Annotated in this window: 59 protein-coding genes and 2 tRNA genes (2 of these 61 only partly in view); 42 read left to right on the top strand and 19 right to left on the bottom strand. The window is 49.0% G+C overall.

Going from position 1 to position 57671, the window contains the following annotated elements:
* Both NNX04_RS12130 and NNX04_RS12125 read left to right on the top strand, forming a co-directional pair.
* A protein-coding gene (locus NNX04_RS12130) for a hypothetical protein (RefSeq protein WP_261945916.1) crosses the window boundary here: on the top strand, nt 1-101 show its end. It extends 235 nt beyond the left edge of the window; 101 of the gene's 336 nt are visible here — the last part of the coding sequence; its start codon lies beyond the left edge, outside the window; it ends in the stop codon at nt 99-101.
* A gap of 423 nt (nt 102-524) precedes the next feature.
* Nucleotides 525-815, top strand: a complete 291-nt coding sequence (locus tag NNX04_RS12125) for an immunity protein Tsi6 family protein (RefSeq protein ID WP_007639959.1) — start codon at nt 525-527, stop codon at nt 813-815.
* A gap of 127 nt (nt 816-942) precedes the next feature.
* Here NNX04_RS12125 and NNX04_RS12120 read toward each other — a convergent pair whose 3' ends face one another.
* From NNX04_RS12120 to puuE, 3 genes are read right to left on the bottom strand one after another with little or no spacing between them, the layout of a single operon-like run.
* On the bottom strand, nt 943-1806 hold the full coding sequence (locus NNX04_RS12120; protein WP_007639961.1) for a 5'-nucleotidase, lipoprotein e(P4) family: 864 nt from the start codon (nt 1804-1806) through the stop codon (nt 943-945).
* 22 nt (nt 1807-1828) lie between these two features.
* Nucleotides 1829-2638 (bottom strand): ribonuclease T2 family protein, encoded by an 810-nt coding sequence (locus NNX04_RS12115; RefSeq protein ID WP_261945915.1) that lies wholly within the window; start codon nt 2636-2638, stop codon nt 1829-1831.
* 1 nt (nt 2639) lies between these two features.
* A complete protein-coding gene (gene puuE, locus NNX04_RS12110; RefSeq protein ID WP_261945914.1) occupies nt 2640-3584 on the bottom strand; it encodes an allantoinase PuuE in 945 nt (314 codons plus the stop codon).
* Between the two features lie 314 nt (nt 3585-3898).
* Between puuE and NNX04_RS12105 the strand changes: the two genes are divergently transcribed.
* Nucleotides 3899-5398 (top strand): adenosine deaminase, encoded by a 1500-nt coding sequence (locus NNX04_RS12105; protein WP_261945913.1) that lies wholly within the window; start codon nt 3899-3901, stop codon nt 5396-5398.
* Here NNX04_RS12105 and NNX04_RS12100 read toward each other — a convergent pair.
* Complete coding sequence (locus tag NNX04_RS12100; RefSeq protein ID WP_151054538.1) at nt 5395-5688, bottom strand: hypothetical protein; 294 nt, start codon at nt 5686-5688, stop codon at nt 5395-5397. The two genes, NNX04_RS12105 and NNX04_RS12100, sit on opposite strands and share 4 nt — an antisense overlap.
* Between NNX04_RS12100 and NNX04_RS12095 the strand changes: the two genes are divergently transcribed.
* From NNX04_RS12095 to NNX04_RS12025, 15 genes are all read left to right on the top strand, one after another.
* Nucleotides 5677-8118 carry a TonB-dependent siderophore receptor gene (locus tag NNX04_RS12095; protein WP_261945912.1) on the top strand — a complete coding sequence of 814 codons (2442 nt, stop codon included), beginning with the start codon at nt 5677-5679 and terminating at the stop codon, nt 8116-8118. The two genes, NNX04_RS12100 and NNX04_RS12095, sit on opposite strands and share 12 nt — an antisense overlap.
* Nucleotides 8119-8169: 51 nt before the next feature.
* Nucleotides 8170-8925 (top strand): DUF3450 domain-containing protein, encoded by a 756-nt coding sequence (locus tag NNX04_RS12090; protein ID WP_261945911.1) that lies wholly within the window; start codon nt 8170-8172, stop codon nt 8923-8925.
* Nucleotides 8926-8937: 12 nt separating this feature from the next.
* Entirely contained in the window at nt 8938-10407 is a 1470-nt protein-coding gene (locus NNX04_RS12085) for a MotA/TolQ/ExbB proton channel family protein (protein ID WP_261945910.1), read from the top strand.
* Between the two features lie 17 nt (nt 10408-10424).
* Complete coding sequence (locus NNX04_RS12080; protein ID WP_007639983.1) at nt 10425-10940, top strand: MotA/TolQ/ExbB proton channel family protein; 516 nt, start codon at nt 10425-10427, stop codon at nt 10938-10940.
* 28 nt (nt 10941-10968) lie between these two features.
* Entirely contained in the window at nt 10969-11376 is a 408-nt protein-coding gene (locus NNX04_RS12075; protein WP_007639985.1) for an ExbD/TolR family protein, read from the top strand.
* Nucleotides 11376-12008, top strand: a complete 633-nt coding sequence (locus NNX04_RS12070) for an energy transducer TonB (RefSeq protein WP_151054529.1) — start codon at nt 11376-11378, stop codon at nt 12006-12008. Before NNX04_RS12075 ends, NNX04_RS12070 begins: the two co-directional genes overlap by 1 nt.
* A 48-nt stretch (nt 12009-12056) precedes the next feature.
* Entirely contained in the window at nt 12057-13358 is a 1302-nt protein-coding gene (locus tag NNX04_RS12065) for a tetratricopeptide repeat protein (protein WP_261945909.1), read from the top strand.
* Between the two features lie 29 nt (nt 13359-13387).
* Nucleotides 13388-14503 (top strand): purine nucleoside permease, encoded by a 1116-nt coding sequence (locus NNX04_RS12060; RefSeq protein WP_261945908.1) that lies wholly within the window; start codon nt 13388-13390, stop codon nt 14501-14503.
* A gap of 171 nt (nt 14504-14674) precedes the next feature.
* Entirely contained in the window at nt 14675-15868 is a 1194-nt protein-coding gene (locus NNX04_RS12055; RefSeq protein ID WP_261945907.1) for an amidase, read from the top strand.
* Nucleotides 15865-17502: a gamma-glutamyltransferase family protein gene (locus NNX04_RS12050; RefSeq protein WP_261945906.1), complete on the top strand. Its 1638-nt coding sequence runs from the start codon at nt 15865-15867 to the stop codon at nt 17500-17502. The genes NNX04_RS12055 and NNX04_RS12050 overlap by 4 nt, the downstream gene beginning before the upstream one ends.
* Complete coding sequence (locus NNX04_RS12045; protein WP_007639995.1) at nt 17499-18320, top strand: sulfite exporter TauE/SafE family protein; 822 nt, start codon at nt 17499-17501, stop codon at nt 18318-18320. The genes NNX04_RS12050 and NNX04_RS12045 overlap by 4 nt, the downstream gene beginning before the upstream one ends.
* 82 nt (nt 18321-18402) lie before the next feature.
* Nucleotides 18403-19659 carry a pyridoxal-phosphate-dependent aminotransferase family protein gene (locus NNX04_RS12040; protein ID WP_261945905.1) on the top strand — a complete coding sequence of 419 codons (1257 nt, stop codon included), beginning with the start codon at nt 18403-18405 and terminating at the stop codon, nt 19657-19659.
* The gene (locus tag NNX04_RS12035) at nt 19656-20723 is read left to right on the top strand and encodes an adenosine deaminase (RefSeq protein WP_261945904.1); all 1068 of its coding nucleotides are present in this window, start codon (nt 19656-19658) and stop codon (nt 20721-20723) included. The genes NNX04_RS12040 and NNX04_RS12035 overlap by 4 nt, the downstream gene beginning before the upstream one ends.
* Before the next feature lie 186 nt (nt 20724-20909).
* Entirely contained in the window at nt 20910-22193 is a 1284-nt protein-coding gene (locus tag NNX04_RS12030) for an allantoate amidohydrolase (RefSeq protein ID WP_261945903.1), read from the top strand.
* Between the two features lie 61 nt (nt 22194-22254).
* On the top strand, nt 22255-22836 hold the full coding sequence (locus NNX04_RS12025; RefSeq protein ID WP_261945902.1) for a phosphoribosyltransferase: 582 nt from the start codon (nt 22255-22257) through the stop codon (nt 22834-22836).
* Between the two features lie 18 nt (nt 22837-22854).
* Here NNX04_RS12025 and NNX04_RS12020 read toward each other — a convergent pair whose 3' ends face one another.
* The 5 genes from NNX04_RS12020 to add form a co-directional block, all read right to left on the bottom strand.
* Nucleotides 22855-23790 (bottom strand): GGDEF domain-containing protein, encoded by a 936-nt coding sequence (locus NNX04_RS12020; protein ID WP_261945901.1) that lies wholly within the window; start codon nt 23788-23790, stop codon nt 22855-22857.
* Nucleotides 23791-23901: 111 nt separating this feature from the next.
* The gene (locus tag NNX04_RS12015) at nt 23902-24981 is read right to left on the bottom strand and encodes a nucleoside hydrolase (RefSeq protein WP_261945900.1); all 1080 of its coding nucleotides are present in this window, start codon (nt 24979-24981) and stop codon (nt 23902-23904) included.
* A 61-nt stretch (nt 24982-25042) separates the two neighbouring features.
* Entirely contained in the window at nt 25043-26128 is a 1086-nt protein-coding gene (locus NNX04_RS12010) for a purine-nucleoside phosphorylase (RefSeq protein ID WP_261945899.1), read from the bottom strand.
* Nucleotides 26129-26275: 147 nt separating this feature from the next.
* The gene (locus NNX04_RS12005; RefSeq protein WP_261945898.1) at nt 26276-27325 is read right to left on the bottom strand and encodes a hypothetical protein; all 1050 of its coding nucleotides are present in this window, start codon (nt 27323-27325) and stop codon (nt 26276-26278) included.
* Nucleotides 27326-27447: 122 nt separating this feature from the next.
* A complete protein-coding gene (add, locus tag NNX04_RS12000) occupies nt 27448-28464 on the bottom strand; it encodes an adenosine deaminase (RefSeq protein WP_261945897.1) in 1017 nt (338 codons plus the stop codon).
* A gap of 472 nt (nt 28465-28936) precedes the next feature.
* On the opposite strand from add, the gene NNX04_RS11995 reads away from it, so the two are divergent.
* Nucleotides 28937-29012, top strand: a tRNA-Phe gene (locus NNX04_RS11995).
* A 137-nt stretch (nt 29013-29149) separates the two neighbouring features.
* Here NNX04_RS11995 and NNX04_RS11990 read toward each other — a convergent pair.
* Nucleotides 29150-30136, bottom strand: coding sequence for a phage integrase (locus NNX04_RS11990; protein WP_261945896.1), 987 nt, complete (start codon nt 30134-30136; stop codon nt 29150-29152).
* 7 nt (nt 30137-30143) lie between these two features.
* Nucleotides 30144-30779, bottom strand: a complete 636-nt coding sequence (locus tag NNX04_RS11985) for a helix-turn-helix domain-containing protein (protein ID WP_261945895.1) — start codon at nt 30777-30779, stop codon at nt 30144-30146.
* A gap of 146 nt (nt 30780-30925) precedes the next feature.
* Here NNX04_RS11985 and NNX04_RS11980 point away from each other — a divergent pair, with 146 nt between their 5' ends.
* The 15 genes from NNX04_RS11980 (at nt 30926) to NNX04_RS11910 (ending at nt 40835) form a co-directional block, all read left to right on the top strand.
* The gene (locus NNX04_RS11980) at nt 30926-31135 is read left to right on the top strand and encodes a helix-turn-helix domain-containing protein (protein WP_261945894.1); all 210 of its coding nucleotides are present in this window, start codon (nt 30926-30928) and stop codon (nt 31133-31135) included.
* 105 nt (nt 31136-31240) lie between these two features.
* A complete protein-coding gene (locus tag NNX04_RS11975; RefSeq protein WP_261945893.1) occupies nt 31241-33031 on the top strand; it encodes a replication endonuclease in 1791 nt (596 codons plus the stop codon).
* A gap of 35 nt (nt 33032-33066) precedes the next feature.
* Nucleotides 33067-33354: a G5P family DNA-binding protein gene (locus tag NNX04_RS11970; RefSeq protein WP_261945892.1), complete on the top strand. Its 288-nt coding sequence runs from the start codon at nt 33067-33069 to the stop codon at nt 33352-33354.
* Nucleotides 33355-33483: 129 nt separating this feature from the next.
* Nucleotides 33484-33612 (top strand): major capsid protein, encoded by a 129-nt coding sequence (locus NNX04_RS11965; protein ID WP_261945891.1) that lies wholly within the window; start codon nt 33484-33486, stop codon nt 33610-33612.
* 93 nt (nt 33613-33705) lie between these two features.
* Nucleotides 33706-34779, top strand: a complete 1074-nt coding sequence (locus NNX04_RS11960; protein WP_261945890.1) for a hypothetical protein — start codon at nt 33706-33708, stop codon at nt 34777-34779.
* Nucleotides 34772-35050 (top strand): DUF2523 domain-containing protein, encoded by a 279-nt coding sequence (locus NNX04_RS11955; RefSeq protein ID WP_261945889.1) that lies wholly within the window; start codon nt 34772-34774, stop codon nt 35048-35050. The genes NNX04_RS11960 and NNX04_RS11955 overlap by 8 nt, the downstream gene beginning before the upstream one ends.
* Nucleotides 35047-35994, top strand: coding sequence for a zonular occludens toxin domain-containing protein (locus NNX04_RS11950; protein ID WP_261945888.1), 948 nt, complete (start codon nt 35047-35049; stop codon nt 35992-35994). Before NNX04_RS11955 ends, NNX04_RS11950 begins: the two co-directional genes overlap by 4 nt.
* Nucleotides 35995-36481: 487 nt before the next feature.
* Nucleotides 36482-36799, top strand: coding sequence for a hypothetical protein (locus NNX04_RS11945; RefSeq protein ID WP_261945887.1), 318 nt, complete (start codon nt 36482-36484; stop codon nt 36797-36799).
* A gap of 29 nt (nt 36800-36828) precedes the next feature.
* Nucleotides 36829-37362 (top strand): hypothetical protein, encoded by a 534-nt coding sequence (locus tag NNX04_RS11940; RefSeq protein ID WP_261945886.1) that lies wholly within the window; start codon nt 36829-36831, stop codon nt 37360-37362.
* A complete protein-coding gene (locus tag NNX04_RS11935) occupies nt 37359-37547 on the top strand; it encodes a hypothetical protein (protein ID WP_261945885.1) in 189 nt (62 codons plus the stop codon). Before NNX04_RS11940 ends, NNX04_RS11935 begins: the two co-directional genes overlap by 4 nt.
* Nucleotides 37548-37626: 79 nt before the next feature.
* On the top strand, nt 37627-38256 hold the full coding sequence (locus NNX04_RS11930; RefSeq protein ID WP_261945884.1) for a hypothetical protein: 630 nt from the start codon (nt 37627-37629) through the stop codon (nt 38254-38256).
* Nucleotides 38257-38359: 103 nt separating this feature from the next.
* Nucleotides 38360-38433 (top strand) — tRNA-Phe (locus tag NNX04_RS11925).
* 93 nt (nt 38434-38526) lie between these two features.
* Nucleotides 38527-39015: a DUF1456 family protein gene (locus NNX04_RS11920; protein ID WP_040391527.1), complete on the top strand. Its 489-nt coding sequence runs from the start codon at nt 38527-38529 to the stop codon at nt 39013-39015.
* A 55-nt stretch (nt 39016-39070) separates the two neighbouring features.
* Nucleotides 39071-40309 (top strand): DUF418 domain-containing protein, encoded by a 1239-nt coding sequence (locus NNX04_RS11915; protein ID WP_261945883.1) that lies wholly within the window; start codon nt 39071-39073, stop codon nt 40307-40309.
* Nucleotides 40310-40418: 109 nt separating this feature from the next.
* Nucleotides 40419-40835 (top strand): PilZ domain-containing protein, encoded by a 417-nt coding sequence (locus NNX04_RS11910; protein ID WP_007640020.1) that lies wholly within the window; start codon nt 40419-40421, stop codon nt 40833-40835.
* 127 nt (nt 40836-40962) lie between these two features.
* Here NNX04_RS11910 and NNX04_RS11905 read toward each other — a convergent pair whose 3' ends face one another.
* From NNX04_RS11905 to NNX04_RS11895, 3 genes are all read right to left on the bottom strand, one after another.
* On the bottom strand, nt 40963-42531 hold the full coding sequence (locus NNX04_RS11905; protein ID WP_007640022.1) for an MFS transporter: 1569 nt from the start codon (nt 42529-42531) through the stop codon (nt 40963-40965).
* A gap of 278 nt (nt 42532-42809) precedes the next feature.
* Entirely contained in the window at nt 42810-43340 is a 531-nt protein-coding gene (ppa, locus tag NNX04_RS11900; RefSeq protein WP_007640025.1) for an inorganic diphosphatase, read from the bottom strand.
* A gap of 113 nt (nt 43341-43453) precedes the next feature.
* Nucleotides 43454-44284: an FHA domain-containing protein gene (locus NNX04_RS11895; protein ID WP_261945882.1), complete on the bottom strand. Its 831-nt coding sequence runs from the start codon at nt 44282-44284 to the stop codon at nt 43454-43456.
* Nucleotides 44285-44420: 136 nt separating this feature from the next.
* On the opposite strand from NNX04_RS11895, the gene NNX04_RS11890 reads away from it, so the two are divergent.
* Together NNX04_RS11890 and NNX04_RS11885 are read left to right on the top strand one after the other, a co-directional pair.
* The gene (locus NNX04_RS11890; protein ID WP_050976944.1) at nt 44421-44750 is read left to right on the top strand and encodes a SelT/SelW/SelH family protein; all 330 of its coding nucleotides are present in this window, start codon (nt 44421-44423) and stop codon (nt 44748-44750) included.
* A gap of 146 nt (nt 44751-44896) precedes the next feature.
* Entirely contained in the window at nt 44897-47479 is a 2583-nt protein-coding gene (locus NNX04_RS11885; RefSeq protein WP_007640030.1) for an efflux RND transporter permease subunit, read from the top strand.
* A gap of 81 nt (nt 47480-47560) precedes the next feature.
* Here NNX04_RS11885 and axe2C read toward each other — a convergent pair whose 3' ends face one another.
* From axe2C to leuS, 5 genes are all read right to left on the bottom strand, one after another.
* Nucleotides 47561-48637 (bottom strand): bifunctional acetylxylan esterase/glucomannan deacetylase AxeC2, encoded by a 1077-nt coding sequence (gene axe2C / locus NNX04_RS11880; RefSeq protein WP_261945881.1) that lies wholly within the window; start codon nt 48635-48637, stop codon nt 47561-47563.
* A 109-nt stretch (nt 48638-48746) separates the two neighbouring features.
* Nucleotides 48747-49646 carry a GDSL-type esterase/lipase family protein gene (locus NNX04_RS11875; RefSeq protein ID WP_261945880.1) on the bottom strand — a complete coding sequence of 300 codons (900 nt, stop codon included), beginning with the start codon at nt 49644-49646 and terminating at the stop codon, nt 48747-48749.
* 30 nt (nt 49647-49676) lie between these two features.
* Nucleotides 49677-50726 (bottom strand): DNA polymerase III subunit delta, encoded by a 1050-nt coding sequence (holA, locus tag NNX04_RS11870; protein ID WP_261945879.1) that lies wholly within the window; start codon nt 50724-50726, stop codon nt 49677-49679.
* 1 nt (nt 50727) lies between these two features.
* Nucleotides 50728-51267 carry an LPS-assembly lipoprotein LptE gene (locus NNX04_RS11865; protein WP_007640039.1) on the bottom strand — a complete coding sequence of 180 codons (540 nt, stop codon included), beginning with the start codon at nt 51265-51267 and terminating at the stop codon, nt 50728-50730.
* A gap of 40 nt (nt 51268-51307) precedes the next feature.
* Nucleotides 51308-53770, bottom strand: a complete 2463-nt coding sequence (gene leuS, locus NNX04_RS11860) for a leucine--tRNA ligase (RefSeq protein ID WP_261945878.1) — start codon at nt 53768-53770, stop codon at nt 51308-51310.
* Nucleotides 53771-53909: 139 nt separating this feature from the next.
* Between leuS and NNX04_RS11855 the strand changes: the two genes are divergently transcribed.
* The 6 genes from NNX04_RS11855 to proB all read left to right on the top strand — a co-directional run.
* Nucleotides 53910-54260, top strand: a complete 351-nt coding sequence (locus NNX04_RS11855; protein ID WP_007640042.1) for a hypothetical protein — start codon at nt 53910-53912, stop codon at nt 54258-54260.
* A 171-nt stretch (nt 54261-54431) separates the two neighbouring features.
* Entirely contained in the window at nt 54432-55358 is a 927-nt protein-coding gene (locus NNX04_RS11850; protein WP_261945877.1) for an alpha/beta hydrolase, read from the top strand.
* A gap of 176 nt (nt 55359-55534) precedes the next feature.
* Nucleotides 55535-55852, top strand: a complete 318-nt coding sequence (rplU, locus tag NNX04_RS11845) for a 50S ribosomal protein L21 (RefSeq protein ID WP_007640048.1) — start codon at nt 55535-55537, stop codon at nt 55850-55852.
* Nucleotides 55853-55868: 16 nt separating this feature from the next.
* The gene (gene rpmA, locus NNX04_RS11840; protein WP_007640051.1) at nt 55869-56129 is read left to right on the top strand and encodes a 50S ribosomal protein L27; all 261 of its coding nucleotides are present in this window, start codon (nt 55869-55871) and stop codon (nt 56127-56129) included.
* 183 nt (nt 56130-56312) lie between these two features.
* A complete protein-coding gene (cgtA, locus tag NNX04_RS11835) occupies nt 56313-57515 on the top strand; it encodes an Obg family GTPase CgtA (protein ID WP_261945876.1) in 1203 nt (400 codons plus the stop codon).
* A 139-nt stretch (nt 57516-57654) separates the two neighbouring features.
* Nucleotides 57655-57671, top strand: the start of a protein-coding gene (gene proB, locus NNX04_RS11830; RefSeq protein WP_261945875.1) for a glutamate 5-kinase. It continues 1108 nt past the right edge of the window; 17 of the gene's 1125 nt are visible here — the first part of the coding sequence; it begins with the start codon at nt 57655-57657; its stop codon lies off the right edge, out of view.

Genomic DNA, 57671 nt, shown 5'->3' with positions numbered 1-57671 from the left:
CTGGAAATTTTCGTGGTTTGAGTAAAGATATGGATGGTATTAGAGAGTCATTTATGGATTTTATTGATCCTGCTCTTAAGGAAAGGTATTTTTCCGAGTAGAAAATAACAAGTACTATGAGTGATAATCTTTATAAGACATTGGAGCGGCTTTGGCGATCAGGATCAATACTTAAAGAAAGCATTACCGGTCCGATTGATGATATGGCTCTACTTAAATTCTTGCAGGATGGGGAAACTATATAAATCAATAGGAGGCCCGAAGGTAATTGACTGTCGGGCCTGTTATCAGTTTTAGAAACTGATTCAGCTAATTAGTCTAGGTCTTCTGAGGTATCCATTTTACTAAAATATCCTCACCGACTTCCCCTGCTCTGGTCACCAAAATCGCACGTTTTTTGCATTATGTTACTCATGAAGTTTTTCCACTAATATTTGAATATTTACATGTGTAATAGACTGGTATTCAGTTGTTAATGAATGATGAAAAAAATATTTTTAGTATAAATATGAAGTGGATATGAAATGAATCTTTTGAATGTTGAAAGAGCAGCGCTTCAAGCTATAGATAAATTTACTAATCAAAAGATCATAAATACAAATGATCCTTCTATTCAATCAATATTGGCTCAGCTTAACTTTATTGCCAGTTGTGCCAAACAAGGAAAAAATCCTCGTAGCTCGCTCCCAGAAGGAAAATCATTCACTTACGGAATAATTTCTTCAAGAGAGTTTGCATCTCCCGACGAACTGGAATTAAAAAAATATTTGATTGAGGTAGATAAAGAGCTTTACCCCGAAGCCTATAAATCATAGCCAACTGCTTCATTCGATTCATTTTTGGGATTTTTATCATTTCAGAGTTAAGCCACAGAAGCATACCTAATCTCTTCATATTTATATGAAGAGATTGTTTGATTTAGTTGTTAGATTTTTAATAATCTTAAAACCCCTGTAATTTTTTAAATTTCAACCCAGTGACTTCATTAACCGGCGTAGTGTAATCGTGATTAAACAGTGCGGCTTCCCAGGAACCGTAAACCGGGTTGGGAATTAAAAACCATTTGCTGCCCCAAGCTGCCGCACTATTTTTTGCCAGTTCTACGCGGGTTTCGGCGGTGCCTTTTGCGCCTGAAACAAAATCGCCAAAGTCATCGCCCACCAGCGCAATAATTCTAAAATCCTGACTGACGTAATGACGGCGTGCGCCCTTATCGGATGAGCTCCAGCGATTTTCATTGCGGGTGAGCACCACATCAATATCATCGCGCAGGGGCAAATTTTGTTGCCGCAGGTTTGCGCGCGTATCCTCTTCCTGGCTTGCATCGCGATTGGTGACATAAAAAATAGTAATTCCCTTTGTGCTGGCATAATCCAAAAATGCTTTCGCACCCGGCAGTGGTTCAGCGGCAGCAAGTTTGGTCCATTTGTCCCATGCTTCTTGGGTGAAAGGGGCGTTGTCTTTAATGAGTTGTGCTTGAAACGGTAGGTTGTCCAATACAGTTTCATCAATATCCAAAATAATCGCGGGTGGCAATTTGCTGTAGTCACCGCTTTGTTCTTGCGCGGCGCTCCAGTGTTTGTCTGCCAAGGCTTTGTCTACCATGCTAGTGGCTTGGGTGTAAGCACTTTGGGTGAGCGCATAATATTCAGCGGAGGTTTGCATCCACAGCACCGCGTTTAATCGTTCATAAGTGGGTTGCGCCTGGGCACTATTACCGGGTTCCATGGAACTGCATGCGCTCAAACAACACGCACTGGTTAATAAGCTGGTTTTAAACAAAGTTTTTAATGAGTTAGTAAACATAAAAGTCTCGTGATCTGGTTGTTCAATTGCGCCGTGGGCAGCTGATTAATTCAAAGTTTGTGTTGTAGCAGATATACATTTCACTGCCGCGATACAACAGGCGTTTGTTGGCAAGCGGCGGGTTATTTTGTTTCATCCAGCGATCGAGTTGCTTGTGGCTCATGTTGCGTGGTGGGTAGCGCAATGCGGTGAACAGTTGTTGGGATTTTTCAAAATAAGCGGTGGCAGAGTTGAAATCGCAGGCGCCGTGTTTTTCCCACTCCGCTTGTAGCAGTGCAGCGCTCGGCGACATACATAAATAGGGTTCAATGTCGGCGTAGGGCAGTGCTGGTAAATCGCCAGCACAAAAGCGCGGGTGTTTTTTTATTTCTTTTAAATCCGTACAGCGCCCCAGGCTTTTTCCCGCGCAGGAGGAAGCCCATACCCCGTGTAATACCCAGCCAAATTTCTGCGTGGAAAAACATTGGAACTCATTATCCCGCTGTATTTTTTCCAATTTGCTGGGATCGGTTTCGGTAGCGAGATTAATGTTAATACGCTTGCAGTAATCCTCTGACCAGTTCACCGCCATTTTGTAATAGTCAGTGCTGGCGTCGGGGTTGGGGCCGAAGCTATCGGTCGCCATGTCAAAGTCGTAATCGGTGGCGGCGCGATCCGGTAATTTACAGCTTTGCGCCTGCAAGGTTTGGCTAATGCTGAGCAGGCCGATAAAGATCAGCAGCAAACAGATCAATAATAAAAAACGTGAAAAATAATGGTGGTTGTGGTTGTGGTTGTGGTTGTGGTTGTGGTTGTCGTTGTCGTTGTGAGAGAGCTGCGGGCGCGGCGCCATATTATGCAGCTCCTGCCGGGTAGTGATGTTCGTGCCAGTGGCGTGCAATTGCATCGCGCCGACAGACCCATACATCGTTGTGTTGCAACACATACTGGATAAATTTTTCCAGCGCTTGAATGCGCCCGGGCCGGCCAATAATGCGGCAGTGCAAACCAATATTTAACATCTTGGGGGCAAATTCACCCTCGGCATAGAGCGCATCAAAACTGTCTTTGAGGTAAGTAAAAAATTGCTCGCCGCAATTAAAACCCTGCGCCGCCGCGAAGCGCATATCGTTGCTGTCCAGGGTGTAGGGAATAATTAAATGCGGCTTGCCGTTATTGATCTGCGCATATTCCTGCGTCCAATAGGGCAGGTCATCGGCGTAGGAATCCGAATCATATAAAAATCCGCCTTGTTCAATGACCAATTTTCGCGTGTTGGGGCTGTCGCGCCCGGTATACCAACCGAGAGGGCGCGAACCGGTGACGCGGGTGTGGATGTCAATCGCGGTGCGAATATGTTCGCGTTCAATTTCCTCTGGCATAAATTGATGATCAATCCAACGGTAACCGTGGCTGGCAATTTCCCAATTGGATTCGAGCATGGCTTCTACCACATCGGGGTTGCGTTCCAGTGCCATGGCCACGCCGTACACTGTCACCGGTAATTGATATTTATTAAACAAACGGTGCAGTCGCCAAAACCCCGCGCGACTGCCGTATTCATACAGTGACTCCATACTCATATGACGCGCTTCAAAGGCGCGCGCGCTAATAATTTCGGACAAAAAAGTTTCCGATGCGGCATCGCCGTGCAGCACACAATTCTCCGCTCCCTCTTCGTAATTCAGCACAAATTGCACCGCAATACGCGCACCGCCCGGCCAGTTGGCGGGTGGTGGGTTGCGACCATAACCAAGCAGGTCGCGCGGGTAGGGGCGGGTGTCAGTGGTGTTGGGCATAACAAAATTCCACAGGTTGAATGATGCATTTCACAGTTGGGTCTTGAGCGGCTGTATCAAATTCTGTGCCATCGTCCAGCCTTAGGTTTTACGCTGTGATTCCGGTGCAGGCCGCAATATTACTGGGCAAATCCGCAATGGCATGCACCAGATAAAAGCATAACCTGTCCAATCGGACAGGTTATTTGCGGGGGGAATGACAGGGCTGTCTTGTGCTGGCGCCAAATGCCGCTGGCTGGTATCACAATTGCATTGGGCAGGGGGATGGCTTCCTTTCTTTATATCAACCCCCCGAACTGTTAGAGAACTCGCTTATGCAATTGCTTCCTATGAATAGCCTTTGTGGTGCAGGCCGCGACCTTGCGTTTGCTGCGCTTATTGCACTTGCCGGGCTGACTAGCCTGAATGCCCATGCGCTGGTCAGTAGCCCCGCCAGTGACCGGGTGATTACCAAAGATCACTGGTTTGAACAATTTAAATCCACGGCAACGGATAAAGAGTTATACCGTTTTTTATATGCCATGCCCAAAGGTGGCGACCTGCACAATCATATTAGCGGCGCGGTATTGTCGGATTGGTGGTACGACCTGGCGCTGTCGCAAAAAGTACACGGTTATCGTTTTTATACCAAAGTGCGCATCAATAATTGCCGCGATTTTGGCAACAATGAATTTGTGCGTCGCCCTTATTTAATGTTGTTTAATAATTTAACCGAGGCGTCTTACCAGCAATTGCCGGAGTGTGAAAAAGCGGAATACAAACGCCTGGAAGAGCTGGACGAAAAAGAAAAAGCTGCCTGGATGCAAAGTGTAATGCTCAATCACGAACACGAAGGGCGCGATGAATTTTTTCAAACCCATTGGCAGCGATTGGATCAGTTGTTACACAGCCCCTATTTAATCGCGGAAGTGCTGTATAAAAATATGCAAGCCTTTGGCAGCGAAGGTTTAATTTATTTGGAGGCGATGGTAGAGGCGGGTGGTTATTTTAAACCGGATGGCACGGCCTTCACCGAAGATGAAGCCGTGGCTATATTTCGTCAGCGTTTAGCCCAGGCCGATGCGAAAAAAACCGGTGTTACCGTGCGTTTTCAGGATTCCATTTTGCGCTTTGTACCGAGTGCAGAAGACCAGTTGCGCGCCTCTTACGACATAGTGTCGCGGCACCGTGATTTGTATGTGGCGGTGAACATGGTGGGGCGTGAGGACAATGACAAAGGCTACCCGCTGCGTTTTACCCAAACCCTGCGCGAGCTGCGCCACAAATACAACAATGTGCGTTTGTCGGTACACGCTGGTGAGGTGGACGAACCCAACTACCATATTCGCGATACGCTGATGCTCGGCGCTGATCGTATTGGTCACGGTGTGAATTTAATTACCGACAAAGATTTGTTGCGCGAAATGCGCCACGGCCCCTACCTGATCGAAATTAATTTAATTTCCAATTTATTGCTCGAATACGTGAGCGATTATTCACAACATCCTTTCCCCGAATATTTGCGCTTGGGCATTCCGGTTGCGCTTTCCACCGATGATCGCGGCATGTGGGACTCCAATATTACCGACGAATTTTTTGTGGCGGTGAAGGAATTTAATTTGTCCTGGGAGGAGTTGTTATTACTCAGTCGCAATTCATTGCAATACAGTTTTGTGGAAGAGGATATCAAACAACAACTGCTCAACACCTATAACACCCGCGCCGCCCGTTTTGAAAAACAATTCCGCTCCAAGGGTATTGCCAGCTTAACGGCGGCTGCTCCTGTCTCCTACGGCTTCACCTGCAAACGCTATGCGTTATGTGATTGGCGTTAAATTTTTGCTGTGCACCAAGTTGGCTTTTTTACTTGGTGCATGGCGCGTGTTTTTGCTTCATCAGTGATCGTTATTTTTCCTGTGGTTCGCTGTTCAAATTGGTATTCATCGATTAATGAGCAAGTGAACCGGTTTTTATGATTCATAACCAGTTGATTAATAAGGATATAAATCATTTTAATCAAAAATGTAACCAATCGGACAGGAAATGGCACAGCGCTTGCTAAATCTGGTTTGTGTTTCAGGCAATCATTATTAGACCCTTGGAGTGTTCCCTCATGATCATGCACAAACGATTCAAACCGAAACAACTCGCGTTACTGATCAGCCTTGGCTGCGTTGTGGCTGCTCCTGCTGTGTTGGCGCAAGAGGCTAAAAAAGATGAAGTAGTGGAGTTGGAAACCTACACCGCCGAAGGCCAGGTAGAAGACACCATGGGTGTGATGTCCACCGAGCCGGTTAAGTCGGTATTCGGTTTTGGTAAAACGATTTTGGAAACACCGCGCGGCGTCACTTCGGTGAGCGCGGATATGATGGAAAATTTCAGCATCAACGATATTGATGATCTGGTATTAATTTCCCCCGGTGCATTTACCCAATCTTTTTTTGGTGTGGCAGGTTCACTGGATGTACGCGGTACTCCCGGTGAAGTCTATTTCCGTGGTGTGCGTCGTGTGAACAACCCTGGTAACTACCCAACGCCAATTGGCGCCACTGACCGTATCGATATTGTGCGCGGCCCCGCATCACCGATTTATGGCCCTTCAAAAATTGGTGGCTTCCTCAACTTTGAACCCAAGTCAGCGCGTGCAGAAACCGGTCAGTATTTGGATAAACCGGCGGGCGAAATTTCTATTACTCGCGGTACCTGGGACAAAAATGTGCTCACCGCCGAAGTGGGTGGCCCAGCAGAAATTGGCGATAAAAAACTCGGTTATTACGTTTACGCCGAAACCGAAAATTCCGGCAGTTATTATGAAAACTCCGCCACTGACCAAAATATTTTACAAGCGTCATTCAACATGGATTTGAGCGATAAAACCCGCGTGGAATTTGGCGGTATGTATCACGAATACGACGGCAACCAAGTGGCAGGTTGGAACCGTTTGACGCAAGACCTGATTGATAACGGTACCTACATCACCGGTTCGCCCGCCTCAGTGGATACCGACGGCGATGGTTATAACTCGCCCGCGGAATTTGATGTGTGGAAAGACAGTTTTGCAAATTACAGTAACTTTTTTGTACCCGGTTCTTCTGCAACCGATGCGAGCATGGCGCCCCAGTGGGCACTGCTGAACCCAGGCACGACCAAGTTGAGTGGCAGCCAAACCATGGTGGCACCGGAAGACCAGTTGGTGACTACGGTACAAACCCTGTATTTCGATCTGATCCACGATGTTAGCGACAGCTTCAGCATCACCAACAAAATGTTTTATGAATCCCTCGAAAACATTAATGAAAATGCGTATGGCTTTTCACAGTTTGTGGACAGCTACGCGTTTGAAGATCAATTAATTTTTGCCTTCAACACTGAACACACCGATTGGTTGAAAGGCAGCTATCAAGTATCGCCCAGTATTCGTTACACCGATTTTAAACAGGGTGATGATTTCAACTACGAATATTTTGACCGTCGCGATTTGACCAAACCCTCCAATGGTATTGATCGCAAATTATTGGCAACTGTAACTGATTCGGATTATTCCAACTATTTAGTGGGCGATTACACCGACTACGGCATGGCATTTTTGGCGGACTATACCGTTGCAGAAAAACTCAGCGTATTGCTGGGCGCGCGCTATGACTTGTTGGATATGGAATCCACCACTGTTGCTGAAAAAATTCGCGGCGCGACTGCCGATGTAGTGGGTGAGGATAAAGACGAAGGTGGTTCATGGACGGCAAGTCTCTCCTACAAAACTGATTTTGGTTTTACGCCTTACATCACCAAATCAACACAAACCACCATCGTGATGGGGCAGGGTTCAGAAATTTCTCCCGGCTTGATTACGCTCGACAATGGTTTGGCGGCCGGCAATGCCCTGGCTGATTCCGAGTTGGAGGAAGTGGGTGTTAAAGGCAGTTTCTTGGATGACCGCTTGTATGTCGCCGCTGCCTATTTTGATCAGATCCGCACTAATTACAGTGCGCAAGATCAGGTGAGCAACAACACAACCCAATCCGAAGGTTATGAGTTGGAGGCGCGCTTTTTGGTGACCAGTAATTTCACGCTGACTGCCGCTATGACCCACTTGGAAATCACTAACCTCACCGCCTTGGAAAACGGTACCCAGTTCGGTTTTATGGGCGCAGGTGATTTAACCGGCGTAACCGATCCATCACTGTTTTATGGTTATGTGATGCAAGGTTTAACGCTGGTGGGTAATGAAGACGATGCAACCAAATCCGGTATTCCGGAAAACATGTACAGCCTGACCGGTGCCTATGACTTTGGAAATGGTGTGCGTGTGACAGCGAGTACGGTGCATGCCGACGCCACCTATTCCGGTTTCTCCAAAGGGGTGAAATTGCCGTCTTACACCTTGCTTAACGCCGGTATTAGTTTTGATGTAGATGCGTGGAAATTCAGCCTGCAAGGTAAAAACCTGACGGATGAGCGCTACTTCCGCGCGAACTTCCCGGATCTGTTTGGGGGCACCATCGTCCTGCCGGAATTGCCGCGTCACTTTGTCGCGTCTGCATCCTTCAAGTTTTAATTCATGTTACAGGGGGCTCGTATGAGCCCCGCAATTTGATTGAGGTTGATTATGGTTTTGCGTAAACCCCTGGGCGCTGCACTGATGGCGGTTACCCTGCTCGCGCATCCGGCTTTTGCCGTGGAAGACAGCCTGCAAAAGCAGGAAACGATTGATAAAAATGCGGCTGCCAGTCAGCAGCGCATCGACAAACTCGCCGATCAAACGGTAGATGCATTGCAAACCTATCGCACTGCCTCCCAGTGTTTGGAAAGTTTGACCATTTACAACCAGCAAATGGAAAAACTGATCGCCTCACAAAAAAATGAAATTTCCAGCATTCAGCGGCAGACGAGTGAAATTGACACCATCGAAACCGGTGCCTTGCCGCTGATGTTAAAAATGACCAAAACACTCACCGATTTGGTGGAAGCCGATGTGCCGTTTTTAAAAGATGAACGCAAAGAGCGCGTGGCTAATTTGCAGACCCTGATTGATCGCGCCGATGTCACCGCCGGTGAAAAATATCGCCGCATTATGGAAGCCTATTTGGTGGAAGTGGAATACGGCCGCACTATTGAAGCGTATCGCGGTGAATTAGTGGTAAACGATGCGGCGCGCAGCGTGGATTTTTTACGTGTGGGTCGTGTGGGCTTGTATTACCAAACACTGGACGGCAGCGAGAGTGGCTTTTGGAATGGCAAGCGCGGTTCCTGGGAAATGCTTGACGCCAGTTATCGCACTGCAGTTCGCGATGGTTTGCGTATTGCGCGCAAACAAACACCGCCTGAGTTGTTAACGCTCCCCGTTAATGTGCCTGCCAAGTAAGGAATTCCGTTTATGAAACCTACTTTGAAATTTGCTCCACGCTTTTTAATGAAAAGCATTTTAATGAAAAGCGCTTTTGTAAAAAGTGTATCGGTGAAAAATATACTTGCCAATGCGCTGGTTAGCATTGGCATGGTAGCGGGTGTTGTTGCGCTGACCACCAGTATCAGTGCCCAGGCGCAAACCGCTAATTCATTGCAAGATCTGTATCAACAAATCAACAAAGAAGTCACTGCCGAGGCCACGCACAATACCGAGCGCGAGCAGCGTTTCCGCGCGGCCGCCGGCGAACAGCAGGCGATGTTGGCAGAGGTGCAAGGCAAATTGGCAGCGCAAGAAAAATTGCGCGCTGAAATGCAACTGGTGTTTGATGCTAACGAAACCCAGCTGGCAGAGTTGTCCACCCAATTGGATAAACGCACCGGCAATCTGGGTGAATTATTTGGTGTATTTCGTCAAATGGCGGGCGATACCCAACAAATGTTATTTGACTCGGTAATTTCGGTAGAACATCCGGAGCGTATTGCGCTGCTGGAATCCCTTGCAGAAACCAAAGAAGTTCCCACCATCACCCAAATGCAACAACTGTGGAGTTTGATGCTGCAGGAAATTTCCCTGTCGGGATCGGTGAGCCGTTTTGAAACCACCGTGATAAAACCTGATGGCGAAGCTTATACCGCGCCGGTAACCCGTGTAGGTACATTCAATATTGTCGCCGACGATAAATATTTAAATTACGTGGCCGATAGTCAACAACTGGTTGAACTGGCGCGCCAACCCGGCGGTGCAATTCGCGCAACAGCCGCCGATTTGAGTGAGGCATCCGGCGATGCATCGGTAGGTTTTGCGCTCGATCCATCGCGCGGTGCGTTGCTCGGCTTGCTGGTGCAATCGCCCAGTTTTATGGAGCGTGTTGATCAGGGGCAAGAAGTGGGCTACGCGATTATTGCGCTCGGTATTATCGGGCTGCTGGTGGTGCTTGAACGCATGATCAAATTGGGCCGGGTATCGGCATTGATGAAAAAACAATTGAAAGATATGGATCATGCGGCCAATGACAACCCCTTGGGGCGGATGATGCTGGCTTACTACGAAAACAAACACCTTAAAGATTTGGATGTGCTCAGCAAAAAACTCGATGAAGTTATTTTCAAAGATTTGGCTGAACTGCGCAAAGGGTTGTCCACCATTAAAGTGCTTGCCGCGATTGCACCGCTGATGGGATTGTTGGGAACTGTGACCGGGATGATCGGCACCTTCCAGGCGATCACACTCTTTGGTGCAGGCGATCCAAAACTCATGGCCGGTGGTATTTCGCAAGCGCTGGTGACCACGGTGCAAGGTTTGGTGGTGGCGATTCCGCTGTTGTTATCGAGCAATATGCTCAGCAGCCGCGCGCAACAACTCAGCAAAGTGATTGGTGAACAAGCGTCGGGCATGATCGCTGAAAAAGCGGTTGATATTGCTCAGTCCAAAGCCTAACGCGGGGGTACGCCGTCATGGAATTAGTTACATCTCTCGGTGATTTTCTCAACACCGGCGGCAATGTGCTCTGGGCAATTATGTTCATCAGTTTTTGGTTGTTTTTTCTGATTATTGAGCGCTACTGGTTTTACCTGCGTGAATACCCGGCCTTCCGCGCGCGCAATCGCGCGGCATGGCAAGCGCGCAGCGATAAATCCTCCTGGTTTGCCGAGCAGCAGCGCAAACAATTGTTGTCGGAGTTGGATTGTTTAATGTTGCGCAACATGAAATTAATTCCCGCGTTGATTGCACTCTTGCCGATGATGGGTTTGCTCGGCACGGTCACTGGCATGATTCAGGTATTTGAAGTCATGGCTTACCTCGGTTCAGGCAACCCGCGCGCGATGGCCAATGGTGTGAGTGCGGCCACTATTCCCACCATGGCCGGTATGGTGCTGTCACTCGTGGGCATTCCTTTTATGACCGAATTAAATCGCCGCTACCAGCGCGAGCTGCGCGAAAACGCGGCGGCAATGCCACTGTTTCATTAACGGTCGCCTTTAGACAAGTGAGAATTTTATGAGTGACAATCGTTTTTTAATGAATGAAGAAGATGAAGCGCAAATCGATTTAACACCCATGCTCGACGTGGTGTTTATCATGCTGATTTTTTTTATCGTTACCTCTACGTTTGTAAAAGAATCGGGCGTGGATGTCACACGGCCGCAGGCGGAAACCTCGGTGGTTACTGAATCCAATGCAATTCAAATTGGCATTACGGCCGCGAATCAAATTTTTATGGATAAACGTCAAATTGATAAGCGTGCGATTCGCGCCAACGTGGAAAAATCCCTCGCTGAAAACCCCGGTGCGTCCGTCATTATTGTGGCCGATCAGGATTCCAATACTCACACCTTGATTGATGTTATGGATCAGGCGCGCCTCGCCGGTGCGACATCGGTTTCGGTTGCGTCGGAGAATGACTAATGCTTGCGAAATACAGCTTCAGCCTGGTGGCAGCCGTAGTGCTTGGGCTGCTGGTGTTTGTCGCCATGCAGGCATTGATCGCGACAGACGGCATGTTTGCCGAGCCGGATAAAAATCACACCTATTTAAATTTTGTGCGCGTGGATACCAGCAACGACGATGTGAATACCAAAGATCGCCGTTTGCCGGAGCCACCACCGCCGCCAGAAACACCGCCGGATGTGCCTGACCTGAGTAATCAGATGATGGCCAACAATACCAATTTGAGTATGGATATGCCCAAAATCGGTACGCAAGTCAGCGGCGGTTCGGGGCCATTTCTCGGCACCCTTGCCGCCGGTGATGGCATGTCCGGTTTTGATACCGATGTGATTCCGGTGGTGCGGGTACCGCCTGCGTATCCACAGCGGGCCAAGCAAGCGAAGCTGGAAGGCAAGGTGACCATGGCGGTAACCATTCGCCCCGACGGCACAGTGGCCGATGTGCAAGTGCTTGAATCCAACCCGCCGCGCTTATTTGATCAGGCCGCCATTCAAGCCATGCAGCGCTGGAAATTCCGCCCGAAAATTGTGAATGGTAAACCCGAGGCGCAACGTGCGCGCCAGACCATTGATTTTAAATTGAGTCAATAGCGGTTCCCGTGTGATGAATAACACGCGATAAATAAACAGGTGTCGATCATGGCAAAAAACAATTCGTTAGCTAATCCCGCAACCCATTCATTTAAAAAGCGATTGTGGCGCACGACAAAATTCAGTGCGCTGATGCTGGGCGTGGTGTTTGCGGCGAATAGTTGGAGTGCATCAACCTCCGTGAGTGCCTCCACCTTTAAACAGCTCACCAGTATTCAAGAGCAGATTGCCGCCAACAAATCTACCGAGGCATTTAATGCACTGAAAACGCTGCACGCCGAAGTTGAGCAGGGTTCTATTGATGAAGCGCTGGTGTTGCAAATGCTCGGCTACACCGAAATGGGGCGCAATAATTACGCGCCGGCTATCGATTATTTAAAGCGCAGCCTCGCGTTAAATATGTTGCCGGAAAACGTGAAATACAACGTGGGTTATATGGTGGCGCAACTCTACGCCGCGCAGGAAAAATATGACGAGGCTTTAGTGTTTGCCGAGGAGTGGTTTAAAACCATCGCCGCGCCAACTCCCGAGCAAGCTATTTTTATGGCCAATATTTTTGCGCAAACGGAAAAATACCAACAAGCCATTCCCTATGTAAAACAAGCCATCGCCGCAGGTGTTGCCAGTGGTAAGGAGCCGCGCGAAAGCTGGTATCAACTGTATATCGCCTGCAGTTTTGAATTAAAAGATTACAACCAGGCAGCCGAGGCTTTGCAAACCGCAATTAAAACCTGGCCGCAAAAACCGGATTACTGGGAGCAGTTGGCCAGTGTGTACGTGATGCAGGGCAAAGAATTAAAAGGCCTGGCCAGTTTGCAGTTGGCGTGGAAGTTGGGCGTATTGCAAAAAGAATCGTCTATTCGCTCGCTGGTGCAATTGTCTGTGACTCAAGGCGTGCCGGAAGTTGGGGCACGTTTGCTGGATGCCGCGCTGCAAAAAAATGCGGTGCCGCGCAACGAAACCTATGTGGATTTGTTGGCTAACGCCTGGATCGCTGCACGGGAAAATACCCCGGCTATTGCAGCGTTTGAAGAGCTGGCAAAAATTACCGGCAGTGGCGACCCCTATGTGCGCATCGCCAATATTTATGTCGATCAAGCCAAATGGAAACCTGCCGAACAAGCCCTGCGCAAAGCGCTGCAAAGCAACGTCAAAGAGCCGGGTAAGGCATGGTTAATTCTGGGCATTGTGATGACCGAACAAACCCAATTTGATCAGGGTTTTGATGCGTTTAAAAAAGCGCGCGCCTATGCCTATACCGAAAAACAGGCGGGCTCCTGGTTGAAATACGCGGAAGATTTGCGTCGTCAACACAATTGGATCAAGCGCAGCCAGGAAACTGAAGGTTAAATTTTTATTTTTATCGAGATGAATTATTTATGAAAATGCGTACAGGTTTTTTGTTATCGGCGATGTTTTTATCAGTTGCTGCATTCACGGGCTGCAATAAACCCGCGACCGAATCCGCAGCGACACCAGTGCAAGCCAGTGTGCAGGCACCGGCGCCTATTCCGGTGAAATTTGTGGTCATCACTATGTTTGAAATTGGTGAGGACAGCGGCGATAAAGCCGGTGAATTCCAGTTGTGGAAAGAGCGCCAAAAGCTGGATACCAAATTTGAATTCCCCAATTCCTATCACGATATTTATATGAATATGGAAACCGGAGTGATGGGCATAGTTACCGGTATTGGCACTGCACATTCCACCGCCGCGACTATGGCGTTAGGTATGGACCCACGTTTTGATTTCAGCCAAGCCTATTGGTTGGTAGCGGGTATTGCCGGTATTGACCCGGAAGATGCCTCCATCGGTTCAGCGGCTTGGGCCGAATATTTGGTGGACGGCGACCTGGCCCATGAAATTGATGCGCGCGAAATTCCGGCGGATTGGGAGACAGGTTATTTTGCCCGTTACACCAGCAAACCTTATGACCCGAAAAAACCTGAACCAACGGGCGAGATGTTGCGCTTGAATCCCGACTTAACCGAGTGGGCATTTCAGTTGACCAAAGATATTGAATTACCCGATATCGAAAGTTTGGAAGCAACGCGTTCACTGTATGTGAATCACCCCAACGCGCAGCGTAAACCCTTTGTATTGAAAGGCGATCAGCTCGCGGCCATGACTTTTTGGCACGGCGAAATTATGAATACCTGGGCCAATAAGTGGACCGATTATTGGACCGAAGGCAAAGGTGAATTTGTGACGTCCGCGATGGAAGATACCGGTACTTATTTGTCGCTGACTTATTTACACAATATTGGCAAGGCCGATAAAAACCGCGTGCTGGTATTGCGCACCGGCAGTAACTACACCATGCCTCCACCGGGTGTTACGGCGGCAGAAAATTTACTCGCCGAAAATGAAGGCTATGCTGGGTTAGATGCATCGCTCGAATCCGCCTATATTGTAGGAACTGCCGTAATGGACAAGATTTTGGGTAATTGGGAAACCTACAAAGACAAAGTGCCTACACCGGCGGATTTGAAATAGTGTGTTGTTAAGCGCTCAATTTCCGGAAGGCTTGCGCTGCTACCTCTGAGACCATCGGAGACATGGATGTCGACGATGAGCCTACAAGGATGTATTCACGGCGTGTCTCAGAGGTAGTAGCGCGAGCCTGACTTGCCAATCAAGTAATCTGCTTTCAAAGGCTTCACATTCATGTCGCTCGATCAGCGCGTCTTTGCATGGCGCGGTCACTATCCTAATACCAAACCCAATCCCTGCGCAGAATCCGGCAGGCTGGCCGGGCTGCGGCTGGGCGTGAAAGATTTATTCCACATCGCCGGGCTACCCACGGCGGCGGGAAATCCTGACTGGCTGGCCAGTCACCCTATACCGGAACAGACATCACCGGTGGTGACGCAGCTGCTGAATGCGGGTACAGAACTGGTCGGTAAAACCCAAACCGATGAACTGGCCTACAGCCTTAACGGTTTGAATATCCATTACGGCGCGCCGATAAATCCCGCCTGCCCCGAGCGCTTGCCCGGTGGTTCATCGAGCGGTTCAGCGGTGGCGGTTGCCGCGGGCGATATCGATATAGGGTTAGGTACCGATACCGGCGGCTCCATTCGGGTGCCCGCCAGCTACAACGGCTTGTTTGGTATTCGCACCAGTCATGGTTTGATTAGCAGTGAGCAGATGGTGCCGCTCGCGCCGCTGTTCGACACAGTGGGCTGGCTCACTCGCGATGCTGAAACCCTGGCGCAAGTGGGCGAGGTATTGCTGCCTGCCGAGCTTGCGCCGCGCTTCCCCCATAGATCCCTGCGTGCGGCGCTGTTGCTGCCGCTGCAAAACGGTGTGCTCTGGAGCCCTGAGCATCAAACCTGGTTAAAACAGCAAACGCTGTTACCTGCGGTCAAACCCATACTGCTTAATAGCGATTGGCTAACGCGCGCCAGTCAGTGTTTTCGCACCCTGCAAGGCCGGGCGATTTGGCAAACCCACGGCGAGTGGATTACTGCCAACCAGCCCACTTTTGCGCCCGATATTCACGCCCGTTTTCAATGGTGTGCGACGCTCACTGACGCCGATCAAACCGCAGCAGAAACAGAGCGCGCAAGTTTGCAGGCGGATATTGAAGGCTGGTTTACCGATGTTGATCTCATCCTGCTGCCCACCACCCCCGGCCCCGCGCCGCTGTTGGGTGCCGACAGCCAGTGGATGGACAGCTATCGCAGCCAATTAATGGGCCTGACCGCACCTGCCGGTTTGGCTGGATTGCCGCAAGTGCATTTACCTGTTTTGGGCGATGAGCAGGGCGCGCCCTACGGCGTGTCGCTATTAGGCCGACGCGGCGATGACAAAGCCCTGTTACAGCTGGCGCTTGATTTATCGGGAGCCAGTTCATGATCCACGATGCTCTGACGGTACCTCCGGCAAAGCCGCACTCCATCGCCTTTAGCGCCCCACATAAACAGGCCGCCGACATCGGCTTGGCGGTATTGCGTGAAGGTGGCAGTGCGGTGGATGCGATGATCGCTGCAGCTGCTGCCATCACCGTGCTTTACCCGCATATGAACAGTTTGGCGGGCGATGGTTTCTGGTTGATCCATAAACCCGGCGCCGCGCCGCGCGCCATAGATGCCTGCGGCTGCGCAGCGCAGTTGGCGAGTATCGATTGGTACCACAGCCAAGGTTTTAAGCAAATTCCCAGCCGTGGTGCACTCGCCACCGTGACCATGGGCGGCACCTTGGCCGGTTGGCAAAAGGCGCGCGATATTGCCGCTGAATCATCTACCCAGTTGCCGTTGAGTCGTTTGTTAGCGCCCGCGATTCAGCTCGCTCGCGACGGCGTTCTGGTTACTCACAGCCTCGCGGCCGCCAGCCGTAAAGTGCAGGCGGAAATGGCCGAACAGGCGGAATACCAGCGCGTATTTATGCCCAATGGCCGCCCGTTGGTTGAAGGTGGAACTCTTACTAATCACGACTTGGCGACTACGCTAAATACCCTCGCCACCCAGGGTTTGGATTCGGCTTATCGCGGCGAACTGGCTGCGCATATCGCCACACAACTCGAACAACTCGGTAGCCCGCTGCGGTTATCTGACTTACAACACTATCGCGCGCAAGAGGTAAAACCGCTCTCGGTGCAAACCCGCTTTGGCAAATGTTTTAACCTGCCCGCGCCGACCCAAGGTGTGGCTTCGCTGCTGATTCTGGCAATTTACGATCGCCTGTTTAAACCCGAATGGGACGAAGCGGCACGGGTACACGGTTTGATTGAAGCCACCAAACTTGCATTTTTAGTGCGCGACCGTGAAGTCGCCGACCCGCGCCGCTTAAGCGAACGTTGGAATGAATTGCTGGATGATGCACATATCGACCAACTCGCGGCGGTCATCACCGAGCGCGCCTTGCCTTGGCCGCAAGTGGCCGAACCCGGCGATACCGTGTGGATGGGCTGCGTGGACAGCAGCGGCACCATGGTCAGTTTTATCCAAAGTATTTATTGGGAATTTGGTTCGGGCGTAGTTGTGCCCGGCACTGGGTTGGTGTGGAACAATCGCGGCGTGGGTTTTAGTTTGGAGGCGGGTCATCGCAATGCGCTCGCGCCTGGCTATAAACCTTTTCATACGCTCAACCCGGCATTTGCACTGTTAAGCGATGGCCGCCGTATTAGCTACGGCACCATGGGTGGCGAAGGCCAACCGCAAACACAAGCGGCATTATTGAGTCGCTATCTGTACGATGGGCGCGCACTCGACGATGCCATCAGTCGCGGCCGCTGGTTACTGGGGCGCACCTGGGGCGACAACAATCACGATTTAAAAATGGAGCAGGATTTAGTGGATTTACTCGGTAACAATTTGCGTGAACGCGGTCACGCGCTCAAAGCCGTTCCCGCGCGCAGTGAAATCATGGGGCACGCCGGTGCTGTTGTCAGTCTCGGCGATGGCAATGCCATTGCGGCCAGCGACCCGCGCAGCGACGGCGTGGGTGTGGTTGGCAATGTCGTTGCCACCATGCAGGAGCGCGCACAATGAATGAATTTTTAAGCCAATGGCTGCCCACCATGATCGCGATGGTGCTGACCGGTGCTTTTGCAGGAATTCTCGCCGGTCTGCTCGGTGTGGGCGGCGGTATTGTGATTGTGCCGGTGTTGTTTTTTGTATTGCAGTCGCTCGGTATTAGCCCGGCAACAGCCATGTTGGTTGCAACGGCCACGTCGCTGTTAGTGATTGTGCCCACCAGCATTTCCTCACTGCGCGCGCATCACAAACGCGGCAATGTGGATTGGGCGCTACTCAAACGTTGGTGGCCATTTATGGTTGCCGGTGTTATCGCCGGCAGCGCTTTTGCACTCAAAGTAAAAGGCGAAGTGACCAGCGCAATTTTTGGCGTGGTCGCTTTATTGGTTGCTGCCAATATGTTGTTCCGTGCAAAAGCCGCGCCCATCGCCCAGCAATTACCCGGCATGGCGGGGCAAGGTTTCATGGCAAGTACCACCGGTTTTTTTTCGGTGATGATGGGAGTCGGTGGCGGCACCATCGGTGTACCACTGCTCACCTCCTGTAATTATCCGCCGCACCGCGCGGTGGGCACCGCATCCTGTTTCGGTTTGTTAATTTCAATTCCTGGCGCAGCTGCGATGTTGCTTGCTGAGACTCCAGCAGACGCACCACAAGGCATGATTGGCATGGTGAATTTGCCAGGATTTTTATTGATTGTGCCGCTCACCGTATTGCTCGCACCGGTCGGTGCCTGGATTGGTTCCAAGTTGGATGCCGTGATGTTGAAGCGTGTGTTCGCGATTTTTTTATGCATCAGCGGCGGGCGTATGTTGATGCAGGTGTTTGCTTGATCAAACAAAAATTTCCAATGTGTTTTATTCGCAATGAGTTCGTGTTTTTTTGTCGTTGTTAGAAGCCGTCAGGAGTTGTTAAATGTCCGATCTGTACAGTGTTAGTCCATCGCTTCTGCGACCTTTTTCACCACCGCCGCGGTTATTAATGGGGCCGGGGCCAATCACTGTTGACCCCCGTGTACTGCGTGCTATGTCAGCGCAACTTGTCGGCCAATATGATCCTGCCATGACGCAATGCATGAATGAAACCATGGCGCTGTATCGCGGTGTTTTCAAAACTAAAAACCAATGGACACTATTAGTTGATGGCACCTCGCGCGCCGGTATTGAAGCCGTATTAATTTCACTGCTGGAGTCGGGCGATAAAATTTTAGTTCCAGTATTTGGTCGCTTTGGGCATTTGCTGTGTGAAATTGCCGAGCGCTGCGGCGCCGAGGTACACAAAATTCACAAAGAGTGGGGCGAAGTATTTACGCCCGACGAAATCGAAACAGCGATTAAAAATGTGCAGCCCAAAATGCTCGCCATAGTGCAGGGCGATACTTCCACCACCATGCTGCAACCGCTGGATTATCTCGGCGAAATTTGTGCGCGCCACGGCGTATTATTTTATTCCGATGGCACTGCCTCTATCGGTGGCAATCCGTTTGAAACGGATAAGTGGCAACTGGATGCGGTCTCCGTTGGTTTGCAAAAATGTTTGTGCGGCCCTTCAGGCAGTGCGCCAATTACCTTGAGCGAAAAGGCGGTTGCAGCGATTCGCAAGCGCCGTCATATCGAAGCCGGTATTCGCACCGAAAATCATGTCGAAGGCAGCGGTCGGCGCATCGCCTCCAATTATTTTGATCTCGGCATGATTATGGATTACTGGGGCGAAGAGCGCCTTAATCATCACACCGAAGCGACCACTATGTTGTATGGCGCCCGTGAATGCGCACGTATTTTATTGGAAGAAGGTGTTGAAAATGCCATCGAGCGCCACCGTATTCACGGTAAGGCAATGGCACAGGGTTTGGCGGCGATGAATTTAAAATTGTTCGGCGATCAAACCAACAAAATGCACAATGTGGTCGGCGTTTATATTCCCGAAGGTGTGGCCGGTGAAGCCGTACGCAGCAGTATGCTTAACGATTTTGGAATTGAAATCGGCACATCATTTGGCCCGCTGCACGGCAAGATCTGGCGCATCGGCACTATGGGTTACAACGCACGTAAAGATGCGGTGTTGCAAACACTGAGTGCTCTTGAAGCGGTGTTGCGTCGCGCGGGCCATTCGCAAACCGCCAATGCGGGTGTGGATACGGCGATGACTATTTATGAAGGAGAGCAACAATGATTCCATCGGTAATCGCCACGGATTTTTCCGGGCTACCTAAACTTGAAGAACTTGCGTCGCGTGAGTTTTTGGCGGGCTTGCCCAAAGCAGAATTGCATATGCATCTCGACGGTGCTTTATCTCCGGCGATGATGTTTAACCTCGCCCAGCGCAATCAGGTGAAGTTGCCCTACAACAGCGTGGAAGACATTGAAGCTGCCTATCAGTTCACCAATCTGCAAAGCTTTTTGGATTTGTTATACCAGGGCGCCTCGGTACTTAAACATGAGCAAGATTTTTACGACCTTGCGTGGGATTATTTTACCAAGTGCAAGGCCGATAATATTCTGCACACCGAATTGTCGTTTGACCCGCAAACCCATACTGATCGCGGTATCGCGTTTGATATTGTTATTAGCGGCATTTTACGCGCGATGGATGATGCCAAAACAAAACTGGGCATCAGCTCAAAACTGGTCATGGATTTTTTGCGGCACTTAAGCGCCGAAAGCGCGATGAAAACCCTGGAAGAATCGCTACCTTGGAAAGACAAAATTATCGCCGTCGGTTTGGACAGCTCCGAACTCGGCCATCCCCCGAGCAAATTTACCGAAGTGTTTGCCCGCGCCCGCGCTGAAGGTTATCGCGTTGTCGCCCACGCCGGTGAAGAAGGCCCGCCGAGTTATATTTGGGAGGCAATTGATCTATTAAAAGTGGAACGCATCGACCACGGTGTGCGCGCCGATGAAGATCCAAAACTCATGGAATATCTGCGCGAAACCCAAATCCCCCTTACCGTATGCCCACTCTCCAATGTGCGTTTATGCGTTTACGAAAAAATGGCTGAGCATAATTTATTTTCACTCATGGACGCTGGCCTGCGCGTAATGATTAATTCCGACGATCCCACCTATTTTGGTGGATACCTCAACGACAATTATTTTGCACTCGCCGACGCTTTTCGGCTAACACGTAAACAGGCGTTGTTGCTCGCACACAATAGTTTCACGTCGAGTTTTATTGGCGATACTGAAAAACAAGAGTTTATCGATCAGCTAAAAAGCTATGCAAACAAATTTCATTAAGAAAAAAGAAGTTCAACTTTAAGCAAGGGTGGTGTTATGTGCTCGGAGACCGCCGGAGCCATGGGTGAGGCAAGCGATTGCAAAACATGTTTTGCGCGCAGCCGAACGACAAGAACGTAAGTTCTTGGCCGGATCACTTGTGAGCGACGACGAGCCCCCAGGGAAGGGTTTACGGCGAGTCTCCGAGTGCATAAAACCAGTCGCAGCGCCACAATCCCGATTGAGAAAAACACCTTGAACGAAATTAGCACCGAAGCACTAGCCAACAAAGTCATGCACTGGTGCGATCAACTCGCCGCCATCAGCTCGAACCCTGAAAACATCAGTCGTTTTTATCTTACACCTGAACACAAACGTTGCAATGCATTAGTAGCGCAATGGATGCAAGAGGCGGGAATGGAAACCTGGGTTGATGCCGCAGGAAATATCTGCGGCCGTTACGATGCAAAAAATGCCTGCGCAAAGACACTGGTGCTCGCCTCGCATTTGGATTCAATCCCCAACGCTGGTGCTTACGACGGTATTCTCGGCGTGTTAATTGCCATTGCCGTAGTCGAACAACTTTATCAAAACGATATTAAATTGCCCTATGCCATCGACATTATTGGTTTTGGCGATGAAGAAGGCACACGTTTTGGCAGCACATTATTAGGCAGCCGCGCAGTCGCCGGAACCTGGAACCCCGATTGGTGGGAATTAAAAGATCGTAACGGAATCAGTTTAAAACAAGCCTTTATTGATTTTGGTTTGGAACCGGACAATATTCACAGCGCCGCACGCAACCCCGACGATTTACTCGCCTACCTTGAAGTCCATATCGAACAAGGCCCGGTATTGGAAGATGAAAACCTCGCGCTTGGAATTGTTACCGCCATCGCTGGCGCACGTCGCTTCGCGATCGAAATCGAAGGCTACGCCGGACACGCCGGAACAGTGCCCATGCCTATGCGAAAAGATGCACTGGTTGGTGCGGCACTGGGCGTAGTGCTGGTGGAAAATATCGCCAACGAATTTAATGTGGTCGCCACCGTAGGAAAAATTGAATGTGGCCCCGGCGCGGTGAATGTGATTCCCGGTCACGCAAAATTTACCATCGATATTCGCTCGGGTGATGATCAATTGCGTGATCAGGCATTTGCAAAAATCCAGCATGAATTGGATATGATTTGCATCAACAGAAATCTTACTGCCAGTTGGAATGAAATTCACAATGCGCCAGCGGTAGTCTGTGCGGATTGGATGCAAGCATTGCAGGCATCCGTATTGTGCGATATGAATTTAAACCCCTACAAGCTCATGAGCGGCGCCGGTCACGATGCCATGGCGATGGCCGATATCTGCGATGTGGCCATGTACTTTGTGCGCTGCAAAGGCGGAGTGAGTCATCATCCGGATGAATCTGTCACAGTTGCAGATGTCGCCTTAGCGATTGATGCGCTCGGCAATACACTGCAAAAACTTGCTCAATAACCAATTATCGAAATAAATACTTCGCAATAAAAGTATTGGATAACCGCTAAGGGTAAAAACAATGGATAAACATTTTATTACCGCAAACGATCTCTTGCTTGATTCATTCAAGTTGGGTGAGCAAATTTATCAGCGCGGTTTTCGCCCGCATTTTATTGTCGGTGTATGGCGCGGTGGCTCACCGGTGGGTATTGCCGTACAGGAATATTTGGAGTGTGTTGGTGTGCCTACTGATCACATCGCAATTCGCACTTCATCCTATTACGGCATCGACAAACAAAGTAAAGACATCCGCGTGCATGGTTTGGATTACATTGTGAAAAATGTGGATGCGGATCAGGAATTATTAATTGTGGACGACGTATTTGATTCCGGGCGTTCCATTAAAGCGATTATTGATGAGATAAAACGTAAGTCCCGGCGCAATACCCCCAATGTGATTAAGGTGGCCTGCCCCTGGTATAAACCTTCGCGTAACGTGACGGATTTAAAACCCGATTTTTACGTGCACGCCACCGACAGTTGGTTGGTGTTCCCGCACGAATTATGCGGTTTAACCCCGCAGGAAATTCTGCAGGGCAAGGGCAGTGAAATTGCCGACACTATTGCGCGTGCAACCGATGTTGGGCGCTTTAAAGAGTAACGAATCTTTAGTTTGTTATTAGTTGTTGTGTGTGACTATGCAATTGCGGCCATTTTGTTTGGCGAGATAAAGGCGTTGATCCACGGAATTAATAAATTCAAGCAGCTGATCATTTGGCCCGGGTGTAACAGTACCCACGCCAAGGCTAATGCTCAGCAACTGACTAATGTCTGATTTTTCGTGGGCGATTTGCAATTTAAAAATCGCTTTGCGACAGCGCTCTGCCACTGCAGCGGCGGCCTCTTCATTGCTCTCGGGCAATACCAATACAAATTCTTCGCCGCCAAAGCGCGCAACAAAATCTTTAGCGCGGGTGGCAGATTCGCTCAGCACCTGGCTCACACGTTTCAAGCAGTCATCGCCCTGCAAATGACCGTAGTGATCGTTGTACTGTTTGAAATAATCTATATCAACCATGATTAACGACAGTGGTTGGCGATTGCGTTTGGCATTGAGCCACTCTACTTCTATAACCGAGTCAAACATGCGTCGGTTAGCCACGCCGGTAAGGCCGTCTTTGAAGGATAATTTTTCCAATTCTTTTTGCAGGTCAATCAGTTTTTGTTCGGTTTGTTTGCGCTCGCTGATATCAAACATAAAACCAATCAGTGCTTCCACTTCACCTGCCGGGTTGCGCACTACATGCACTACATCGCGAATCCACACAAAACGGCCGTCCTTGGTGAGGGCGCGGTAGTCCGCTTCATGGTCCACTCCCGCTTGTGATTGGCTCACACAAAAGTTGACCACACGCTCGCGATCCTCCTCGTGCATACGCGCTGCCCAGTCTTGTACCGTTACCCAAGTATCCGGCTCCCAACCGAGCAGTGCTTCAATTTGTGGGCCAATATACGAAAACGTCAGGCTGTTCCAGTCGATTTTCCAGGGAATGGCTTTCGTGGATTCCAGCAGGGTTTTGTAAACACTGGGGTCGTCTTCCAAGCGGCGGTTCATGGTGGGGTCTCCAAAAAAATAACCCACCTAATATACGCTTCAGACTGTATGGCGGCTAATAACAAATTGGACTTGTTATTATTTTCTCCAGGTTTGCATCAACTTATGGGCTTATTGGTTCAGGGTATCGCGAAACTCCTTAAAAATACGCGCAGGCTCGGTTTTGCGGCATACCTTAATTGCCGGATAGTTTTTATCCTTCACTAAAGTCCCTGCTGTTTTAGCCTCAAGATGATTACGTTTTTTTCCGTCCCAGCGCGTATCTGGCATACTGTTATCCGTAGTTTGTAACCAAGGTTTGGTGGTGGTTTGGTAATCCACCCGCAGCGATTGCTCATCACCTTGGCACAGCTCCGGTTCCATGGCGATCATCACTGCCAAGGTATCCCAAAAATAATATTCATTGCTTGCAATAAACCAATCGTTTTTATCCAGCACTGCATCCCAAAATTTTGCAGAATCCGTGGTTACTGCCTGCTTAAAATCGGCGGCGACTTGAGTGGTTACGCGTACGGAATTAGTGATGTCCAAACCGACCAATACAATCGGCAAGCCCGCTGCAAAAACTTTATCAGCGGCGAGTGGGTCGATAAAAATATTCCACTCGGCTGTGGTATTCGGATGCCCTTTGGTAAATAGCGGCACAATAATATTGCCGGGCGCATCCACCGTGCCGCCCATAATTACCAGCTGATCTATTTTGTTTTTGTCCTGCGGGTAGCGTTCGAGCCATTGCGCAATATTAGTTAGCGGGCCAGTGGCAATAAGCGTGACAGGTTCTTTTGCGTCAGCCAGTGCGGCGTGAATTATTGCTGCGGCGTGTTGGTCACTGGCAGTGCGCGCGCTGGGTTTAATCGGCACACCGGATAGTGTGTCAGAATCTTTGCGCCAGGCTTCGGGGAAAACAAAATAACCATCGAGTGGGTAATTATCGCCACAGGCAACGGGAATAGTTTTGCTGACTTTGCCCGACAAATCGATTAGCGCATTGGTGTTATCAAGGCCGGGTTTGCAGCGCGATTCACCGCTTGCGGAAATAGTCACAGCAATAACATCGGCTTTAGGGTGATGCAGTAGAAACAATAGCGCGGCCCAATCATCAATCGCCATATCGTTATCAAAGATGATTGATTTGCTGTGGCCATTCATGCTGGTGCAATATAAAAATATCGCAAGTAAATATTTTTTCATCATCATAAATCCGTAAACAAGAAAGGCTGCACTCGCCGCGCGAGTGCAGCGGTAAGAAACATTATTTTACCGAAGGGGTGGTGTGCTCATATTTATCCCAGCCGCTAAGTAACTCTTGTACTACGTGGTTGCCCAAACCATAAGCGGCTTCAATGGCGGGTAGGCCCTGATCCGGATAAGGGGCGGTTGTGCTCCAGGCGGCAGTTTTACCCGGTGGCGGGAAACTGAAGTTACTTACTGTGCGCAATACCAATACGCGTTGGGTATCCACTAATTTTGCTTTGGCTAAACGGTGCAGTGCCGTAAGGCTGCCGTTATCTTCCATATTGGTGGTCATAAAATTACTGTCTTTACCTGCATGTAAATGCATCCAATCATTTGCCCAATTATTTAATAGTTCGCCGTGCCAGTAGGTGCTTGAACCAATCGTGTCGCCAATGGTGACAAACGGTGGGCGCAGCGCATTGGGGAAGCCGTTGTATTGCGCGCGAAATTTTTTCATCGCTGGGGTATCGGCAAGGGGGAAATTTTTAGTGAGTTGATAAGCCCAGTCCACGAGTGTTGGATTCAAGTGGTACACAATGGTATCGACCGTCCAGCCTGTCGCTTCTTGATTAGGTTCTTTGGCGCCTAATGGAATTAAACCGTATTCCCACTCTTTGGGAATTTCACGGCCATCAATTTCATAGAGTAAATCACCATCAACCACGTGTTTGGCCCACACGCCGGTGCCAAGCGATACGTCCAGTGGATCACCACCGCCGATACCGGCAATTACCCAATAAGCTTTGGATAAATCAAAACGCGGGTCGGTGCCCAGCGCCATAATCGATGCGGTGGCATTGGTAACGCCCCCGCCGGTGCAAATGGCGAGCACACCTGCATCATTCATGTGCAAGTCGTAAGCGCCGAGGGGAAAAGCGAATTTTTTATCGAGCTTTTGGCGTTCGATCCACAATTGATATTCACCGGCTTCGTCACCGCTTACTTCACCGTGTTCAAACATAGTCACCACAACTACTTTTACGGGAATTGTTGCACTTTTCCCTGCTGTTGCTGCGTTGGCGCCAGTTGCACACATAGCCGCGGCGAGAATTAAAAAAACTCGCACCTGTAAATTTAATACTCGCTTTAGTAAATCAAACATAAATTACCTCAATAAATAAACATCCAAAAAATAACTGCGCGCGTTGCTAGGCTGTTCGCGCCCGCAGATAGTTTTTAGTAATGCAAATTGCTGACCAATTGGACAGGTAAAAGAAAAATTAAGTGTTGAGCAAATGACAAGGGCCGGTTATTTGTATCCGCCGCGCAAATAGCGGTGAAAGGCCAGGTTTACCCAAATTGCCTCGGGTGCTATCGACCAGGAGGGGTTGAGTTGTTGAATCGCTTTAACCAATGCCGGTGCCTGTTCCGGCAGTGTTAACAGCAGTGCGGTTTCACTGCCGTTGCTCACAGCGATTTGCGTGGCGCTGGCAAAACCTTCGGCAGCAGTTCGGCTGCGATAAAACGGCTGCCACCACGCCCCTAGAATTAAACCAATTTGTTCAGCGCTTTCTTTTTTTGCATAGCGATCGATGGCGGCGACAAAACGGGTTTTATCGGCGGCAGTGAGAAATTCAAAATGCAAATCGTATTCGCTCGCTTCAACCAAACGACGGTTATTGCCGACATCAATGAGCGATTGGCTCAGCGTGCCCCAGTCATCACGATAGAGAAAAGCGGAGGTTTTGCGCGAAAGTCCAACCCGCGCTTGCAAACCTTCACTGGCAAGCAGTGCGAGTAATTGTTGTGCGTGTTGGATGTCGCTGTGGCCATAAATAACATGGCGCTCAGTCGCAAAGAATGGCCAAGGAGTGGTGACCAGGTTATAGCCGGTTGCAATACCCTGTGCGATTAGTTGACGCAATTCCAGTGCAAAAGCGGATGGTTCAACAGCCGTACTATTATGCCAATTGATAGCAATACGTTGATAAAGTGATGGCTCATTTAATTGGCCGAGATAAGCCGAATCTTTGCGTGGATATTGCGCTACAAAATCCTGCAGCACCTGCTCGCCCTTTGCTATGGGCGCGCCGATTAATTCCAGTGTTGCTGCGGCTTGTAATTCTTGCAGTGAAAGTTTTTCTTCATCTGCTAGCGTGCTAATTGCCAAGGCTTTGCTACGGCTAAACGTCTCTGCTAATTCGCGATAACCCAATTGCGCTACCGCTTGTTGATAACTCGTTTTGCTTTTGATATGGGTATCGGTTGGTGCTTTTGCGTGGCTATTCACTGCCAATAAAGCTGCACTAATCAACAAATACTTGGTAATAAATGGGCGAGGGTAATTAAGGGGAAACATAAAAAACCTGTATGGAAAAATAGTCATAAAAAAGCCCGCGAAAGCGGGCAAGCTACTACTACGGAGGAGAACAGCATGAAAAAACAACAAAAAAGTAAAACAACATAAAAAGTTTAAAAAAATTAGCTCGTACAAGTCGCGTTGTGCAGATAATTGTTTAACCGGCTGAGATAGACATCTTTTTCTGCTTTTGGCAGCCAGGCTACGCGAAACGCGTTGCCTACCAGCGTTGCAATCTCATCGTCACTGAAATTACCTTCACGCTGTAACTCAATTAAATTTTCATTTAAGTAAGCACGGAAGTAAGCGGGGTCGTCGGAATTAATGGTGGCGAGCATGCCTTTATCCAGCATGCGACGAATTTCGCGAGAGGTTAGTGATTGCACCACAAACCGGTTGGATACCGGGCATACCGTTAGCCCCAATCCACGCGCTTTGATTACCTCACACAGTGCCTCACTTTCCAGTGAATTAATCCCGTGGTCGATACGGTCAACCTGGATCTCATCCAAACATTGGCCAATATGCAGCAAGGTGTTTTGCTGATTTACATCGCAGTGCATGGTGAGCTTCAGCCCCATCTCCCGCGCTTTTTTGAAGACTTCGGCAAACTTGATTGGGGGATTATTTTTTTCGTCGGAATCCAAACCCACTCCCACCAACCAAGCGCGATAAGGTTCGGCCATGAGCAAGTGTTCCATTGCTGACTCAGCGCTCATATCGCGCAAAAAACACATAATCAGTTGGCTTTTAACGCCAAGTTTCGCCTCGGCATCTTCCTGCGCAGCGCGAATGCCATGAATCACCACGCTAAAGTCCACGCCGCGGCTGGTATGTGCTTGCGGATCAAAAAATAATTCGACGTATATCGTATTCTGGCTGTAAGCCTTGCTTAGGTAACTCCAGGTGAGTTGATAAAAATCCGCTTCATCCTGCAGTACTTTCATCGCCCCATAGTAAATATTTAAAAAGGATGGCAGGTCATAAAAATCATAGGCGGCAATTAATTCTTCCGGTGTTTCATAACCCAGCTCAATGTTGTTTTTACGCGCCAGCGCAAAACTTAGCTCTGGCTCCAGTGTTCCTTCAAGGTGCACATGTAGTTCGGCCTTAGGCATGTTTTCAATAAAGGTTTGCATAGCGGGCTCCACTGCAGAAAGGCTGCAATCATTCAAAGTTACTTGTACTTACCTGTTGTTACTTGTAGTACAGCAAATTCTGTTCCCGTTCTACGTCAACCCTTTAATTTACTGACCAAATGGGCGGGAAATTGTAAATCCTGACCATTTGGCTGCACCGGTGTGCACTAGTTTGTTTCCTGTAATAAGTGTTGTGCGCAAATAGTGTTCATTTTTTGCCTGATGATCGTCGGGAGCGCTGTTGTGTGGCTCTTGAGAATTTTCTTGGCAGGACCAGCTAATCGTCCCCAATTTTGGTGATTGCACGACATCAAATATGGAGTTCAGTGAGCAGCAAAACGCCCTGCGCTACAGGGCTGATTGAAAAATAATCACCAGGGGCCAAAAGCAAATTATTTTTAATAATGACTATTGACTCAATTCGCCCGAGCGGGTTTAATGTGCGCCTCTTGCAGCACAGCGCAAGCGACACGCCCAGATAGCTCAGTTGGTAGAGCAGTGGATTGAAAATCCTCGTGTCCCTGGTTCGATTCCGGGTCTGGGCACCATTAATTCCTTATGAATCAATGGTTTAGTAGTAATTAAAATTGCAGTATCTAAACCAGTGACTACATATTGTCTACACTAAAAATTTAGTGAAAGACGAAAAAAAACCTCCCATGTGGAGGTTTTTTTGTTTCTGGAATTAGATCGCCGCGAGGGGGCATTTCTCTGGTGTGTCTGCAAGGTGCTCCGGTGCAAAATGTGCGTACCGCATCGTCATTGTTAAAGTTGAGTGCCCCAATATTTTTTGCAGTGTAAGAATGTCGCCGCCATTCATTAAGTAGTGGCTTGCAAAAGTGTGGCGGCATACGTGCGTTAATTGTCCGGCGGGCAGTTCGATATTCGCTCGTTCTACGGCTTTCCTGAATGCGCCTGCACAACTCTCGAAAAGCCTGCCTGTTTTCCCTCTCACATAATTTTCAATCACTGTATCGCTGTAAGGGACTGATCTGGTCTTACCGCTTTTTGTCTTGCTGAATGTGATGCGCCCGTCTCTAACCTGTAGGCCGGTTAATCCTTCCGCCTCACCCCATCGCGCCCCTGTTGCCAGGCATATTCGAGCAACAACAATTGCCGATGGATTGGTGCTATTTTCAAGCTCATTCATTAGTCGTTTAATTTGCTCCGTGGTTAGCCAAGCTAATTCGATTTCATCAAATTTTATTGCTTTTAATTTCCCGAAGGGGTTGGGGAGCGTCCATTCTCCGGCGCGGTCTAATTCGTTAAAAACCGCTTTAATATAAGCCAATTCATGATTTACTGTGTTTGGTGTAACCTTGTCCTCATCAAGCCTTAGTGAGCGGTAATAAGCAAAATCTTTTGCGGTAATACTTGATGCAATCGGGTTGCGCATTTTTTCTGAAATTTGATAAAGCTTTCTTTTTCTGCGCTCACCATCTTTTAGTGTTTGCCCATGGAGCATGAACCATTTTTCAATAAGCTGGTTTAGTGTTCGTTTGTCGGAGCCGTTTGAGTTCCATTCTTTTGATTGGCTTATGTTGCCAAGTGCAAATTTTTCAAATCTTGCGGCTTCAATTTTTGAATCAAATTTCTTGCGAACTCTTTTACCTTTTCTTCCGTTTGTGTAGATATCTACTAGCCATTTATCACCATCTTTTTTGACGCTCACTTGTTATTTACTCCATTGCTTCCATTACATTTGACCTACTTCCGGGTATTAAAAATTCGCCTAGCATCCTTCCCGTAATGATCAAAATTTTGTGCTCTTTTCCGTATTCATCTTGATTTTGTTGCAACACGTTAAAAGCTTTTTCAAAAAAATAAATTTGTGCTGCATTTTCAAGATCATCTTCCGGTGTGCTTCTGTTTTTTTTAATGAATTCATTTAGATCTCGGCTAATGAGTTGGTGCTCTATTTCTGCGAATTTTAATTTTCTAACAGATGGCATTGGTGATGAGGTGGGACTGTCAAAAACATCTTCTTCCTCTATCGCGGTTAAATATTTTTCAAGCTCCATCACGTATTCGAGTTCCGCCATAGATTCAGCAAATTTTTTAGCAAGAGGTTCAAATACTTCAATAAATTTGGCTCCTGCTGGCGTAAGCCCAAGATTGTTTAGGCCGGTCATTAACCAAAGTGCATAGTCGCTGTATTCCTTGCATAGAAACTCCAGGTGATTTGAGTTCAGTCTTTGCTTTCCATTCAGGGCTTTGCTCCAAACCTGCTGCGAAATCCCGCTTTTGCTTTCCAGTTCCCTTTGGGGAATGCGTAGTTGTTCAATTAGTAGTTTTGCTCGCGCTTCGATGCTCATATGGCAGTTCCTCTTGTGTAGAAAAGTGCGTCAATGTGGAATTTACTACTTTTGGTTGTATTTTTTCAAGATAAATAGTTGTTTTGTGTGGCTGCTTATGATTAAGATGCGCCGGAAATCACTTTGGCGTCTTTCAGGAAGTCACTATGGAGTCTGATCAAAAAATGAGTATTCCGATGTCTGTGCCGGTAGTTACGAAGGCCAGATTTTCGGAAATGTCTGGATTAACTGAAGAAACCCTGCGGGGAATGATCGAACGCGGCCATCTGCCGACTTTGAAGGTAGGAAAACACAGAATGATTAACGTAGCACTCCTGACCAAAGAGTGTTTGGAACAGGACTTCGAGCGGTTTTAAAGAATAGGCATACCAGCGTCAACTGATATGCCTATGAGTGGTGGTTAAGTGCGTCAACACCTAATCACCGGATTGTCCCAGCTTCGCTAAAAGAGGAACCCGACCATGGTAGCTCAAGCCGCCATGACTGGCCAGTTCGTTGGTTTTGATGGCCAGCTTTACCCCCATTCATCACTGGATGCCTTCGGCACCCGTGATTGCCGCCCTTTCCGCCAGCGTATTCTGGCGCGTTGCGGTGCTTTGGCGAACGCCATGCGCGCTGAATATTTGTTCCTCGCTAAAACCCAGTCCCATGTTAAAGCCAACCTGCGGTTTTTGGAGTTGGATGCTTATCTCAATATCGACACCCTACACCTGTTGTGCAGCCATGAAGAGTTGACGGAGTTTGCTGATAGCCGGGCAAACCTGTGCACATCAATTGCAGAAAACCATACCGATCTTGGCGAGTGCTTTAGTGATCTGGTTGATCTGGTCACAGCATACGGCATTGATGCGCCCGAGGTTGAAGTCGATGGCAGCAACCTTGAAGCGAACATTAACCGCCTGTGCTGCCTCAAATGGTGGCGCCGCCAGTTGCGCAAACTGCAAGCGGATCGAGTCGAAGCTGTTGCCCGTGAATTGCGTCAGGTCAATGCGAAAGCCTCCCCTTATTGTTCAACTTTTTCGCATGCGAAAAAACGGCAACAAAAGAAAGCCAACCGCGAATATCTGGAAAGCCGTACAGCCGTAAACGAGCTGGGACAAGAGTTCACTCTTGCGGAGCTGTCCGCCCTTTCAGTTTCTAATCCCTCCATTCGTCGATTAGAACTGATCACACGCTGCAAGGGGTTTGAGGCTATTGCCAAGGCGCAACAACATGAAGGTGTGTTTATCACGCTTACCGCCCCCTCTCGCTTTCACCGCATGATCAAAATCACCAAGGGTGACAAAGTAATCAAGATAGTACCGAACAAGGCCTTTACTGGGCTTACACCGCGTGATGCGCAGAAATATTTATCAAGCGTTTGGGCACGGATTCAGGCAAAACTTTCGCGTGCGAAAATCAAGCCTTATGGATTCCGCATCGCCGAACCTCACCATGATGGCACACCCCATTGGCATTTCTTGCTGTTCTCAACAGCGGCCAACATTGAAGCCATCACCAGCATTTTTCAAGAGTACGCATTGAAAGACTCCCCCGATGAAAAAGGGGCAAAAGAGCATCGCGTAAAAATCGAATTAATCAAAAAAGGCATCAACGAAAAAACCGGCCAAGAGTATTCCGCCACCGGTTACCTGATTAAGTACATCTGCAAAAACATCGACGGGTATGGCGTAGACAACAAACAAGCAAAAGGCACCGAAGATTGGGCGAATAAAAATGCCTCCGAAGTTGCTGAAAAAATTGAAGCATGGTCACGCACACACCGCATTAGACAATTTCAGCAAATTGGAGGTGCCAGCGTGACTGTATGGCGAGAATTAAGACGCCTATCTGAGCAGGAAGGTGTTGTAGAGCAAATTAGGCAAGCGGCTGACGCAGGCGATTGGGCTGCATTCGTTCTGGCCATGGGCGGAGCTACCGTTGCGCGCAAAGATCAAGAATTGCGCCCTGCTTACGCTGTTGCAGAACAATTGGACAAGAACACTGGTGAGCTAATCCCTGTCCTTCAAACCCAATACGGTGATGAAGCAAAAGAGCGCGTGATAGGTGTATTGATCGCCGGTGTTGTTGTGCTGAGCCGCACTCATTACTGGGAGATTAAAGAAACCGCCAGCTTACGTGCTGCCCGTCAAAAAATTATGGATGGTATTGCTGACGTGCTTGAAGAAATTCACGCACAAAATCCGCAATTAAATCCGGCTGCTATTCATTGCGCACCGCGTCAGCGGTGCGCCTTGGACTTGTGTCAATAACTCTACGCATCACCAACTAACCAAAGGAAATCACCATGTTAAAAATCAGCATTATCGATGGTCATCACTTGCCACAATCCCGCCCCACACAAAAGGGGGTTCGTTACTATCAAATGGCCTATGCCCATATGGGTGGCGCATTCCCGCAACAAATTGAAATCCCGTTACGAAATCCAGTCGATGCATTTTCTGTCGGTGAATACACCTTGGATTTGTCGTGCTTTCAGGTTGGAAAATTTAAAAATCTTGAGTTGAACCCTTTTGAGGTTCGACTCAAGCCTGTCGAGAACACAATGCGTCAAGCTCCTCCAAAGGTGGCTTAACGTGTTTCCCGAAGTTGACCCTGCACAAGCTGTTGATTTTATAAAAGCAGTGGGTCTTCTCTGGGCTACGGCCTGGATCTTTGTGCAACTTCGTAAATTAATCAAGTAATTAACTTTAGAGGAAATTTTATGGATCTTTCAGGTGTAACCGCTTCAATCACCGCCGCTATTACCGATGTTACCTCACTGGGTCTTGCGTGCTTGAGTGTGTATGTGGCTGTAAAAGCATTCGGTTGGGTTCGCAGTGCAATGAAGTAAAACGCAGGCATTTAATCACTTGTGATTAGGTATCTGCTCCATGGTCTACAGGGGCGCTTTGCGCCCCTGTTTCATTTGAGGAAGGGTGATGGAATGGTTTATTTATATCGTGGTGCTCTGTGTTGCTTTTTATATTTTGCTTCGCAGATAGCCGTCGCAAATGTGGTTAACTTTCCGAATACCAATTCGGTGCCAACCACATCGGGAAATACTGCCAAGTTAATTGGTGTTACATCCATCAATGGATCATCGCGCACAGCCAGTGTTGTTATTGATGCTCGCGATAGGTTTGGCAATAAGATGCGGTTGTTTAAAACGGCCACTTTTAGTCCATCAAAAATCAAAGAGTACGCAAAAACCTGCCTTACAAATCCTTTGGCTTGTGCTGCAGCCTCAGCATTAACTGCAGCACTGGTGTATTACGGTTACTCGATCACACCCGATGGAATGATAGTGTTGCCGGGTAATTCAGGCACTTACACGCAATGCGTTGACAAGCCTGTTCCTATCAATGGCTCCGGTGTTGCAAATGCTATTGGACCATTACCCTGTGCGCTCGGGCCAAACTGGGCGGGCATCTTCTCGCTTTACACATTAGAGCCTATGCCACCTTCGCCAAACTTAGTTCAAGTCCAACAAATGAATGGCTTTTATTTTGTTGGTGAATCACAAGGTCACTACGGCGTTTATTATCAAAATTATTACAATGCTCAGCCACGCATTGAGTCAGATACACAACCAATTTCTGACGAACAACTCGCCGAAATCGCATTACAAAACCCTGCACTAATTCAGATTGCTCCAGGCGTTTATCCGGATATTTTTAGCCCACTGGAAATAAGCGAAACACTACCGGAAGATGCTATATCCCCTCAGCCCGAGCCAGATCCACAAGAAGACCCAGCACCCGAACCAGAATATGAGGACATGATTGGAATGGATGCCGTGCCGGAACGAACGGTGGATGTATCGTCTTATTTTGATTGGGGTTATGGCTGGTTGCCCAAATCTTGCCCTCCACCTAAAGTTCAAAGCTTTCAGGGACAGCAGTTCTCTTTTGATCTCAGTTTCGCATGCGAAACTATTGCTGATTATTTGGCGCCAGCGGTACGGGCTTTTGCGATATTCACATTTTTAGCGATAGTAATAGGAGGTGCCCGTGTTTAATATTTTTCGCATGTTTGGTGCTTTGGTCGCTGGCAATTTTGTTGCGCGAATTCTTGTCTCGCTTGGAATTAGTTTTGTAACGTTTCAGGGTTTTGATACGGTTTTGTCTGTGGCAACATCGTCACTTAAAGGTCTATTTTTAGGCATGCCAGGTGATGCTGCAGCACTACTTGGTTTGGCAGATCTCGATTTCGCTATTAATCTGATTTTATCTGGGTACGCCGCAAAAATAGCACTTTTGGCACTTCGTCAAATGAGGCTATTTAAATGATTCATTTAATCACCGGCACACCGGGATCAGGCAAAACGCTATTAGCGGTAGAGCTAATTGTGAAAAATCGCAATTCTGAAAAAATTAGGCCGTTGTACGCCAATATTGAAGGGCTGAACTTAAATGAGTTGCGCTGTTTTAAATTGGATGAGGTTGATAGCTGGTATGACTTACCAGACGGTTCGATTATTGTTATTGATGAGTGTCAGCGATGGTTTAGGCCGCGGCCAAACGGCTCCGCTGTTCCTGAGTGCATCAGTCGTTTTGAAACCCATCGGCATCAAGGACACGATATTATTTTGATTACCCAGCACCCTGGACTAATTGATCGCAATATTCGCAAGCTGGTAGATCGTCATCAGCACATGTATCGTCCGTTCGGCATGGATCATCGCAAGGTGTTTGAATGGAATACTTGCAACGAAAGCCCTGAGCCAAGCCAAAATGAATCAAACGCGCTCAGAACAAAGTTAAAGTTTGATAAAGAATTATTTAAATACTATCAGTCGGCTTCGATACACACCTCCACCAAGCGCATACCCATCAAACAAATTGCAATCTTCGCGGGCGCCATATTGGTTACGGTTATTTTGGGTGGAAGTTTTGTCCGTTCAAAACTAGAGGTGATAGATTCGGGTAAAAAGCAGGACGTACCAGTACAAGAGGAGTCCAATCAAGCGCAACCGCAACAGACGACGCATGCTCAAGAGGTTGTGCAAGCCGCCCCACCTCCAGTAAATCAGCTGTTGTATCGCGGCCACATAAAATCTACAACCAGCCTATCACTCATGCTGGAAGATGCCCAAACCGGTCAGACTTACGATTTATCAGATTTTGATGGCTATCGCAAAGAGGGCGTAGAAGTAGTGTTCTATGTGGCGGGTACATCCCATGAATTCACCTACCATTCGCGTGATCGGGAACTGCTAAAAATATTACCTTGACGGGGGCGCAACGGGCGCTTGCGCACGTTGCGGACACGCCAAGACAATTATTTTCGCATGCGAAAAATCTCCAAAATACCTGCATTTCTTCCGTCTCCCTATGTGTTGTATGTTGTATGTAGCGTACAACATACATACTACAATTCATTTTTTCGCATGCGAAAAACACTGCATTTATTAGTTTCGCTTGCGAAACTGCCCCTTGGCATTTATGCGTAACTGCTACCCCCTCCGTCATCTTCGCCTCGCTCGCGTAACCATGAAAAGCCGCCTTCCGGCCAGAATCAAGAGGAAACTAAGCGCAGTCCTGTAGTCTCTTGATTCTGGCCGGAAGGCGGCTATGGTTGAAAGCGAGTGAGGGGAAGATGATGGAGGGGACACCCCCCTCTTGATTCGGAGTCGAGTGAGTTTAATTGCTCTGGCTTTATAGCTATTTTTTTTGTTAGGCTCGGTGGGTTATTTTTCATTTACCTAGGATGGAATGCATATGCTTAAATTTGTGATTTTGTTTTCGTTTTTGGTGTGTGTTAGTGCCGCTAATGCCGCTGTGAAGTGCGATCTTGAAAAAATAAAAGGGCTTCAAGTTAAGCAAAATGGTGATATTTACTATGTCAGCGATTCAGGGCTGCGTAGGAAAGTTGCCGCTGCAAGCAATCCGAACTCTGCCAATATCGTGCTTCAATCATTAACTTTGGCGCTGGATAAGCGGCTTTATGTTCAGGCCTCCTTCCCTGATACCTACGACTGTAAAGCGCCCAACGATGTACTTGCTGATTGGGTCTACGTTCAAACTGGAAATATTTAATTGTCGTTTAAATCAAAGGAACATGTTGTATGCAACCATCGCACAAAATTACTGTTTCAAAATTCGATACTCTTCGGAAAGAGTCGCGTGCAATTGCTCATCAAGAGCTTCCTGCATATTTAAAACGTGCTACCCGCTTAGATGGGGTTGATAGTGCAGCTCTAATGGCATCCAAACTCTGGGATCAAGAGCCATCCCGATTGGTTAACTGGGATTGGCATTTTGCAAGTCGGTATACATATAGGCACCCTAAAGCATTTGATCTTGCTATATGGGTAGGGAATAAACTTTGTTCTTTGGCTCTTGGTCGGCCAAGTTACAATGGCACTTTTATGCGTTTAGATTTTGTAGAGAAGGCTCCGGGCAATTGCCCTTTCTCTTCGGAAATGGTGCCTATTACCCTATTGGCATATGAGACTTATGCAAAGCGGATCGGCGCTAAACAATTCAGAATTATTGATCCGATTAACGATAAGGTGCTTCGTTCATATTTGCAGTATGGTGGCTTTATTCATCAGCCAGGTCGTAAAGGTAACCCCCATTATTTGGTGCGTGAATTATGAGTAAGAATGATGGAATCAATAAAGAGGCATCTAAAAAGCAGGCTCAAGAGGCTGCAAAGCGGTTGTTTGGTAATAGAACAGATGAGCAAAACAAGGCGCTTAGAGATGTTAAGACTATTGGCTCACCTGCAAACACTATAAAGCCAGATTCTGAGCTTTTTGATGACGAAGTTGAGGATAAATAAGGGTGGCTCACTTATACCAGAAATAGATAGCATCACCCTCATGAGGGGATTTTAATTAAATAAGGCGTCGAGTGAAAATATGCAATGCAGAGGTGAAGATAGTCGAGTAAGAATTGTTCAAGAATACAATTTAAAGCCGGTTGCACATGTCCAGCTTCTTAGTGGGCAGGAAAAACTTAGTTGTACAAATGTTACTTTAACGGATAGCTACTATTGTTTTTCTTATGAAAGTAAAGTTGGGAATGATAGTGGCTCTTTCTTTTGTGGCTCGTATGCGGCACAACATTTTCTTGAATTGATTAATAGTAGGCCTCTGCCCCTGTTCAATCCTCTACTCGCAGAAAATCCTAACCACGGTGGCGGTGGCGGTGGCGGTGGCGGTGGCGGTGGCGGTGGCGGTGCTGCTAGGCCTTGGGATAGAACAGCTAAACAACTAAGTAATGCAATCAATTTACTGGTTGTGTGCTGGGATATTGCACCGTCTGGCCCATTGGCAGAGATAAAAGAGGCATTAGATAAATATTATTACAACGCTCCTTTTCCAAGCAAAATTAAATCTATCAACACTATGATTTCTAAAGATCCTAAGGGGCGAACCCTTCAGGAGATGCTAAATGGGCTTCGGGAACAAAACCCTGTAAGGCAATTTGATTTTAGTTTGTTGAATACGATCCTCTTAGAAAATGATACTCAATCATATTTTGGGTAAGTCGTAGCGACTACATTCTGCCTACCTGCATGTGTAACAAAGGGCTTTATAGTGCATATTGTTTTTATGTAACCTATTGAAAAACTTAAAAAAGTGCATTACTGTGTCGCACTCTGCGCACAGCGATACGGATTGAAAATCCTCGTGTCCCTGGTTCGATTCCGGGTCTGGGCACCATATTTAAGAGCCCGAAGTTCGCAAGAGCTTCGGGCTTTTTATTATGTTTTGTTTTTTGTGTCGTTTTGTGCGTTCAACTTTCAGGTTAATGCCATGACCAACAACGATATTCTCCGTCGCCTGCGTTTTATTTTTGATTTCAGTGATTCCCAAATGATGGCGTTATTTGCCTCTGGTGGATTCAATGCATCGCGCGAGCTGGTGAGTGATTGGTTAAAGAGCGACGACAAACCGGAATTTAAAGCGCTGCACGATGTGCATCTGGCGATTTTTTTAAATGGCTTGATTAACAAAAAGCGTGGCCAGCGCGAGGGTGCACAACCTGAGCCAGAAAAAAAATTAAATAACAATATTATTTTCCGCAAACTAAAAATCGCACTGGATTATAAAGACGAGCAAATCCTGGAAACCCTGGAGGTTGCCGGCTTTCCTTTGAGCAAGCATGAATTAAGTGCGTTTTTCCGCAAGCCCGGCCACAACAATTATCGTGAGTGCCAGTCCCAAGTACTGCGTAATTTTTTAAAAGGCCTGCAGTCTAAATTGCGCGGCACGGCAATTGATGCGAGTGAAAGCAGCAACTGATTCGTGCTGCTCATGGAATCCGCCCGGATGGCGGGAATAACAGGAGGATGTTGTAGTGTCTATTCATGAATCTGCTGTTGTCGCGGCGCCGCTACCTGATAAGCCCATCGCTGGGCCTGCGCAAGTGCGGGCGCCCACACTGGATTTGCTGCGCGGTATTGCGGTACTGGGTATCTTGCTCGTTAATATTTATTCCTTCGCGCTGCCGGAGGTGGTACGCCTTGATGCGTCGCTAATGCCGCACTACAGCAACCTGGAGCAGTGGTGTTGGTATCTTATTTATTTTTTTGCCGATACAAAATTTATCGCCCTGTTGAGTCTGGCCTTTGGTGCCAGCCTCTGGCTTTTTGCTGCCGATAAGCAGGCACTCACCGATTCTGAACTCAATAATTTGCAGTGGCGTCGAAGCATTTCGCTGCTGGTCTTCGGCGCTGCACACGGTTATTTGTTTTGGGATGGTGACGTGTTGGTGACTTACGCGCTATTTAGCTTTGTGGTGTGGCGTTGGCGATACTGGGGTGACAGAAAATTAATGTTCACCGCGCTCATTCTGTTTGCGATTCAGGCGTTGCTTTATGGTGGCATGTTTTGGTTGCCTGCCGATGTTTGGCAAGAGTTGAGTTACATGTTTGATGAGACGGCGCTTGCGGAAGAGGTGGCGCATTACCAACAGGGTTGGTGGCAGCAAGCGTCGCGTCGATTTGCTGATGCCTTGAGTATGCAGCTCATCGCAGTATTTGGCGGTTGGTTTCCCTGTTCGATGATGTTGGTGGGAGTGGTGCTTGCGCGGCGCGGTTATTTCTCGGCGCAAGCGCCTGCTAATTCATCGCGTTTGCTGGTGGTAACTTTGTTGTTGGGCGCGCTGCTAATGTTATTGACGCTGTTGCTTAATCGCGCCAGTGGTTTTACCTCCCAGTATGCCTTGACGCTGGGCATGGAGTTACAAATGTTTGCCAGCGGTGTATTGGCTATAGCCTATGCGCTGTTGATTGCCCGTTGGGCCCGAACCTTGGTGTGGCCTGTTTGTCGTGCGGTGTTGATGGCGGTGGGGCGCATGGCGCTGACTATTTACATTATGCAGACGCTCATTTTCACCAGCATTTTTTACGGTTATGGCCTTGGATGGTACGGCCAGTTAGCGCTGTCGCAACTGCTGCTGGTGATATTCAGCGTGTGGATATTGCAGTGTGTATTTGCGGTGTTGTGGTTGCGTTACTTTTATAGCGGGCCACTGGAATGGCTGTGGCGTCGTTTTGTTTATCAGCGAGCATCCGCTTTTTTGCGTCATTCCTAGCACAGTTTTTTAGTTCTAAAGCACTGGGGTTTTGATGAAAATCTCGTCCTAACGCCTGGAGTTGCTGCATTACACTTTAAGAACTCCTGTTCAAAAGTGGTGAGTTTCTATGCGCACATTTATTCGGCACCCTACCTCCATTCCCATTCAAGTTTGCGCCGGTGGCGATGATGATGCCCGCGTGCGGGTGCGCAATCTCAGCGCCGGCGGGCTGTGTTTTATTACCGATAAGCCCGTGAAAGTGGGTACGCGAGTAGAGTTTGATATTCCAATAACCAACCCCGATTACCATGGCAGTGGTGTGATTGTGTGGCGGCGTGAGCAGGCGCCCGACAGTTATGAAGTGGGTGTCAGGTTTACCAGCGACGATGAATTTTTTCGCACGCGCATGGTTGAGCAGGTCTGCCAGATTGAGGATTACCGTCAGCGTTTGGCGCTTAAGGGGCGCAACTTAACGAGCGAAGAGGCTGCGTTGGAATGGATTGCCCGTTACTCCGCCGGGTTTGATCAACACGCTCCGCATTAACTGCTCTCTTTGTCTAATCGAAATCCGGTGGAATAAAAATCTTCTCCAAAAAAAGCCCCGCTGATTAGAGCGGGGCTTTTCTTAGGCAAGTTTTTTTGCCTTGCAGCAAGTTCATCTCGCGCTAGTTTTACCCGGCATTGGCCTCGCGGCGGGTAATAAGATCACTTTCGATACCTTTCATGGTTTTATCATCCAGCGGATACCAGAGTACAAAAATGGTGCCGAGCACACCGATGGCGGCAGGAATGGCGCTCATTAATAAAATCATGCCTTGGATAGAGCCGGTAATAGCCTCCGGGTTTGTTGCTTGATAGCCGTAGAGTGTGAGCACAATCAGCACCATGGCGCCTGCAAACCCATGGCCGGTTTTGTTGATAAAGGTGCCGGCGGAATAGATCAGGCCGGTGGCGCGACGGCCATTTTTCCATTCGGAATAATCCACTGTGTCGCCCAGCATGCTGAAAAATAATACTGGCATCATGCCCGCAAAAAATTCGCCGATGGTGGCCAAAATCATCATCGCGGTAATTTGTTGTGGGTTAATAAAATAAATCGCGCCGTTAAATAGCGCGCCCAGGGTAAAGGCGGCAATCATCAGGGTGCGTTTATTAAAATGACGGGAGAGCCAACCCGTGGCCACCGCTGCTGCCAGGGAGGCCACCAGAGTGATGGCAAAATAGTAGCCAATTAGATCCGGGCGATTGAGGAAGTATTTGAAGTAATAGCTGGCCGCACTGGGGCGCACTACGGTGAACAAGCCAAACATAATGCCCACCGCGAGGAGGATGAGCCACGGCTTGTTGGTGAGCAGATCCGCCATATCTTTTTGGGTGTTGGTGAGGGTTTCGCTGGGTCGATTAATCAAGGTTTTACGCAGCTGCATGGTGTAAGCAAAGCTGCCAAGCATGACTATGGCAGCAATCGTTTTATGCACTGCAGTCCAGTTTTCCATCGCGAGGCTGATAATAAAGACGCTGATGCCGAAGACCGGAATTAAAATCACCGGCAGGTTACAAAATAAATCCTTCATTTCTTCCCAGAAGGGTTTGTTTAACTGCACGGGCGGTTTAATACGTTCTTTGGTGGTTTTGTAGGTAATAAGTAGGAACACAATCAGCAGTGCGGCGAAAATCAGCATGGTGCGCTGGTAGCCCTGTGCTTCGCTGCCGTCGCCCAGGCGTTCCACCAAAAAGGGCAGGGTGCTCATTACGAGCAAACCGCCTGCGAAGGCGCCAATGAAACGGAAGCTGGAGAGGCTGGCCCGTTCTTTTACGCTATCGGTCATTACCCCCATGAGTGCACCGTAGGGCACATTATTGGCGGTGTAGGCGAGTGTTAAGCAGAAATAAATGACAAAGGCGTAAATCACTTTGCCGGTATAACTGAAATCGGGGGTGGTAAAAATCAGTGCGAGAAACAGCGCAAGGAAAGGTGTGGACCATAAAATCCACGGGCGAAATTTACCTTGTTTGGTATTGGTGCGATCGGCGATGGAGCCCATCATGATATCGGTAATACCGTCCGATAAACGCACCAGCAGAATCAAAATCGTGGCGTGTGCGGCGGCAAGGCCGAAAGTGTCGGTGTAAAACACCGGGATAAAAAAACCGCTGCGCCAAACAAAGTTCGCCGCTGCATCGCCCATCGAGTAACCAATTTTCTCGCGGAGCGATAGCCTGTGGGTGGATTGTTGCATAGTCTCAAAACCTCGTGATTGTTGTGCTGCTCAGAATCTTCTTATGATGGTTGATTGGCTTTTATTCTGATGCGCTTCCGTGCGATGGCAGTAGTTATGCCATATTGGTTTTTTAACTGCTTTTGAAACCGGGGCCGCTGGTTAGAGCGGCCCTGGCGATCTCTCTCACCTGATCAAGCGGTTGATACTACTTGGGTGTTGCATTCTTCTTGGGAAGATTTTTTATAGGTACTTTCTATGGATGCTTGTGTTCACAGGCATGACATAAAGGCGTGTCCTTATTTGCCTGCTTTATAGGTTTCTGCGGCTTTTAAAATCTCGGCGCGCGCTTCTTCTACATCGCCCCAGCCAGCCACTTTTACCCACTTGCCTTTTTCCAGATCTTTGTAGTGTTCAAAGAAGTGTTCGATTTGCTTCAGGGTAATTTCAGGCAGGTCTTGCAAGGTTTTGACATTGCTGTACAGCGTGGTGAGTTTGTCGTGGGGTACGGCAACGATTTTTGCGTCTTCACCGGCTTCGTCGGTCATCTTTAGTACACCCAGTGGGCGGCAGCGAATCACGGAGCCTGCTTGTACCGGTTGTGGGAATACTACGAGTACGTCAGCGGCGTCGCCATCGCCACACAGGGTGTGAGGAATGTAGCCGTAGTTACAGGGGTAGTACATGGCGGTGCTAACCAAGCGGTCAACAAACAGCGAGTTGCTGTCTTTGTCGATCTCGTACTTAATGCCGGAATTCATGGGGATTTCGATAACTACGTTAAAGTCATCGGGCAAGCTTTTGCCTGCAGGGACAAGTTCAAAACTCATGGCGGGTTCCTGACGTGTTGGTTATGTGTTGATAAAAGACTAGTGAATCTAAACGTGGTTCTGGTGCCGGGATCAAAAGCCTGGCCGGTACTTTACCTAAGCGGCCGCGGATTCTACCACAACAAAAACACCACGATAGCCGCCGCCACTATGCCTGCGGCGGCGAGTGCCAGCCAGGCCTGCCGTTGGCCTTTGCGGCGAATAGGCTCAATGCGGTTGCCGGGTGAGGTGGGGCGGGTTTTCCAGCGCTTGGGTTCGCTGCTGGGCAGTTTGCGCTCAATCGGTTTGCTGATCTCATCCAGAGGTTTGCGCATGCGCGTTTTGGTGTCATCCAGATCTGGTGCCACTATGCGAAAGGTATAAACATCCAGACGCAGGCGGTCGCCATTGTTGGCGGTGGCGTTGTCGATGCGCAATTCATTGAGGAAGGTGCCGTTGGCGGAGCCGAGATCCTTGATGCGCAGGTGATTGCCTTCAATGCTGATCTCGGTGTGGCGACGGGAGAGGTGGGTGCCGGGGATAACGATATCGCATTGGTTGCCGCGCCCAATCACCATGCTGCGCTCGGGCAGCAGGATAAATTGTTTGCCAGCCAGCCAGCTGCTATCGGATACCAGGCGCCAGGGCAGTGCATAGGCATCTTTGGGGCGATCGGCAAGGCTGCGGGGGTCGAGCACAATAATCTCGCAGTGGCCAAGTTTGATAATATCGCCGGGTAAAATTTCGCGTTGTGTAATGCGCTGACCGTTTACAAAGCAGCCGCTTTGGCTGTTGTTATCTTTGAGGATGTGTTTGTTGTTTTCCTGCAGAATCTTGGCGTGGTGTTTGGCCACCTCGGGGTCATCTATGGCTAGATGGTTGTCGCTCGCGCTGCCGATGGAAAATAATTTCTCGACGACCCATATCGGGGGCTGGCGATTGTCCTTGAAATGGAGTTTGAGCATCGAAGGTTCCGTTTTGTCGCCTTATTCATCTTTTTGATGGGTAAGTGTGAAGGTATTGTTTATTCGGGCGCCGTTTTACTGATCTGAATGACATTACCATCGAATTCTATTAACTCAATACCTAAAGGGCAAACTTATGACCGACATCGCTGTGCCATCTGCGCCTGCGCCATCGATTCCTGCGGCGACTAATCGGGTAGTAATCCACTACTGCAACATGTGTCGTTGGATGTTGCGCTCCGCCTGGCTTGCGCAGGAACTACTCAGTACCTTTGACGGCGAGCTCGACGAAGTGGCATTACACCCGGGCACTGGCGGGATTTTTCATGTCTGGCTCAACAATGAGTTGGTGTGGGACAGGGTGCGCGATGGCGGATTTCCCGAGGCCAAGGAACTAAAGCAACGGGTGCGCGATCTACTCTGTCCGGATCGCTCCCTGGGGCATAGCGACGGCCATAAAAAATGACTGACTTTTGTAATAAACCTCCACCACCAAAAGCGGCTTGATGGCCTTTTTACTGTTTTAGCCAGGGGCGGCTGGCATAATGGCGCCGCCCGTGGCTACAGCATTGGCCACACCCTCTGAAGGACTCAACTCCACCGGATTATTTCATGCACACATTGTTACGCTTTTACTGGACACTCAACCGGGTGTATCGCGCAGTGGTTATCAATCGCCCCTATCATGTATTCACCGGTTTGGTGATTCTGACCATAGTGGCCGCCTTTGGGTTGACCAATTTCAAACTGGATGCGTCGGCCGACTCGCTCACGCTGGAGAATGACACCTCTATCGATTATTTGCGTGAAATATCCAAGCGTTACCAGAGCGGCGATTTTCTGGTGCTGACCTATACCCCCAAGGCGGATATTTTTTCCGACGAGTCGATTGACACCCTCAAGCAATTGCGCGACGAATTGGCCAATGTTGATGGGGTCGCGAGTGTTATCTCAATGATCGACGTACCGCTACTCTACAGTCCGATGCGCTCACTGGCCGAGCAAAAGGAATCCACCCGTACCTTGCTCACACCGGGTGTAGATCGCGCCATGGTGAAACAGGAATTTTTAACCAGCCCTATCTATCGCGATATGTTGCTCAGCCCCGACGGCACTACCTCGGCGATTCTGCTCAATCTCAAAGTAAACAATCAGTACATTGAAATGGCAAGGCATCGCGACGCGTTGCGGCTGAAAGCGAAAACGGCAGGGCTGACCCCGGCAGAGGCTCACGAGCTGGAAAAAGTGGCGGCGGAATTTCTTGCCTATCGCACCGCAACCGCGGCACAGGATGCGGCGCGTGTCGAAATTGTGCGCGGTATTGTGGAGAAATATCAGGATCGCGCACAAATTTTCCTTGGCGGTGTCACCATGATTACCTCCGATATGATCGCTTACATTAAGAGTGATCTGGTGGTATTTGGTGCGGCACTATTGCTGTTTATTGTGTTTATGCTGGCATTTTTATTTCGCCAATGGCGCTTTGTCATTCTGCCGCTCACCACCTGCTTGATGTCGGTCACGCTCATGCTCGGCTGGCTCAGTTGGATTGACTGGCGGCTCACGGTAATTTCATCCAACTTTGTTGCACTGTTATTAATCATGGTGTTTGCCTTCACCATTTATGTGGTGGTGCGCTACCGCGAATTACATGCCATAGATCCAGATCTGGAGCAGGCGGATTTAGTACTGCAAACCATGCGCGACATGGCGATACCATGCCTCTATTCCGCGCTCACTACCATAGTCGCGTTTATGTCATTGGTGATGAGTGGTATTCGCCCGGTAATCGATTTTGGCTGGATGATGACTATAGGTTTGGTGGTGGGTTTTATATTGGTGTTTGTCGTCCTGCCCGCCGGTTTGATGATGCTCCCCAAAGGTGAGCCTAAAGATCGCGGCGATAATTCGGCGGCGCTCACGGTGCGTTTTTCCAAGTTAGCGGAATTTCATGGTGGCAAGGTGTTGCTGGTAGCGATGCTCGCCGTATTCTTGAGCATATGGGGCATCAGCAAACTCGAAGTGGAAAATCGTTTCGTCGATTACTTCAAAAGCGACAGCGAAATTCATCAGGGCTTGAGTGTGATCGATCGTCAACTGGGTGGCACTGTGACGCTGGATATTATTCTCGACGCCGAGAAAAACACGCTTGATATTGTTGAGTCAGAAACCGCTGATGAAGAAGATCCGTTTGCGGAAATTCCAAGTGATGCTGCTGCAGCGGAAGTATTTGATGAGGAAGATCCGTTTGCCGGGATGGGGGATGAAGATGCCTTTGCCGATAGCGGTACAACCTCCAACGCCCCTCCCAGTTATTGGTTCAGCGTGGCGGGCTTGGATCAAATTAAAAAATTGCACAACTATTTGGAATCACTACCTGAAGTGGGCAAGGTGCAATCACTTGCGACTGTGTACCAACTGGCGCACGACATAAACAAAGGCAAACTTAATGACTTTGAATTAAATGTGTTGCGCAATATGTTGTCGGACGATATTAAAGGTTTCCTGATCAAGCCCTATCTGGCGGATGAAGCCCAGCAGACGCGTATCACTCTGCGCGTGATTGAAACTACACCGGATTTAAAGCGCGCGGAGTTGGTAGAGCGTATTCGCGAGTACGCCACCACCGACGCCGGCTTTAAGCCGGAGCAGGTGAATTTCACCGGCATGTTGGTGCTCTATAACAACATGCTGCAGAGTTTGTTTGCCTCACAAATTTCCACCATCGGAGTGGTATTTGTTGCCATCATGTTAATGATGATGGTGTTGTTCCGCTCATTCAAAATCGCATTGATTGCAATACTGCCCAATATGATTGCGGCGGGAACTGTTTTAGGGGCAATGGGGTTAGTGGGAATTCCTCTGGATATGATGACTACTACTATTGCGGCGATAGTGGTGGGTGTGGGTGTGGATCAGGCGATTCAATATTTCTATCGTTTCCGCGTGGAGTTTGCCCATGACCAAAATTACGTCGAAGCTATACACCGCTCCCATGCTTCAATTGGACGTGCAATGTATTACACCTCGGTGACAATTATTGTGGGCTTTTCCATTTTGATGTTGTCGGAATTTATCCCGTCAATTTATTTTGGATTGCTAACGGCGTTTGCGATGTTGATGGCTGTGATTGGCTCGCTCACACTGTTGCCAAAATTAATCCTGCTGTTAAAACCTTTTGGGCCCGGTAAATAGTTCTCACCACCATTGGTTTGCACGCAGGGTTACACAAAAAAGGGGCGCGAAATTCGCGCCCCTTTTTTATTGTAAAATTTTTTACCAATGCATTAGGGCTTTAAGTTGCGGTGTTAAGTCTTTCGCCATTGCAGCGTGTTGATCTTTGGTGGGGTGTGCATCCTGTGTATCACCCGGGTAGTGATTGGAAATCAGTTGATGCACGCGAGTATTGTTGACCCGTGAAATGGTCTCGCGTAAATAATCAATCAGTGCCGCCTTTTTTTCGCCGTTTAAGATTGCGCCATCAGTCAGGGCAATGTGCGCTTGCGGGTGATTGTGCAAAAGTTTATTAATCAATTGCACATAGGCTGTTACGTAGTCTTCGCGTGCGGGAATGCCCGGGCTGAAATCGTTAGTTCCTATCGCAATTAAAATTAAATCCGGTTGATAGCTCCGGTGATCCCATTTCAGTGCGGGGTTATGATCGCCAACAGTAAACTCATAAAATTCGGCCAGATTTTTATCATCGGTTTTTCCGTTCCAGCTGCGCACCAAGCCGCGCCCGCCCCAACACACTAATTGCACCTGCGCATTGAGTGCTTTCGCAGTGAGCATGCCGTAGGATTCGCGCGCATTCCACCAGCGTGTGTTTTTCTCTTCGCCCTTTACGCGATCAATTGCTTCGCCGCAGGTCACTGAGTCGCCCATAACTAATAGTTTTCGTTGTGGCAGTGCGGGTGCGGGTAAAAATTTCCCCTCGGTTAAGGTGAGTTTTTTTAGTGTCACGCTACCGTGCCAGTTTTCCGAGCGATGAATAATTTCTACTGAGTGTCGTCCTGAGCCGGCAAAATTAAATAATTCAATCGTTTGTAATTGTTGTTCCAGTTTCACTTGCGTGATGTGATTATCATCAACAATAACATCAATCCAGGAATTGCCACCGGAACTTTGTAGTTCGGCGGTGAGTGTCTTGCCTATTACCTCGGTGCGAAAACTCACGCCAGGAAAACCAAATTCATAGGCGTAATCGCCAGTGCTGTGGGTGCGCCCCATAATGCTGAGCGGTGCTTGAGTAGCTTGCATACTAATTACGGTGGGTTCCTGTGGTGTTACTGGGGTGCAGCCGTTGAGTGCAAGTGCAGCCAGCGAACAAAATATAAAATAAGCATATTTCATATTGTTACCTGTGTGAGGCTAATGCTCTGGTGTTTGTGGAAGTGAACTAGTGCCTGCTCTTGGGCAGGCACTTTCTTAATAGGTACTATTTTAAGTAGGCACTACAAATTTATTGCAGCAGTTGTTTGATGTCCGGCAACATGGCGTCGGCCCAGATTTGATAACCCTTGGGTGTTGGGTGCAGAAAATCTGCCATGATTTCAGGTGAAATACTGCCATCTTTTTGCAGTAACGCTGCGCCATAATTTTTAAAGAAAATATGTTTGTCATCGCCGAGCTTGGCAATAATAGAATTAAGTTTTGTTACCATGGCGCGCTTGGGTGAGTCGGCTTTTTCTTCAAAGGGCAGTACGGCGTTTAATAAGATTTTGCTGTGGGGCCAGGCTAATTGGAGTTGCTTGACAACTCCAGTGACACCGGCGGCGGCTTGCTCTGGTGTTTCGTTATAGAGGCCGAAATTATTTACGCCAATTAATAGCACAATTAATTTGGGTTGTAACTTACCTATAGTGCCGTGCTGCAGGCGCCACAGTAAATTGGCGGTGCCGTCGCCACCAATACCAAAATTGGCTGCGTTAAGCGGCTTGAAATTTTTCTCCCAAATTTGCCAATCCCATCCGGCGGTAATTGAATCACCTACAAACAAAACATCTACCTGATCGTGTTCGGCGACCAATACATCTTCGGCGTGCATACGATCCCAGGTGGCAACGGACATCCATGAGTATTCAGTGGTGCGTTTAGTGGGCGTCGTGCCAGCGGAGACTTGTGCAGTCTGCGCATAGCTCATGTGGCAGAGGGCGCTTAAGGCAATAATCGAAGCTGCGCGAATAATAGAGCGGGAGTACAAATACATGGCAAAAATTCCTGCAGTAAAGTTAAAAATAACCATCATCGCCATCTGGGCGATAAGGCATAGGTAACGCAGGCTGTGTGTTTTTTGAAAATCGCGCTTGCGGCGCATTTTATTATTAATACTTTTTGATACTGTTTTTGCGAATCGTGTCATTGATGTTTGCATTCGCAATGCCAGTAGTATTTAACTTTTCAAGCTTAGTCGCTCATTGTGCATATTCAAACTTTGCACCCCGGCGATATTTAAAATTAAATCCAATAATTCATCCCATGGCTCGGCATTGCGCATGCCTTTGACAGCCTTATCGATGCCATTGGCTTTGCGCAGCAATTGCTGTAATTGTGCAGGCTTTAGGCGGCGCAGTGCAGCTTGAATAAGTGGCTGGCGTTTATCCCATACCCCCGCCTGTTTGGCGGCCCACTCAAAATGTTTACCTTGGGCAACCGCTTGCGAGATTTGAATCAATGCGCGAATTTCGCGGGTCACTGCCCAGAGTACATTGATGGGTTCGGTGCCTTCGGTTTTTAAACCTTGCAGGGTGCGCACGGCAGCGCGGGCATCGCCGTGCAGGGCTTTGTCGGTAAGGCCAAAAACATCGTAGCGCGCGCTATCAGCGACTACGGAGGCCATCAGTTCATAACTGATGCGATTATCGGTCGCGAGCAGCTTTAATTTTTCAATTTCCTGTGCGGCGGCGAGCAAGTTGCCTTCAATACGCGAGGCGAGCAAATCGATGGCGTCGCCATCGGCATGTAAACCGGATTGCTGCAGGCGCACACCAATCCAGCGCGGCAACTGAGCGGGTGTTACTGGCCAGACTTGAATGTGTTGTCCTGCATCTTCAATGGCCTTGAACCATTTGCTTTTTTGCGTGGCGCCATCGAGTTTTTCGGTGACGATTAAGAGCAAATTATCAGGGGCGGGTGACTGGGCATACTCTTGTAAAACCTTGCCGCCTTTATCGCCTGGCTTGCCGGAGGGCATGCGTACTTCAATAATTTTTTTCTCGGCAAAGAGTGACAGGCTGTTTGCGGCGGCGAGTAATTGCCCCCAATCAAAGCTGGTATCTATGTGGTACAGCTCGCGCTCGCTAAAACCATTTTTGCGCGCGGCGGCGCGGATTTGATCACAGCATTCCTGAATTAGCAGCGGTTCGTCGCCGGACACCAAATAAATAGCGCCCAGTTGTTTGCCCAGTGCGGCGGACAGTTGTTCAGGGCGCAGTTTGGGCATATCAGTTAGCGTCAGCAGCGGGTGCTTTGGCGGGCAATGTTTTGACCGACAGGGTTTTGGTGCGACGCAAAATAGTTTGTGCTAATTCACTGCGCATTTCCTGCAGCACCAATTTCTCTTCTTGTGCGGCACTGTTGGCATTGTTCACATCGTAGTTGTAAGTGCGTGAAATGCGCGCACGGGTATTCAGTGGAGTGATGACGCCTTCGGTATTGCTAACGACATAATCCATGCTGAGAATAATTTCATAGGCGCTGGTCAATGCATCACTACCCACACCTGCGGTGCGTTTATCCATTATCTCTGCTCCCAAGGTTAGGGTCAGGGAGTTGGCGGTAGCACTGTTAACTTCATTGATGTTGAAGCTATTCAGTGATTGACGCAGGGCGTCCATCAAGGGCGAGTGGTTATCCTCGGCGTCGATTACTAAATCCAGCGGGGTTGTCATCGCCAGCTTATCGCCGCCGGCTGTAGAGCCGCGTAAATGCCAGCCACAAGCGGTGAGGGTGAGCACTAATAAACTGACGATGATTTTTTTCATAACACTCTCATGTAGTTCCCCCTTGTAAAAGGAAGGGGTTTTAATTGGCAACGATATTCACAAGTTTATTGGGGACCACAATGACTTTGCGCACGGTAATGCCTTCCAGGAATTTTTGTACGTTTTCCTGTGCAAGCGCCAGCGCTTCCAATTGTTCTTTGGGGGAGTCGATGGCTGCATCCAATTTGCCGCGCAGTTTCCCATTCACTTGAATAACGACTTCCACGGTTGAGCGGGTCAATGCGCTTTCATCGAGGGTTGGCCATTTTTCATTGAGTGGAATACTCTTGTGGCCGAGCGCTTGCCAGAGTGAATGGCTGATGTGCGGTACGATTGGCGCAAGCAATAAAATCGCTGCTTCCAGCGCTTCGCGTTCAACGGCTAACCCGAGTGGGTTGGCGCGGTCGGCGAGTTTGCTGGTTTCGTTAAGCAATTCCATGGCCGCGGCAATCGCGGTGTTAAAGGTTTGGCGACGGCCATAGTCATCGCTGACTTTTTGGATAGTCTCGTGGGTTTTGCGACGCAAATCTTTCTGTGCTTGCGGCAAATCAGCGACTACTAATTTGCCCGGTGTGCCGGCATTAATGTGACCTTCCACCGCTTTCCACAAACGGCGTAAGAAACGGTTGGCACCTTCAACACCGGAATCGCTCCATTCCATGCTTTGCTCTGGTGGTGCGGCAAACATGGAGAACAGGCGAACGGTATCGGCGCCGTATTGGTTGATCAGCTCTTCCGGGTCAACGGTGTTGCCCTTGGATTTACTCATCTTGGTGCCGTCTTTCAACACCATGCCCTGGCAGAGCAAGCGCTCGAAGGGTTCATCGCAGCTCACCAGACCTTCGTCGCGCATCAACTTGTGGAAGAAGCGCGAGTAAAGCAGGTGGAGAATGGCGTGTTCGATACCGCCTACGTATTGGTCTACCGGCAGCCAGTAATCGGCGGCGGCTTTGTCGAGCATGCCGCCTTCAAAATTGGGGCAGGTGTAGCGTGCGTAGTACCAGCTGGATTCCATAAAGGTATCGAAGGTATCGGTTTCGCGTTCAACTGCCTGGCCGTCCAGCTCGGCTTTGCGCCATTCAGGATCGGCTTTGATCGGCGAGTGAACGCCATTCATCACTACATCTTCCGGCAGCAACACGGGGAGCTTGTGGGCTGGTACCGGAATCTCGCCGCCGTCGGGCAAATTGAACATGGGGATAGGCGCGCCCCAGTAACGCTGGCGGGATACACCCCAGTCACGCAGGCGATAGTTGGTTTTCACCTGGCCTTTGTTCGCCATTTCCAAGGTGCTGGCGATGGCATCGAAGGCGGCGTTAAAGTCCAAGCCATCGTATTCGCCCGAGTTCACCAGCACACCTTTTTCGGTAAAGGCCGCTTTGCTCAGATCAATCGCTTCGCCATTTTGCGGCGCAATCACTTGGGAGATTGGCAGGTTGTATTTCTTCGCAAATTCATAATCGCGCTGGTCGTGCGCGGGTACGGCCATCACTGCGCCTGAGCCGTAATCCATCAATACATAGTTGGCGATCCACACTGAAACCGGCTCGCCGGTAATCGGATGCAGCGCTTTAATGCCGGTATCGATACCGCGCTTTTCCATGGTCGCCATATCGGCTTCGGCGACCGATTGCACTTTGCATTCGGCGATAAATTGCGCGAGCGCGGAATTGCTCTCCGCAAGAATTTTGGCAATAGGATGCTCAGCTGCGAGGCTCACATAGGTCACGCCCATAATGGTATCGGGGCGGGTGGTGTAAATATCAAAACCAGTGAATTCGCCTACCGGTGATGCCAAATCAAAATGCATATCCAAGCCGCGACTTTTGCCGATCCAGTTGCGCTGCATGGTTTTGACTTGCTCTGGCCAGTTGGGCAGTTTGTCCAGATCGGCCAACAATTCTTCCGCATAGGCGGTGATTTTGATAAACCACTGCGGAATCTCTTTGCGCTCAACCAATGCGCCCGAACGCCAGCCGCGGCCGTCGATCACCTGTTCGTTCGCCAGAACGGTATGGTCAACCGGATCCCAGTTCACCGTTGCCATGCGCTTGTAAACCAAACCTTTTTCGTACAAGCGGGTAAAGAACCACTGTTCCCATTTGTAGTATTCGGGCTTACAGGTGGTCAGTTCGCGCGACCAATCAAAGCCAAAGCCGAGTTGCTTTAACTGGCTGCGCATATGGTCGGTATTGGAATAGGTCCAGGCTGCCGGTGCGGTCTGGCGCTGCAGCGCGGCATTTTCAGCGGGCAGACCAAAGGCGTCCCAACCCATTGGATGCAATACGTTTTTGCCTTGCATGCGCTGGTAGCGGGCGATCACATCGGTAATGGTGTAATTGCGCACGTGCCCCATGTGTAGCTTGCCGCTCGGGTAGGGAAACATCGCCAGACAATAGAACTTTTCTTTGCTGCGATCCTCAATAACCTTGAAGCTTTGGTGTTCTTCCCAGTACTGCTGGGCTTGGGCTTCAACTTCGGCGGGAGTGTATTGTTCTTGCATGGGGCGCTCTTGCATTGGAATCTAAGGCCTATACTGAAGGTGGAGTTTTGCACTCAATGTTGAGAAAGGCGGTGATTATAGAGGCTGTACTGCCTATGTGGGTATAAATATCTTGAAGCGCTAGCGGGAGTTATTTGCCATGAAGCCAACGAATAATCCAACCAATAAAGCTGCCGACAACCCCTACCATGTCAGTCAGCTCGATTTGCCCTTCAGCCCCGAGGAAACGGGGGCTCTGGGCGCGCTTAAACAGGAGGTTGACGATCTGGTCAAACTCGAGCTTACCGCCGAGCAGATGGTGGGTGAAGAGGTGGATTTAGCCAAGGCTTATATTCGCGAAGACGCACACAGCATCTGGTCGGATTTGAAGCTTGGGCTTTATGAGTGGGAGCTGATCACCAGTGATTGGCTACTGCGCGCCGCTGACCCAACGCGCGTGGATTGGCAGTTGCACCACTGGTGGGGCGACGACGAAACCCATCTGCACTAAGCACTGCTGAAATTTCCATTGCAGCTGTTATTATCAGTTCGCCCGGCAATGTACCGGGCGATTTTATTGATAAAGGCGGGGCGCCAGTAACAGGCAGTTTTCCGTCGCTCGGCAATAGTCAAACCGGTCAACACAATAATCATTAACCGGCGTCCCTGACGAGATCTACCTATGGCTGTTATTAATCGCGTTTTCCTGTTTGTCTGCTGTTTGTTTTGTATTGGAGTAACTACGCAAGTGTTTGCCGAACAACCCTCTACCCCGCGCCCTGTGGGTGCTTTTTATTTGTGGAATGAAAAGCCTTTGGTCAATCCCGACCGCGAACATGTAAAGGATCAGCGCGTTTATAGTGTGGATAACGCCTCCATGGCGCCCTATTGGCCGGAGGCGAGCAAGGCCAATGGCGCCGCGATTGTGATCTTCCCTGGCGGTGGCTACGTTCGTTTGGCAATTAACCACGAGGGGCACGACATCGCCAAATGGTTTGCCGCGCGCGGTGTGGCAGCGTTTGTGGTCAAGTACCGTATGCAGGAGCACGGCTTTCCCGCGCCTTTGCTTGATGGTTTGCGTGCGGTGCGTCAGGTGCGCCAGCATGCTGCGGAGTGGGGGATAGATCCCGCTAAAGTGGGGGTGATAGGATTTTCCGCCGGTGGCCATTTAGCTGCCAGTGTCGCTACTCGTTTTGATTTTGCGGGCGATAACAATGATCCACTGGCTGACATTAGCGCGCGCCCGGATTTTGCCATTCTCGGTTATCCGGTAATTACCCTGGAGGGCTCCGATGCTCACGCTGGCTCGCGCAAGGCCTTGCTGGGTGACCATCCCGAGCCGCAATTAGTGAGTGATAACTCACTGCAGAAGCAAGTCAAAGCAGGGGTTCCGCCTGTGTTTATGCTGCATGGTGTGGGCGATCAAGCGGTGCCTGTCGGTAACAGCCTGATGTTTTTTGCTGAGGTGCAGAAATACAGCAAACAGTCGGAGCTGCATGTCTACAACTCCGCCATCCACGGTGTGGGTATGATTCAGGGGCAGGGCACTGTCTCCAGTTGGCCGCAGGCGCTGGAGTTGTGGTTGAGTGCCCTGCAGATCATTAAATAGGCAAAAACTGCGCTGGCGATGGTTTTTTAGCTTGCGATAATCTGGAGGCTTGGCATACAATCGCCGCCCCTGAAAACCGGTATACGACGCTAGTCCCAAATGCCCAGGCATATCGCCAAGCTACTTCGTGTCGTCCAAGTCCAGATTCGTCTGGATAAAAGTATGGAGCAAAGTAAATGAGTGCATACGCAATATTTGAAAGCGGTGGTAAGCAACATCGCGTAGTTGTGGGTGAAACCCTCAAACTCGAAAAAATCGATTTCGCTACTGGCGGCGTTGTTGAATTCAACAAGGTGTATCTGGTTGCTAACGGCGCAGACGTCAAAATTGGCGCTCCTGTTGTTGAAGGCGCAACTGTTACTGCTGAAGTAGTTGCTCATGGCCGTGCCGACAAAGTGAAGATCATCAAATTCCGTCGTCGTAAGCACCACATGAAGCGTCAAGGTCATCGTCAGTGGTTCACCGAAGTGAAAATCACTGCTATCAAAGGTTAATTGAGGAGGCTATAAAATGGCTCACAAGAAAGGGGTTGGTAGTTCTCGTAACGGTCGCGATTCAGAAGCGAAACGCCTTGGTGTTAAAGCTTACGGCGGCGAGTTGATTTCTGGCGGCAGCATTATTGTTCGTCAACGTGGCACCAAGTTTCACGCTGGTGTAAACGTAGGTCTGGGTAAAGACCACACTCTGTTCGCGAAAGTGGACGGTACTGTTAAGTTCGAAATTAAAGGCGCTTTTGGCCGTCAATACGTAAGCATCATTCCTGCTGCTTAATATTGCGCTAAAAAACTAGCCAAGCTTACTGCTTGCAGTGGGCAAATGAAGAACAATAAAAAAGCCCTATCGTTCACGATGGGGCTTTTTTATATTCAGGACGATATGCAGGGTTGCTATCCAGTTCTGAAGTTTTGCTTTGATGATTTTATTGTATTTATTTTTATTCCTGTGGAGTGATTTGTGAAATTTGTTGATGAAGCCCCTATTCATGTCGAAGCCGGTAATGGTGGCAACGGTTTCATGAGCTTCCGCCGGGAAAAATTTATTTCCAAAGGCGGCCCGGACGGCGGCGATGGCGGCGATGGCGGCAGTGTCTATCTGGTGGCTGATGAAAACCTGAACACCCTCATCGATTATCGTTTTGTGCCCAAGTATCGCGCCGAAAATGGCCAGAAAGGCGGCAGTAAAGATTGTACCGGTGCCAAAGGTGCCGATCTGTTTCTGCCCGTGCCCGTAGGCACCACGGTAATTGATACCGATACCGAAGAGGTTTTTGGCGATTTGACCGAACACGGTCAGAAATTAAAAGTGGCGCAGGGTGGTTTCCACGGTTTGGGTAATACCCGCTTTAAAACCAGTACCAACCGCACACCGCGCAAAACATCGCCCGGTACGGAAGGCGAAATGCGCAACCTGAAACTTGAATTAAAAGTATTGGCTGATGTAGGTATGCTCGGTTTGCCCAATGCCGGTAAATCCAGCTTTATCCGCGCGGTCAGTTCCGCCAAGCCCAAAGTGGCGGATTATCCCTTCACCACACTCGTACCCAATCTCGGGGTGGTAAAAGTGCAGCAGCACCGCAGTTTTGTGATCGCCGATATTCCCGGTGTGATCGAGGGTGCCGCCGAAGGTGCTGGTTTGGGGGTACGTTTCCTCAAACATTTAACCCGCTGCCGCTACCTGATGCACATGGTGGATATGGTGCCTGTGGATGAATCCAATCCCGCAGACAATGTACGTATCATCGCCGAGGAGTTAGCCAAGTTCAGCCCGACCCTCGCCACCCGCGAGCGCTGGCTGCTGCTTAACAAAATCGATTTGCTTCCGCCCGATGAGGTGGAGGCGCGCTGCCAGGCGGTGGTTGATCAATTGAACTGGACTGGCCCGGTCTATCGTATTTCGGCGCTCAATCGCGAAGGCACAGTGCCATTGATTGGCAAACTCATGGATAACCTTGAAGCAGTCTGGGAAGAGGAAAAAACCAATCCGGAAGCGCGCGAGCGCGAAGAGCAATTGCAAAATCAGATGGCGCAGGAAGCGCGTGATCGCATTGAAGAGCTGCGCGAAATCGAGCGCGAAGCGCGTCGTGCACGCGGCGATGTGGAGGATGATAACTTCAATGAAGATGATTACGACGTAGAAGTTATTTACGTTGGTCACTAATTAAATGCGCGTTGATTTTGCGATTAGTCAGCGAAAAAAATAGTGTAATCTCACGCCCGGGTCTCGTTCCGGGCGTGTTGCATTATGCGCCCGGTGTTTGCATAAAAATTTAACAAATTATTCTTGAGCGCATCTCTTCATGAGCAAAAGAAACAT

It is taken from the genome of Cellvibrio sp. QJXJ (genome assembly GCF_024452345.1).
Classification (GTDB): Bacteria; Pseudomonadota; Gammaproteobacteria; order Pseudomonadales; family Cellvibrionaceae; genus Cellvibrio.
This window is presented reverse-complemented; position numbering and strand designations above follow the sequence as displayed.

Bases quoted from the DNA above. Each gene is read 5' to 3' on its own strand.
- puuE (WP_261945914.1), bottom strand. From the start codon at position 3,584: ATGCCCAACACCACTGACACCCGCCCCTACCCGCGCGACCTGCTTGGT.
- NNX04_RS11950 (WP_261945888.1), top strand. From the start codon at position 35,047: ATGATTCATTTAATCACCGGCACACCGGGATCAGGCAAAACGCTATTA.
- ppa (WP_007640025.1), bottom strand. From the start codon at position 43,340: ATGAGTTTTGAACTTGTCCCTGCAGGCAAAAGCTTGCCCGATGACTTT.
- NNX04_RS11895 (WP_261945882.1), bottom strand. From the start codon at position 44,284: ATGCTCAAACTCCATTTCAAGGACAATCGCCAGCCCCCGATATGGGTC.
- NNX04_RS12060 (WP_261945908.1), top strand. From the start codon at position 13,388: ATGAAAATGCGTACAGGTTTTTTGTTATCGGCGATGTTTTTATCAGTT.
- NNX04_RS12125 (WP_007639959.1), top strand. From the start codon at position 525: ATGAATCTTTTGAATGTTGAAAGAGCAGCGCTTCAAGCTATAGATAAA.
- NNX04_RS12120 (WP_007639961.1), bottom strand. From the start codon at position 1,806: ATGTTTACTAACTCATTAAAAACTTTGTTTAAAACCAGCTTATTAACC.
- NNX04_RS11960 (WP_261945890.1), top strand. From the start codon at position 33,706: ATGGTTTATTTATATCGTGGTGCTCTGTGTTGCTTTTTATATTTTGCT.
- NNX04_RS11850 (WP_261945877.1), top strand. From the start codon at position 54,432: ATGGCTGTTATTAATCGCGTTTTCCTGTTTGTCTGCTGTTTGTTTTGT.
- NNX04_RS12080 (WP_007639983.1), top strand. From the start codon at position 10,425: ATGGAATTAGTTACATCTCTCGGTGATTTTCTCAACACCGGCGGCAAT.
- NNX04_RS11980 (WP_261945894.1), top strand. From the start codon at position 30,926: ATGGAGTCTGATCAAAAAATGAGTATTCCGATGTCTGTGCCGGTAGTT.
- NNX04_RS12010 (WP_261945899.1), bottom strand. From the start codon at position 26,128: ATGTTTGATTTACTAAAGCGAGTATTAAATTTACAGGTGCGAGTTTTT.
- NNX04_RS11885 (WP_007640030.1), top strand. From the start codon at position 44,897: ATGCACACATTGTTACGCTTTTACTGGACACTCAACCGGGTGTATCGC.
- NNX04_RS12025 (WP_261945902.1), top strand. From the start codon at position 22,255: ATGGATAAACATTTTATTACCGCAAACGATCTCTTGCTTGATTCATTC.
- NNX04_RS11940 (WP_261945886.1), top strand. From the start codon at position 36,829: ATGCAACCATCGCACAAAATTACTGTTTCAAAATTCGATACTCTTCGG.
- NNX04_RS12075 (WP_007639985.1), top strand. From the start codon at position 10,969: ATGAGTGACAATCGTTTTTTAATGAATGAAGAAGATGAAGCGCAAATC.
- NNX04_RS12105 (WP_261945913.1), top strand. From the start codon at position 3,899: ATGCAATTGCTTCCTATGAATAGCCTTTGTGGTGCAGGCCGCGACCTT.
- NNX04_RS12095 (WP_261945912.1), top strand. From the start codon at position 5,677: ATGATCATGCACAAACGATTCAAACCGAAACAACTCGCGTTACTGATC.
- NNX04_RS12045 (WP_007639995.1), top strand. From the start codon at position 17,499: ATGAATGAATTTTTAAGCCAATGGCTGCCCACCATGATCGCGATGGTG.
- NNX04_RS11970 (WP_261945892.1), top strand. From the start codon at position 33,067: ATGTTAAAAATCAGCATTATCGATGGTCATCACTTGCCACAATCCCGC.
- NNX04_RS11965 (WP_261945891.1), top strand. From the start codon at position 33,484: ATGGATCTTTCAGGTGTAACCGCTTCAATCACCGCCGCTATTACCGAT.
- NNX04_RS12005 (WP_261945898.1), bottom strand. From the start codon at position 27,325: ATGTTTCCCCTTAATTACCCTCGCCCATTTATTACCAAGTATTTGTTG.
- axe2C (WP_261945881.1), bottom strand. From the start codon at position 48,637: ATGAAATATGCTTATTTTATATTTTGTTCGCTGGCTGCACTTGCACTC.
- NNX04_RS11855 (WP_007640042.1), top strand. From the start codon at position 53,910: ATGAAGCCAACGAATAATCCAACCAATAAAGCTGCCGACAACCCCTAC.
- leuS (WP_261945878.1), bottom strand. From the start codon at position 53,770: ATGCAAGAACAATACACTCCCGCCGAAGTTGAAGCCCAAGCCCAGCAG.
- NNX04_RS11975 (WP_261945893.1), top strand. From the start codon at position 31,241: ATGGTAGCTCAAGCCGCCATGACTGGCCAGTTCGTTGGTTTTGATGGC.
- NNX04_RS12065 (WP_261945909.1), top strand. From the start codon at position 12,057: ATGGCAAAAAACAATTCGTTAGCTAATCCCGCAACCCATTCATTTAAA.
- NNX04_RS11985 (WP_261945895.1), bottom strand. From the start codon at position 30,779: ATGAGCATCGAAGCGCGAGCAAAACTACTAATTGAACAACTACGCATT.
- NNX04_RS11935 (WP_261945885.1), top strand. From the start codon at position 37,359: ATGAGTAAGAATGATGGAATCAATAAAGAGGCATCTAAAAAGCAGGCT.
- NNX04_RS11865 (WP_007640039.1), bottom strand. From the start codon at position 51,267: ATGAAAAAAATCATCGTCAGTTTATTAGTGCTCACCCTCACCGCTTGT.
- NNX04_RS11920 (WP_040391527.1), top strand. From the start codon at position 38,527: ATGACCAACAACGATATTCTCCGTCGCCTGCGTTTTATTTTTGATTTC.
- NNX04_RS12085 (WP_261945910.1), top strand. From the start codon at position 8,938: ATGAAACCTACTTTGAAATTTGCTCCACGCTTTTTAATGAAAAGCATT.
- NNX04_RS12055 (WP_261945907.1), top strand. From the start codon at position 14,675: ATGTCGCTCGATCAGCGCGTCTTTGCATGGCGCGGTCACTATCCTAAT.
- NNX04_RS11890 (WP_050976944.1), top strand. From the start codon at position 44,421: ATGACCGACATCGCTGTGCCATCTGCGCCTGCGCCATCGATTCCTGCG.
- NNX04_RS11930 (WP_261945884.1), top strand. From the start codon at position 37,627: ATGCAATGCAGAGGTGAAGATAGTCGAGTAAGAATTGTTCAAGAATAC.
- NNX04_RS11910 (WP_007640020.1), top strand. From the start codon at position 40,419: ATGCGCACATTTATTCGGCACCCTACCTCCATTCCCATTCAAGTTTGC.
- NNX04_RS12040 (WP_261945905.1), top strand. From the start codon at position 18,403: ATGTCCGATCTGTACAGTGTTAGTCCATCGCTTCTGCGACCTTTTTCA.
- NNX04_RS12015 (WP_261945900.1), bottom strand. From the start codon at position 24,981: ATGAAAAAATATTTACTTGCGATATTTTTATATTGCACCAGCATGAAT.
- NNX04_RS12115 (WP_261945915.1), bottom strand. From the start codon at position 2,638: ATGGCGCCGCGCCCGCAGCTCTCTCACAACGACAACGACAACCACAAC.
- NNX04_RS12020 (WP_261945901.1), bottom strand. From the start codon at position 23,790: ATGAACCGCCGCTTGGAAGACGACCCCAGTGTTTACAAAACCCTGCTG.
- NNX04_RS12070 (WP_151054529.1), top strand. From the start codon at position 11,376: ATGCTTGCGAAATACAGCTTCAGCCTGGTGGCAGCCGTAGTGCTTGGG.
- add (WP_261945897.1), bottom strand. From the start codon at position 28,464: ATGCAAACCTTTATTGAAAACATGCCTAAGGCCGAACTACATGTGCAC.
- NNX04_RS11875 (WP_261945880.1), bottom strand. From the start codon at position 49,646: ATGACACGATTCGCAAAAACAGTATCAAAAAGTATTAATAATAAAATG.
- NNX04_RS11945 (WP_261945887.1), top strand. From the start codon at position 36,482: ATGCTTAAATTTGTGATTTTGTTTTCGTTTTTGGTGTGTGTTAGTGCC.
- NNX04_RS11905 (WP_007640022.1), bottom strand. From the start codon at position 42,531: ATGCAACAATCCACCCACAGGCTATCGCTCCGCGAGAAAATTGGTTAC.
- rplU (WP_007640048.1), top strand. From the start codon at position 55,535: ATGAGTGCATACGCAATATTTGAAAGCGGTGGTAAGCAACATCGCGTA.
- NNX04_RS12035 (WP_261945904.1), top strand. From the start codon at position 19,656: ATGATTCCATCGGTAATCGCCACGGATTTTTCCGGGCTACCTAAACTT.
- holA (WP_261945879.1), bottom strand. From the start codon at position 50,726: ATGCCCAAACTGCGCCCTGAACAACTGTCCGCCGCACTGGGCAAACAA.
- NNX04_RS12050 (WP_261945906.1), top strand. From the start codon at position 15,865: ATGATCCACGATGCTCTGACGGTACCTCCGGCAAAGCCGCACTCCATC.
- rpmA (WP_007640051.1), top strand. From the start codon at position 55,869: ATGGCTCACAAGAAAGGGGTTGGTAGTTCTCGTAACGGTCGCGATTCA.
- NNX04_RS12090 (WP_261945911.1), top strand. From the start codon at position 8,170: ATGGTTTTGCGTAAACCCCTGGGCGCTGCACTGATGGCGGTTACCCTG.